Origin of the sequence: Pseudomonas sp. BS3767 (assembly GCF_900099665.1) — a bacterium.
In the GTDB taxonomy this organism is placed as follows: domain Bacteria; phylum Pseudomonadota; class Gammaproteobacteria; order Pseudomonadales; family Pseudomonadaceae; genus Aquipseudomonas; species Aquipseudomonas cerasi.
On record NZ_FNCX01000002.1, the window covers coordinates 230,687 to 288,104 of the forward strand.

Here is a 57,418-nt window from a genome sequence, read left to right on the forward strand (position 1 = left end):
CAGCTTCAAGAACCTGTGTGCGCGTCGTCCGGACCTGGACTTTGATGCGTACTGGGGAAAGGGCGCGACCACCGAGCTCTATCACTTCATCGGCAAGGACATCGTCAATTTCCACGCGCTGTTCTGGCCAGCCATGCTGGAAGGTGCGGCCTTGCGCACGCCGACCGGCATCAATGTACACGGCTACCTGACCGTCAATGGTCAGAAGATGTCGAAATCGCGCGGCACCTTTATCAAGGCACGCACCTACCTCGACCACCTGCCGCCCGAGTACCTGCGCTATTACTACGCGTCGAAGCTGGGCCGTGGCGTCGACGACCTCGACCTGAACCTCGAAGACTTCGTGCAGAAGGTCAACTCCGACCTGATCGGCAAGGTCGTCAACATTGCCAGCCGTTGCGCCGGGTTCATTCACAAGGGCAACGCCGGCGTGATGGTCGAAGCCAATGCGGCGCCCGAACTGACCGACGCGTTTCTGGCGGCTGCACCCAGCATTGCCGACGCTTACGAAGCCCGCGACTTCGCCCGCGCCATGCGCGAGACCATGGCCCTGGCGGACCGCGCCAATGCCTACATCGCGGAAAAAGCGCCATGGGCGCTGGCCAAGCAGGAAGGCAAACAGGATGAAGTCCAGGCCGTATGCGCGCTGGGCATCAACCTGTTCCGCCAGCTGGTGATTTTCCTCAAGCCGGTGCTGCCGAATCTGGCCGCCGATGCGGAAAAATTCCTCAATGTCGAACCACTGACCTGGGCAGACCACAAGACCTTGCTGGCCAATCATAAGCTCAACCCGTTCTCGGCACTGATGACCCGTATCGACCCGGTCAAGGTCGAGGCCATGGCCACTGCCTCCAAGGAAGACCTGACCGCTACCGACTCGTCGGCGGACACCGCACCTGCCGGTAATGGCGAACTCACCAAAGACCCACTGTCGGCGGAAATCGACTTTGACGCTTTTGCCGCCATCGATCTGCGTGTTGCACTGATTCTCAAGGCCGAACACGTGGAGGGTGCCGACAAGTTGCTGCGCCTGACCCTGGACATCGGCGACGAGCAGCGCAATGTCTTTTCCGGCATCAAGAGCGCCTACCCGAACCCGTCCGAACTCGAAGGCCGTCTGACCATGATGATCGCCAACCTCAAGCCGCGAAAAATGCGCTTCGGCATTTCGCAGGGCATGGTGATGGCGGCAGGCCCCGGCGGTGAGGAGATCTATCTGCTCAGCCCCGACAGTGGCGCCAAGCCAGGCCAGCGCATCAAGTAAAAAACGACGCAGGGCCCGGTATCCTGCCATCAGGCGGATACCGGGCCTTTACGCATTCGCAAGCTCCCTGATCTGTCCGATAATGCTGCTCTCTCGATAGACAGAACACCTGTTGGTCACCTGGCAAGACCATGACTGAATTGATTCGCCTGCTTCCCGACGTGGACCTCATCCGCAGTATCGACGCCCTTCTGCCGCAGACTCAGTGCGGCAAGTGCGGCCATCCCGGCTGCAAGCCCTACGCCGAAGGCATCGCTGGCGGTGAAGCCATCAACAAATGCCCACCGGGCGGCGATGAAACGATAGTCCAGCTGGCCGAACTGCTGTCTGTTCCGGTCCTGACACTGGATATGCAACGCGGCACTGCACCTGCGCAGGTTGCCTTCATTCGCGAAGCAGAGTGCATCGGTTGTACCAAATGCATTCAGGCCTGCCCCGTGGATGCCATTCTTGGCGCATCCAAGCTGATGCACACCGTGATTATCGACGAATGCACAGGTTGTGACCTGTGCGTTGCGCCGTGCCCGGTGGATTGCATTGAAATGCATCCGCTGCCACTGGCCACGGTCACGCCCATCGTGGGTGGTCTGGCCCCTACCGCCGAGCTGCAGGAGGCGCGGCAGCGCAAGCGTAGCCATGCCCGGATGCGTTTCGAAGCACGAAATGCGCGCCTGCACCGTGAACAGCAAAAGCGGCTGGCAGAGCGCCTTGCGCGGTCACAGCGCATTGAATCCGCTCGTAGTGTGCTGCCTCAATCCGCCGTCGCTCTCGACCGCAACGACAAGCCTGCCGGACCGGATGAAGCGGTGAAAAAAGCCCGAATTGCGCTGGCCATGAGCCGCGCGCAGCTCAACAAGTCACTCAAGGCGTTTGGTCACCCTCCCATTGCGGAGCAGGCTGCCAGGCTTGTGGAATTGCAGCGCGAATACGAAGCTGCCGAGCAAACACTTGCAGCACTTCTGCCACCCCCCGCACAGGCTGATTCCGAGGAAAAGCTCCGCTCATGAATGCCGCAAAACGCCAGGAAATCTTTCGCAGGCTGCATGAGGACAATCCGGACCCGAAAACCGAATTGGCCTACACCACGCCGTTTGAACTGTTGATAGCCGTCATCCTTTCCGCCCAGGCCACCGACGTAAGCGTCAACAAGGCGACTGCCAGGCTTTACCCGGTCGCCAATACACCACAGGCCATCTACGAACTGGGTGTAGAAGGGCTTTCCGAATACATCAAGACAATCGGCCTCTACAACAGCAAAGCCAAAAACGTGATTGAAACCTGCCGCATGCTGGTGGAGCTGCACAACGGCGAGGTACCGCAAACCCGAGAAGCACTCGAGGCGCTGCCGGGCGTCGGGCGCAAAACCGCTAACGTGGTGCTCAACACCGCTTTCCGCCAGATCGCGATGGCGGTAGACACGCATATCTTTCGCGTCAGCAACCGCACAGGCATCGCGCCAGGGAAAAATGTGGTGGAAGTGGAAAGGCAACTGATGAAATTTGTGCCGAAAAACTACCTGCTCGACGCCCATCACTGGTTGATTCTGCACGGGCGCTACGTTTGCCAGGCCCGTAAACCGCGGTGCGGCAGTTGCCGTATAGAGGATCTATGCGATTACAAGGCAAAAACGTCCGACGATTGAGCCAGACAGCTCATTGCTGCCTTGTCGATTGAAAAAATCTTTTTTACCCACCTTTGGATTGTCGATATAAGAAGCGCCAGAGAGCCCAAGCCCTGGAGTCGACTTTATGAGCACTGATAACGAACAATTGGACGTAGACGACGACCTTGTCTCCGTCGACACGGACGACACAGAACCAGTGACTGTCGAGCCGGCGAAGACCAACCTGAGCAAACGACGCACCATCGACAACCTGCTTGAAGAACGGCGTTTGCAGAAGCAGTTGGCTGATTATGACTTCGATTTCTAGACAGCCCTGAAACCTCGCACTGACTTGCTCGATCAAGGCATTTGAAGCCTCTCGCAGAAGAGGCTTCAATACGTGATCACTACGAAAGATGAAGGCTCGACAGCCGACCTGCACAACCGGGCATCAGCCACAGCTCCTTTTAGACAATTCCTTACTCAGACAAGCCCGTTACGCTGCGCAAGCTCGATCAGATCGACCAGCGAATGCGCGTTGAGCTTGAGTAATAAACGCGTTTTGTAGGTACTGACGGTCTTGTTGCTCAAAAACATGCCATCTGCAATTTCCTTGTTGGTCTTGCCTCGGGCCAACTGCTGCAGAACCATCATCTCCCTGCCGGAAAGCCGGTCGACCATATCCGACTCACTCGCGTTGCCCATACTGGAGCGAACAGTGTGCAACGCCTGGTTGGGAAAGTAGCTGTACCCTGACAGTACCGCCTTGATGGCACTGAGAAGCTCGGTCAGATCCTGCTGCTTGCAGACATAGCCGGCGGCCCCGGCCTGCATGCAGCGCATGGAGAAGTGGCCCGGCGCCTGGGAGGTGAGGATCAGAACCTTGAATGGCAACGTCATGGCTGACAGTCGGGCGATTACCTCCAGCCCGTCGAGCTTGGGGATACCGATATCGAGAATGACGATATCCGGGAGGTGCTCACGCGCCAGTTGCAGCGCATCCACACCGTTGTCAGTCTCCGCGATGACCTCATAGCCATGACGCTCCATCAGCATGCGTACAGCAAGGCGAATGACGGGATGATCATCCACGATCAGCACTTTATTCATGGGCAGTCCATTTTTCGCTATTCGAATTTTCAGAGCCAGCACAATAACTTAGTCGTTTACTGCTTTGCATGGCGCTCACCCTTGTGGACTGACAGCCAAAGACCATTCCTACAATTACAGCAGAAACTTCCTACAATACTTGGCAGGAACGTACATTTTTTATTAATTCTCACAAAGCCTTCCTTTCCGGAACCTGGTGAATTTTGTTGCTGATCACTGCAGCACAAGCATCGCAGCATCAGTAGATAAATGCGTACAGCAGACGATCGCCGAACTCTTACATTCAAAATGCGGCCCTGTTGCACCTGTTAACAGTATCGCCAGAGCATTCCTGCATCAGCGTCACAAATCGACCCGATACATGGCTTATCGCCAGCAATTTAAAACCAATTCCCTTTAGCTGAATCATTTAAAAAACAGGTCGTTCCCTGCGTTCCCGATTGAGCACATCTGCTGTTAAAGCCTATTGCTAACGATCTGCGGCGTGGAAGGCGACATCTGCCCATAACGCCCCTTAGCAGGGTGACTGAAAAGTTTCTGCATGCGGATGCCCTAACCTGCACACCTATGATCGAAGACCATTGGACACACCCCACACACTAAATACGTAAATAAGGTTTAAAAATTACACATTATTTACAAAATTTCGTACAAATATTTATTTAAGGAGAATCCTCACAAAACAGCAAGAAAAATCCTACAAACAAATACATAGCATCAACGTGCCATACCTCTATGAACTGCTCATTGACATGCCTCTACTCAACAAGCTCCATTCTCTTACTGTCGCAAAATCTTACATACACCCTGGCATAACCCTACATCATTCAAGACCATAAGTAGCTCTTTCGACACGTAGCAAATACCATTTTTCATTTCAAAGCCAGACGTATTCTTTCGAATAGGAAACGGACTACACGATTAGCAGACGTGACATTACAACTCGTAAGACATTATAAAAACCGCTCGGTCAATTCTTATAACTTGCCATTTTTCCCTTGCAAAATTTATTACCACTCGTTACTTTTTTAACAGCAACTTTATTACTTACTGCCCTTGAACACGCGCCACTATAAGAAACCCTGTTGCTGCGCACTGTACTTGCGCACGTGCCTATGCGATGTGTTTAAGCAGGCTCCATGTATCGCGCGGTCGGATTAATTCCGGCACTGGGTATATCACCAATCCGGCATCGCTGCCTTCTGAAAACTCTCGGGGCGCCTGTCAACTCTTTTGAATGGGCCCTGTGTATAACCATGTTCAAAAAGGGATGTACCATGAACACTAAATACGCTCGTACGCGGCCACCCACCTCCACCCCCACCGCCTCTGATCTCATCACCGCAGTGGAAGCCTTTGTTGCCAGCGGTGGCGTCATAGCCGTCATACCCGAAGGAGAGGCCGCAGGATTAGCCGCCCCCTCATCCACTCGTACACAACCTGCCGTAGAACACGGACTTGAACACGCGGGCAAAGTGCAGCAACTGAAATACCTGGCGGCCAAGGGTGCCGGTTTTACCGCGTTACAGTATTCATTGCGAATGAGTAAAAGGGATGTGCGCCGCCTGGCGACAGAAAATGGCGTGACCGTTAACCTCAGCCAGCCCTTGCTTACCCCCCGCAGGGAGGCCCTTGATGACGTTACGGACATCGATGACGTCGTTGCAGGTCACGCCATGCATTACTCGGCATTGGGCTACACCGCGTCCGAGATTGCCGGGATACTCGATCTGAGCCTTCGCCAGGTACTCGGCATCGGCAAGGCGTACCGGTTTGAGTTCAGCCAGCGACGGGAGAGCGACTGACGCTGAATAACGAGGCAAAAAAGAGACAGCGTGCGATACCTTTCAGGGAGCCGATGGAAAACTCTGTTATCCCCTGCCCTGAACGTCTACAACTGTTGTAGGAAAACACTAAAACAAATAAGCACTTTTTCGACGCTAACGGTAAGAAGATATTCAACGACTGAATACCCGTGACACATGATATTTCTGCAGTCGGCTACACGCTGCTATCTTGCATAGTACATGTACCCTGTATATCAACCACCGGTTTCACTGGCTCAACGTCTTTTTACATGACGTCCGGAAGGAATGCCAATTTCGATAGTATTTGAAGTGCAGCCCTGTATGGGCTGCACGTGTCGAACAACTTGCGGTATCAGAACAGCTTGCGGCCCTTGTTGGCTGCAATCCGCATGCGCAGTGCGTTGAGCTTGATGAAGCCCGCTGCATCGGCCTGATCGTAGGCGCCTGCGTCATCTTCAAACGTGGCAATGTTGGCGTCGAACAGCGAATCATCCGACTTGCGACCGGTGACGATCACATTGCCCTTGTACAATTTCAGACGCACAACGCCGTTCACGTGAACCTGAGACGCGTCGATCATCTGCTGCAGCATCAGACGCTCAGGGCTCCACCAGTAGCCTGTGTAGATCAGGCTGGCGTATTTGGCCATGAGCTCGTCCTTGAGGTGGGCGACTTCGCGGTCCAGGGTAATGGATTCGATGGCGCGGTGAGCACGCAGCATGATGGTGCCACCAGGTGTCTCGTAGCAGCCGCGGGACTTCATGCCCACATAACGGTTTTCAACGATATCCAGACGGCCGATACCGTTTTCGCCACCGATGCGGTTCAGGGTCGCCAGCACAGTGGCCGGGGTCATTTCGACGCCATCCAGCGCAACGATGTCACCATTGCGATAGGTCAGCTCAAGGTAGGTCGCAACGTTTGGCGCGTCCTCAGGGGACTTGGTCCAGCGCCACATGTCTTCTTCGTGCTCGGTCCAGGTGTCTTCCAGCACGCCGCCTTCATAAGAAATGTGCAGCAGGTTGGCATCCATGGAGTACGGGGATTTCTTCTTGCCGTGACGCTCGATGGGAATGTTGTGCTTCTCGGCGTAGTCCATCAGTTTTTCACGCGACAGCAGATCCCATTCGCGCCATGGAGCAATGACCTTCACGCCTGGCTTGAGCGCGTAGGCACCCAGCTCGAAACGCACCTGATCGTTACCCTTGCCGGTTGCGCCGTGGGAAATGGCGTCAGCGCCGGTTTCGTTGGCGATCTCGATCAGACGCTTGGCGATCAACGGACGGGCGATGGAGGTACCCAGCAGGTACTCGCCTTCATAGACGGTGTTGGCACGGAACATCGGGAAGACGAAATCACGCACGAACTCTTCGCGCAGGTCATCGATGTAGATTTCTTTCACGCCCATGGCCTGCGCCTTGGCGCGTGCCGGCTCGACTTCTTCACCCTGACCCAGGTCAGCGGTAAAGGTCACCACTTCGCAGTTGTACGTATCTTGCAGCCACTTGAGGATTACCGAAGTATCCAGGCCACCGGAATACGCGAGAACTACCTTGTTTACGTCCGCCATGCCATCACTCCACCGGGTTGTACGGAAAACCGCTGATTCTACCGTTCAAACCGGCAAATTTACAGGGGCGCGACAGCTTGTGACGACAAGGCGACGTCTGGCAGGAACCTTTTACAGGTCTTAAGAAGTGTGTGCTGCGCTGGCAGACGCAACCGGCACCGGGCGCTCATCGGGCGCGACGCGCTCAAGGTGCACGTTCACCCGACGGTTGCGCGCACGATTGGCTTCATTGGTGTTGGGCGCCAGCGGGTAGCGCTCGCCATGAAAGCGCAGGGTGATTTGCTGCTCGGGTATGCCTTGAGCCTTGAAATAATCCATGACCGCCAGCGCGCGACGGCGGGACAGGTCACGGTTGGTGAGGCGATTGCCACTGTTATCCGAATGGCCGTCCAGTTCGATACGATTCACGGTCGGGTCGGCCTTCAAATAAGCCACCATGTTGTCCAGACGCGCTTTGGCACGCGCATCCAGCTCGATACCGCCGCCCGGGAAACCCACTTCGGCCTGTTTGATCTGATCGAAGTTCATCGGCAACAGCTTGGCAGTGCATGCCTGGTAATCGCTGAATGCCTTGCTGAACTTGACCGGCAGCAGACGCACTTCCATCTGGCCGCCGTCTCGCGTGTAGTGGCGAATGAGCGGACTGCGACCGTCCATCAGACCGCTGATCAGACGTCCGGCCTGGGCTTGGGAGGTATTGAAGGGAATGTCGCCATTGCTGACGCGCACCGATCCCAGGTTGATATCGCCGCGACCCGGTTGCCACGGTGCCGCAGCGGCCAGCAATGTCGCGGAGCCGTTGCCGAGCATGTTGTACGAAGCCTTGAGGCGAAACGTCGCCTGCTCGCCCGCGCGGCGCACGAACTCACCGGCACCGAAGTCGGTGATCGGTTGAGTCAGACGGCACTCGAACTGATCGCCTTCGACCTTCCACTCGATGCTCTCCAGACGCGTCTGGAAACTGATAGCCATCGCCGGGAGGCTGGCAAACAGGCTGAGCAGGGCTAAATATCGCTGGCGCACGGGAGGCTCCACTGGAAATGAACGCGAAACAGAAAATTACCGACTGACAAGGGAGCTATCGGTAACTTCATGCAAAACTTGATAGCGGATGCCTGAGAGAGTCTTTTCCGGTAGCATTCCCAGCGAGTTTGACCCGCCTGGAATCCCCAATGTCTGACCGCCTGACCCTCCTGCGTCCCGACGACTGGCATATTCACCTCCGTGACGGAGCTGTCTTGCCTCATACCGTTGCTGACGTAGCGCGAACTTTTGGCCGCGCAATCATCATGCCCAACCTCGTGCCTCCGGTGCGCAATGCGCAGCAAGCCGATGCCTATCGCCAGCGCATTCTGGCTGCACGCCCGGCCAGCAGCCGCTTCGAGCCGTTGATGGTGCTGTACCTCACCGACCAGACCACGCCCGACGACATCCGCACCGCCAAGGCCAGTGGTTTCGTGTATGCGGCCAAGCTGTATCCGGCTGGCGCGACCACCAACTCCGATTCCGGTGTCACCAGCATCGACAAGATCTTTCCTGCTCTCGAAGCCATGGCCGAAGTCGGCATGCTGCTGCTGGTGCACGGGGAAGTGACGCGTGGCGAAATCGACGTGTTCGATCGCGAGAAGGTCTTCATCGATGAGCACCTGCGTCGTGTAGTCGAGCGCTTCCCGACCCTCAAAGTGGTGTTCGAACACATCACCACCGGTGAAGCGGTGCAGTTCGTCAATGAGGCTTCAGCCAATGTCGCGGCGACCATCACCGCGCATCACCTGCTGTACAACCGCAACCACATGCTGGTCGGCGGGATTCGTCCGCACTTCTATTGCCTGCCGATCCTCAAGCGCAATACGCATCAGACGGCCCTGCTCGACGCGGCCACCAGCGGCAGCGGCAAGTTCTTCCTGGGCACCGACTCGGCGCCGCATGCCCAGCATGCCAAGGAAAACGCCTGCGGTTGCGCCGGGTGCTACACCGCCTACGCAGCCATCGAGTTGTATGCCGAAGCTTTCGAGCAGCGTAACGCTCTGGACAAGCTGGAAGGCTTCGCCAGCCTCCACGGTCCGGCGTTCTACGGCTTGCCCGCCAATCAGGACACCATCACGCTGGTGCGTGACGAGTGGACCGCCCCTGCCAGCCTGCCGTTTGGCGAGTTGACTGTCATCCCGCTGCGCGCTGGTGAAAAGCTGCGCTGGCGTCTGGAGGAACACGCGTGAGTGAAGATCATTTTGACGACGAACACGAAGGCCACGGCGGTGGCGGCGGTTCCCGTCACCCGATGGCGGCGCGCTTTCGCGGCTACCTGCCCGTGGTCGTCGACGTAGAAACCGGCGGTTTCAATTCAGCCACCGATGCCTTGCTGGAAATCGCTGCGGTGACGATCGGCATGGATGAAAAAGGCTTCGTGTTCCCGGAACACACCTATTTCTTCCGCGTAGAACCGTTCGAGGGTGCCAACATCGAAGCGGCGGCGCTGGAATTCACCGGCATCAAGCTCGATCACCCGCTGCGCATGGCGGTCAGCGAAGAAACCGCGATGAACGACATCTTCCGCGGCGTGCGCAAGGCCCTCAAGGCCAATGGCTGTAAACGTGCGGTGCTGGTAGGCCACAACGCCAGCTTCGACCTCGGCTTCGTCAATGCCGCGGTTGCGCGGATGGACATGAAGCGCAACCCGTTTCACCCGTTCTCCAGCTTCGACACCGCCACCCTCGCCGGCCTGGCCTATGGTCAGACTGTGCTGGCAAAGGCCTGTCAGGCTGCCGGCATCGACTTCGACGGACGCGAGGCGCACTCGGCCCGTTACGACACCGAGAAGACGGCCGAGCTGTTCTGCGGCATCGTCAATCGCTGGAAAGAAATGGGCGGCTGGGAAGATTTCGACGACTGAGGTCGTCACGTCTGTGAATGGACCGGCCTTGTGCCGGTTTTTTCATGTCCGGAACTCGACCATCCCGAGGCCGACCGGTAATGCGATTCCTGCGAAAACAACCGCTCATCGCTCGACCTGAATACAACCCAAAACAGTTTTGACAAGCATTCTCATTAACATTAAGCTCCTCGGCACCAAGCAATAAACCAGCGACGGTCCATAGCTTATGTATGTTTGCCTCTGCCAAGGTGTCACCGACGGTCAAATCCGGGATGCAATTCTGGAAGGCTGCTGCAGTTATCGTGAAGTCCGTGAAACACTGGGCGTTGCGAGTAAATGTGGAAAATGCGCCTGCCTGGCAAAGGAAGTGGTTCGTGATACGCTGACCGAGCTGCAAACCAGCCATGCCTTGCTGGCCTATCCGGCAAAATTTTCAGCTGCCTGAATCCCCTCTTTTAAAGAACCGGACACCGCGTCCGGTTTTTTTATGCCTGTAATTCAAGCGCTTAGCGTCAAGATGCGGAACTCAAACATTCTTATTCCTATTTAATTTCACTTATTATTCAACAACTTAGGTTTGACAGGCGTTTAAGCTCAGCTCACACTCGGCACTTATATACACAAGCCACCGGCAGGACCTCGAACATGAAAGGCGACATTACCGTCATCCAGCATCTCAACAAGATCCTCGGGAACGAGCTGGTCGCTATCAATCAGTATTTCCTGCATGCGCGCATGTACGAAGACTGGGGTCTGAAAAAGCTGGGTGGCCACGAATATAAAGAGTCCATCCATGCGATGAAGTACGCTGACAAGCTGATCAAGCGCACATTATTTCTGGAAGGGCTGCCAAACCTGCAGGACCTGGGCAAGATCCTCATCGGTGAGCACACCAAGGAAATGCTGGAGTGCGACCTGAAGATCGAGCAAAAAGGTCTGGCCGATCTGAAAGCCGCGATCGCTCACTTCGAGACCGTCGGTGACTTCGGCAGCCGTGAGCTGCTGGAAGACATCCTTGAGCCCAAGGAAGAGCAAATCGACTGGCTGGAGACTCAGCTGGGTCTGATCGTAAAAGTCGGTATCGAGAACTACCTGCAGTCGCAGATGGGTGACTGATTCCCCCATAGCGCCGCAATGAAAAAGCCCGCCTCAATCGAGAGCGGGCTTTTTCTTGTGCGTAAAACCAGGCTTGAGCGTACGAAGCGATAATCGCGACTATCGTGCGACGCTCTGCGCGAGGCTTTACTCGGCCTTGGCGGCGGATGCTTCCTTGACCAGCGTCTGCAACGAACCGTCAGCCATCATCTCGGTGATGATGTCGCTACCACCGACCAGCTCACCGGCAACCCACAGTTGCGGGAAAGTCGGCCAGTTGGCGTACTTTGGCAGGTTGGCGCGGATTTCAGGGTTTTGCAGAATGTCGACATAGGCAAACTTTTCGCCACACGCCATCAATGCCTGGGAAGCCTTGGCCGAAAAGCCGCATTGCGGAGCGTTCGGAGCGCCTTTCATGTAAAGCAGAATGGTGTTGTTGGCAATCTGCTCTTTGATCGTTTCGATGATATCCATGGAGCACCTCGGCTGAAATATCCGACTCAGTTGTCGGCACGGTGGCGCATTGTAACGAAATCCCGAGCATGACGCTCTGTCTTGAGGCTTAACACGCCACGACCTGCACCGGTACGCCGTTCAACGCCGCGTTGCCGGACAGCACGTCGAGTTGCCGTTCGTCGGTCAGGTCATTGGCACTGACGCCAGGCAGGCTCTGCGCGATCGCCATCTTTACTCCCGCACGTGAATGCCCCCAACCGTGCGGCAGGCTGACCACCCCGGGCATCATGTCCAGACTGCCCAGCACCTGAACCTCGATCATCCCGACCCGGGAGCTGACGCGAACCTGCTGGCCGTCGCTCAGACCACGGCACGCGAGATCGTCAGGATGCATCAACAGCTGATGCCGGGGTTTGCCCTTCACCAGCCGATGGTAGTTGTGCATCCAGGAATTGTTACTGCGCACATGCCGGCGGCCAATCAGCAGCAACTCGTCGGTCTGGGGAGCAGGCTCGGCAGCAAAGCGCGCCAGGTCGGCCATGATCACCTCAGGCGCGGCCTGAATGCGCCCATTGGCGGTCTTCAAGCGCTCTGCAAGATTGGCCTTCAACGCCCCCAGATCAAGACCGTGCGGATGACTGTCCAGGGTTTCCAGTGACAGCTTATGGGGTGATGCATCGCCATAGAGACCTGCACGCAGCCCGCGATCGATCATCTGCGCAGGCGGCAACGTGGGTTTCAGCGCTCGCTCGGCCTTGGCAGCAAAAGCGCTGGCCAGCCCGACGAAGATCTCCCAGTCGTGCAGCGCACCTTCGGGCTTGTCAAAAATGGCCCGATTGAAGCGCGTGACGTTACGCACGGCCAAGGTGTTGAAGGTGGTGTCGTAGTGATCATTCTCCAGCGTCGAGGTGGACGGCAGAATCAAGTCGGCGTGGCGAGTGGTCTCGTTGATGTAAAGGTCGATGCTGAGCATGAACTCAAGCCCTTCGAGCGCCTGCTCCAGCTGACGGCCGTTGGGCGTCGACAGAACCGGGTTACCCGCAACGGTCACCAACGCGCGAACCTGCCCTTCCCCCTCCACGAGCATTTCCTCGGCCAGCGCCGAAACCGGCAACTCGCCGCCATACTCCGGCAGGCCGGACACCCTGCTTTGCCACAGATTGAAATGACCACCGGATGTCGAGCTGACGAGGTCGACGGCGGGCTCTGTGCACAACGCGCCACCCACGCGGTCCAGGTTGCCAGTCACCAGATTGATCAGTTGTGCCAGCCAATGGCACAGCGTGCCGAAGGTCTGAGTCGACACGCCCATTCGCCCATAACACACCGCCTTGTCAGCGGCCGCGAAGTCCCGCGCCAGTTGCCGGATCTGTTCGGCAGCAATACCGCAGCGCGGGCTCATGGCCTCTGCGGTGAAACCGGCAATGGCGTGGCGAACCTGCTCCAGGCCGTCGACAGGCAAATGGCTCTCGCGGGTCAGCCCCTCCTCGAACAGCGTATTGAGCAGCCCGAACAGCAACGCCGCATCACCGCTCGGACGTACGAACAGATGCTGGTCAGCGATGGCAGCCGTCTCACTGCGGCGAGGGTCAATGACCACCAGTTTGCCGCCGCGCTGCTGGATCGCTTTCAGACGCTTTTCAACGTCCGGTACCGTCATGATGCTGCCATTGGACGCCAACGGATTACCGCCGAGAATCAGCATGAAGTCGGTGTGATCGATATCCGGAATCGGCAACAGCATGCCGTGGCCGTACATCAGGAAACTGGTGAGGTGGTGCGGCAACTGATCAACCGACGTCGCCGAAAAACGATTGCGGGTCTTGAGCAGACCGAGAAAGTAATTGCTGTGGGTCATCAACCCGTAGTTATGCACGCTGGGGTTGCCCTGATAGACCGCTACCGCGTTCTGCCCATGGCGCTGCTGAATGGCGTAAAACCGCTCCGCGACCAGATCGAACGCATGCTGCCAGGCAATCGGCTGCCACTGATCACCGCTGCGCAGCATCGGCTGGCGCAAACGATCAGGGTCGTTCTGGATGTCCTGCAGCGCAACCGCCTTGGGGCAGATATGACCGCGGCTGAACGTGTCCAGCGGGTCGCCCTTGATCGAGGCAATGCGCGGCGCAGAATCCGCCTCCACGACGGTCTCGATCACAAGACCGCAAATGGCCTCGCACAGGTGGCAGGCTCGGTAGTGTTCAGTCCGGGTCATCACAGCCTCAGATCTTGTCATGGCAATCCGGTTGATTGCCGAACACTCACTATGCTGCCTTGCCATGCCCCGCGCCACTGATGTTCGGCCCGTGAATCGAGGGGCATCAGGCGCGCGGATGAGGTGGCCGAATCAACCGCCGATAGGCGTGACGACCTTGCGCTGTTGCTGCATTTCGGCCACGGTTTCGATCTGTTCCTGCGCCAGGTGGACGCCGGTCAGATCGCCGATCAGGCGCCAGTGCTCGTCGAGTCCCGAGCTGATGGTCGCCATGCGATCAATCATGCGCCGCCCCGCCGTACGCGTGACTTCGTCCTCGCTGCGCAGCAGTTCGAAAGACATTGAGGTCATCGAGGCTGTCAGATGGGTAAGCGTGCGGGCGGTGAGCCCGAGCAACTCCGTTAATTGATGCTCTTTTGAGTCCATTCCCCCACCCCTCGATCAGTAATGTATCGGCAACGATTTATAACCCACGTCCGGGATTAAAGAAACGGTCCTTGTTTCAAGCCCGTGAAGCGCATCCCATTAGGCAACGCCCGCGCAAACATGGACTGTTACAGGATTGGTACTAATTGCCAAGCGCTATTTGAGCAGTGTACAAATGCTGCCTTCTGAAAAAGTGCAGATGGCTGCCAACCTTCTCAGCGTAGCCAGTTTTTGCCCCGTCAATACAGAATAACGGCGCCCCTTCTATCCGGGACGCCAGTAGTGTCCATGTTTCAGAAAAACGCATGCTATTGGTAAGACGCGACATTTTTTTATACCATCGCGCCTTTCTTATTCGTCGCCCCGTGCGGCTTCCGCCGCAGGTCTCGCCCGTTTTATCGATAAAAACCGGCTTTGATAACCTGCGGTCTGTTGCAGAAAAGGTAGTTAATCATGAACGCCAGGCACTTTCTCTCGATGATGGATTACACCCCGGATGAACTCTCGGGCTTGATCCGTCGTGGCGTAGAGCTTAAAGACCTGCGAAATCGCGGTGTACTTTTTGAACCGCTGAAGAACCGGGTATTGGGGATGATTTTCGAGAAATCATCGACACGTACCCGTCTTTCTTTTGAAGCAGGGATGATTCAGCTCGGTGGCCAGGCCATCTTTTTGTCCCATCGAGACACCCAATTGGGCCGCGGCGAGCCGATTGCCGACAGCGCGAAAGTGATGTCGCGCATGCTGGATGCGGTCATGATCCGTACTTATGCGCACAGCAATCTGACCGAATTCGCCGCCAATTCCCGTGTGCCGGTCATCAACGGCCTGTCCGATGACCTGCACCCGTGCCAGTTGCTCGCCGACATGCAGACCTTCCTGGAGCATCGCGGCTCGATCCAGGGCAAGACCGTTGCCTGGATCGGCGATGGCAACAACATGTGCAACAGCTATATAGAAGCGGCGATTCAATTCGACTTCCAGTTGCGTGTGGCCTGCCCTGCCGGCTACGAGCCAAACGCCGAATTCCTGGCACTGGCTGGCGAGCGCGTCACCGTGGTCCGCGATCCGAAAGCCGCAGTTGCCGGCGCACATCTGGTCAGCACCGATGTGTGGACCTCCATGGGCCAGGAAGAGGAAACCGCGCGGCGCAAAAAGCTGTTCGCGCCGTTTCAGGTCACGCGTGCCCTGCTCGACCTGGCTGACAAGGATGTGCTGTTCATGCACTGCCTGCCTGCCCATCGTGGCGAAGAAATCAGTGTCGACCTGCTGGATGATTCACGCTCGGTCGCCTGGGATCAGGCAGAAAATCGCTTGCACGCGCAGAAAGCGCTGCTGGAGTTTCTCGTCGCGCCGGCCTGCAAACCCGCATGAACCCGTTGCTGCTGAACCTGCGCAACCTCGCTTGCGGCTATCAGAACCAGCGCGTGGTGCAGGATCTGAACCTGCACCTCAACGCGGGTGACATAGGCTGCCTGCTCGGCTCGTCGGGCTGCGGCAAGACCACGACACTGCGCGCCATTGCCGGCTTCGAACCGATCCATGCGGGTGAGATCACTCTGGCGGGCGAAGTGATCTCCCGTCCGGGCTGGACCCTGCCGCCGGAGAAACGCCGTATCGGCATGGTGTTTCAGGATTACGCGCTGTTCCCGCACTTGAGTGTCGCCGAAAACATCGCATTCGGCATTCGCAACCACCCGCGCCTGGATAAAGTGATCGCCGAGTTGCTTGAACTGGTCAACCTCGGCGCGCTGGGCAAGCGCTATCCACACGAGCTGTCCGGTGGCCAGCAACAGCGAGTGGCGCTGGCCAGAGCACTGGCGCCCGAGCCGCAACTCCTGCTGCTCGATGAACCCTTCTCCAACCTGGACGGCGAGTTGCGCCGGCGCCTGAGCCATGAGGTGCGCGATATCCTCAAGGCGCGGGGCACCAGCGCGATTCTGGTGACTCATGACCAGGAAGAGGCTTTTGCCGTGAGCGATCACGTAGGCGTATTCAAGGAGGGGCGCCTGGAGCAGTGGGACACACCTTACAATCTCTACCACGAACCGCGCACGCCGTTCGTTGCCAGCTTCATCGGCCAGGGCTATTTCATTCGCGGGCAGATGATGAATCCGGAATCGGTGCATACCGAACTCGGTATTCTGCGCGGCAACCGGGCATACCCGGGCGTAAGCGGCGCCGCCGTGGATGTCTTGCTACGCCCTGACGACATCGTCTACGCGCCGCACAGCGACCTGAAAGCACGGGTCATCGGTCGAACCTTTCAAGGCGCCTCGACGCTGTATCGCCTGCAACTGTCGACCGGCAGTCAGCTGGAAGCCATTTTCCCCAGCCACGCCGATCACGGTCAGGGTGAGGAAGTCGGCATTCGTGTGGCAGCAGACCATCTGGTGCTGTTCCCGGCACCCGGCAGCGTGGTTGTGCATACGCTCAACCACTGAGACGCAGATCATTCCCTGCCGATCGGGGCAAATCTGGCCTGGGTATATTCAGCCAGTACCGCTGGCGAAAGCTCGACCTCAAGTCCCCTCCTCCCGGCACTGACGTAAATGCTGTCAAAGCGCTGCGCAGTTTCGTCGATAAAGGTGCGCAGACGCTTCTTCTGGCCCAAGGGGCTGATGCCACCCAATAGGTAACCCGTCGAGCGTTGCGCCGCTGCAGGGTCGGCCATTTCGGTTTTTTTTGCCCCGGCAGCCTGCGCCAAAGCCTTTAGATCAAGTGTTCCGACGACCGGCACGACGGCGACCAGCAATTCGCCTTTTTCGGTACTGGCGAGCAGCGTCTTGAACACCTGTGCAGGCTCCAGACCCAGCTTTTCCGCCGCCTCCAGCCCATATGACGGCGCTTTCGGATCATGTTCATAACTGTGAATGCGATGTTCGGCGCGATGTTTTTTCAGCAAATCCAGTGCGGGTGTCATGCAGCGCTCCAAAAGGTTCCGAATGCCCATCACTTTAAGCGAAGTAAAGTGAACATGCCTTGATTCACGCCACCTGCGACACTGATGGCCTTTTGGCAACAGCCTGAATTCCCCGGTGTAAAGCGGTCCTGCCGGGTCCTGGCGATTTACTGACCGTTCGGTTCCGACCTTTGACAGCGTTGTTTCTTGTCTATATTTTTTCGTTTACGAATATTATCGAAAGCGGTTTTTCGGTATAACTCGCACCGGCGATCAGAAATGGGGTTTTTTCTGAGACGCACGAATAACGAGCACCCACGCCTGTCTCAGGGTGCCGAGACAAAAACAAAAATGAGGTATCCATGTCCATCGCACTAAAACAACCGACGCTCACCGGGCAATGTGTGGCTGAATTTCTTGGCACCGCCCTGATGATTTTTTTCGGCACAGGATGCGTTGCAGCGCTCAAGGTCGCGGGAGCCACTTTCGGTCTTTGGGAAATCTGCATCATCTGGGGCATGGCTGTCAGCATGGGGATCTACCTCAGCGCCGGCATTTCAGGTGCCCACCTCAACCCGGCCGTCAGCATCGCGCTGAGTCTGTTCGCCGGTTTTGAAAAACGTAAATTGCCCTTTTATATCTCGGCGCAAATCGCAGGCGCGTTCTGCGGAGCGGGTCTGGTGTACCTGATGTACATCAGCCTTTTTTTCGACTTCGAACATGCTCACCACATCATTCGCGGCAGCGAGCAGAGTCTTGAACTGGCGTCGGTATTCTCGACATATCCAAACCCGGCCATTTCGGTCGGTCAGGCCTTTCTGGTCGAAGTGGTCATCACCACCATTCTGATGGGTGTGATCATGGCTCTGGGCGATGACAGCAATGGTTTGCCGCGCGGCCCGCTGGCGCCCTTGCTGATCGGCCTGCTGGTAGCCGTGATAGGCAGCTCGATGGGCCCACTGACCGGTTTTGCCATGAACCCGGCGCGCGACTTCGGTCCGAAGCTGATGACGTTCTTCGCTGGCTGGGGTGAAATGGCCTTCACCGGCGGTCGTGACATTCCTTACTTCCTGGTTCCGATTTTTGCGCCCATTCTGGGTGCCTGCCTTGGTGCTGCTGGCTACCGCGCGCTGATTGCGCGTCATCTGCCCAGCGCCGCTCCTGTTGAAAATGAAAAAGAGGCTCCTGTGGTTCGCGGCAAAGTTCAGGCTTCATCTTGAGCACCCCTCAATTTGAATCTCACTCAACTGAATCCCACCCAATAAATGCAAGGCAATCGACATGACTGACACACAGAACAAGAACTACATCATTGCTCTTGACCAGGGCACCACCAGCTCGCGCGCCATCATCTTCGACCGCGACGCCAACGTGGTGAGCACTGCCCAAAGCGAATTCGTCCAGCATTACCCGCAGGCAGGCTGGGTCGAACACGACCCGATGGAAATCTTCGCCACCCAGACGGCCTGCATGACCAAGGCGCTGGCGCAGGCCGATCTGCACCACAACCAGATCGCCGCCATCGGTATCACCAACCAGCGTGAAACCACGGTCATCTGGGAGCGAGACACCGGCCGCCCGATCTACAACGCAATCGTCTGGCAGTGCCGCCGCAGCACCGAGATCTGCCAGCAGCTCAAGCGCGACGGTCTTGAGGAGTACATCAAGGACACCACAGGTCTGGTGATTGACCCGTACTTCTCCGGCTCCAAGGTCAAGTGGATTCTGGACAACGTCGAAGGCAGCCGCGAGCGCGCCCGCAAAGGCGAGCTGATGTTCGGCACCATCGATACCTGGCTGATCTGGAAATTCACCGGCGGCAAGGTTCACGTCACCGACTACACCAACGCCTCGCGGACCATGCTGTTCAATATCCATACGCTGGAATGGGATCAGCGCATGCTCGACGTGCTGGACATCCCGCGCGAGATACTGCCAGAGGTCAAAGCCTCCTCCGAGGTCTACGGTCACAGCAAAAGCGGCATCCCGATTGCCGGTATCGCAGGCGACCAACAGGCGGCGTTGTTCGGCCAGATGTGTGTCGAACCCGGCCAGGCCAAGAACACCTACGGCACCGGCTGCTTCCTGCTGATGAACACCGGCAAGAAAGCCGTGAAGTCGGCGCACGGCATGCTGACCACCATCGGCTGCGGCCCGCGTGGTGAAGTGGCCTATGCACTGGAAGGCGCGGTCTTCAACGGTGGCTCGACCGTGCAGTGGCTGCGCGACGAACTCAAGCTCATCAACGACGCGCTGGACACCGAATACTTCGCTGGCAAGGTCAAGGACAGCAACGGCGTGTACCTGGTGCCGGCGTTCACGGGCCTGGGCGCACCTTACTGGGACCCGTACGCACGAGGCGCATTGTTCGGCCTGACCCGCGGTGTGAAAGTCGATCACATCATCCGTGCAGCGCTGGAATCCATCGCCTATCAAACCCGCGACGTGCTCGATGCCATGCAACAGGACTCCGGCGAACGCCTCAAGTCGCTGCGCGTGGACGGTGGTGCCGTGGCCAACAACTTCCTGATGCAGTTCCAGGCAGACATCCTCGGCACCCACGTCGAGCGTCCGCAAATGCGTGAAACCACGGCACTGGGTGCAGCCTTCCTGGCCGGTCTGGCGATTGGTTTCTGGAGCAGCCTGGACGAGTTGCGTAACAAGGCGGTGATCGAGCGTGTGTTCGAGCCATCGTGTGAAGAGGCGCATCGCGAAAAACTTTACGCTGGCTGGCAAAAAGCAGTCGCGCGTACTCGTGACTGGGAACCGCACGAAAACGAAGAGTGACAGCGCTGTTGTAAGGAGGGGAGCAGGATTCCGGCTGACAGGTTGCACTTTCCTGCGGCATGATGGGCGCCATTTGTAGAGGGCGTCCAAGGAAAAACAATGAACCTGCCTCCCCGCCAACAACAGATCCTCGAACTGGTCCGTGACCGTGGTTATGTCAGCATCGAGGAGATGGCGACGCTGTTCGTCGTGACCCCACAAACCATTCGCCGTGATATCAATCAATTGGCGGAAATGAACCTGTTGCGCCGCTACCACGGCGGCGCGGCCTATGACTCCAGCATCGAAAATACTGCCTACGCCATGCGTGCGGACCAGATGCGCGATGAAAAACAACGGATCGCCGAGGCCATCGCCGCGCAGATCCCGGACAACGCCTCGTTGTTCATCAATATCGGTACCACCACCGAATCCATCGCCCGTGCGTTGCTCAACCACAACAACCTGAAGATCATCACCAATAACCTGCATGTGGCGTCGATCCTCAGCACCAAGGATGATTTCGAGGTGTTGATAGCAGGCGGCAATGTGCGACGTGACGGTGGCGTGGTGGGCCAGGGCAGCATCGACTTCATCACCCAGTTCAAAGTGGACTTTGCCCTGGTGGGCATCAGCGGCATCGACGAAGACGGCAGCCTGCTGGATTTCGATTATCAGGAAGTACGGGTGTCCCAGGCGATCATCGCCAACGCACGCAAAGTGCTGCTGGCGGCTGACTCCAGCAAGTTCGGACGCAACGCCATGGTCCGCCTGGGGCCGATCACCCTCATCGATTGCCTGGTCACCGACCAGCCACCCGTGCCCGCACTGCAGCAGTTGCTGAATCAGCACAAGATTCGTCTGGAAGTGGTGTGATTGTCAGGCGCGAGCGGTGCTCGCGCGGCGGTCCGCATTGCTCATGAAGACGGTGCGTCGAGCGCCCTATTTTCTGGAGTCTGTACCGGCCTCTTCGCGAGCAAGCTCGCTCCCACAAGACTTGTGTACATATGGCGCAGCACGCATCTGTGACGCAGAGCGTCACCCAAGGCAGTCCCATGCCGGAGCGTGAGGAACGATAGGTGTCTTGAAGAACACTATCGTACCCATGCTCTGCGTAGGTATGCCGTTCCGGACGCTCTGCGTCCTCCCCGGTTCAAGCGATGCAGCGCAGATCGTTGATCCAGAGCAATTCAGTGCAGGCAGTGCACCGATCCTCCCGGTAACAATTCCCGCCCTACAATGTTCATATTTGTTCTTTTCCTGACACCATCATCAGTATTTTCAATCGATACGTGCTGGCAAGGGTCATTTTATTGAGCTATGATTTTCGAAAATGAACATTAATGTTCAGATTCGCCTTTCGAGCACTGCTCACGAATTGTCCAGGAGGCCACCAATGCCCCACACCAACGTGCCAACCCCGCCCCTCTCAGAGGTCTACGACATTGCCGTTATTGGCGGTGGCATCAACGGTGTCGGTATCGCAGCGGATGCCTCCGGTCGCGGCCTCTCGGTTTTTCTCTGCGAAAAGGACGACCTGGCCAGCCATACGTCTTCGGCCAGCAGCAAGCTGATTCATGGTGGCCTGCGCTATCTGGAGCACTACGAATTCCGCTTGGTGCGTGAAGCACTGGCAGAACGTGAAGTGCTCCTTGCCAAAGCGCCGCACATCGTAAAGCCAATGCGCTTCGTGCTGCCTCACCGCCCACACCTGCGTCCGGCCTGGATGATTCGTGCCGGGATGTTCCTTTATGACAACCTTGGCAAGCGCGAAAAACTCCCCGCATCGCGGACCATTCATTTCGGTGCGGACAGCCCGCTCAACTCGAGCATCACCCGCGGTTTCGAATATTCCGACTGCTGGGTCGACGACGCGCGCCTGGTAGTGCTCAACGCCATGTCCGCTCGTGAAAACGGTGCGCACATTCATACTCAGACCCGCTGTGTCAGCGCCCGCCGTATCAAGGGCATGTGGCATCTGCATCTTGAGCGCAGCGACGGCAGCCTGTTCTCGATCCACGCCAAGGCGTTGGTCAATGCGGCAGGCCCGTGGGTAGCCAAGTTCATCCGTGAAGACCTCAAGCTCGATTCGGCTTACGGCATCCGCCTGATTCAAGGCAGCCACCTGATCGTGCCGAAACTCTACGAGGGTGAGCACGCGTTTATTCTGCAGAACGAAGACAAGCGCATCGTGTTCACGATTCCGTACCTGGAGCACTTCACCATCGTCGGCACCACTGACCGTGAGTATCAGGGCGATCCGAACAAGGTGGACATCACCGAAGGCGAGATGGATTACGTGCTGAAAGTGGCCAACGACCACTTCAAGAAACAGTTGAGTCGCGCAGACGTGCTCCACACATTCTCTGGCGTGCGCCCGCTGTGCAACGACGAGTCCGATAATCCGTCTGCCATTACCCGTGATTACACGCTTTCGTTGTCAGGCGGCGCGGACGAGGCGCCAATTCTGTCGGTATTCGGCGGCAAGCTGACCACCTACCGCAAACTGGCAGAATCGGCAATGGCGCAGTTGGCACCGTTCTTCAAACAGATGAAACCAAGCTGGACGGCCAACGCTGCCCTGCCTGGCGGCGAAGACATGACCACCGCCGAAGCGCTGGCGACAGAAATGACCCGCCGCTTCAGCTGGCTGCCCGCGCCTATCGCAAAGCGCTGGTCGATCACTTACGGCAGCCGCAGCTGGCGCTTGCTGGAGGGCGCGCAAAGTCTGGAAGACCTTGGTCAGCATTTGGGTGCAGGCCTGTATACCCGCGAGGTCGATTACCTGTGCGATCAGGAATGGGCCACCAGCATCGAAGACATCCTGTGGCGCCGCACCAAGCTGGGCCTGTTCACGACGCCTGAGGAACAGGCCGCCGTGAGCAGCTACCTGGAAACCGTCGTGCGCAACAAAGCCTCTTTCGAAGCCGCCTGATAATCTGCTTGCAACCTGTTCACCCATCGTGCGGTGAACAGGTTTCCCTCCTTACTGCCCTCCTCCCGCCCCCCTTTCCATTCGGTTTTCCGAACAATCGCCCCCGCTTTATTCGGCTTCCCGGACGCATTTGTCCGTAGCATCAGAGCCGATCTAAAAAAACCCTTTTAAATTCAGCGTGTTGAATTCTAAAAACGGTCTGGCACGACTCATGCTCTACATTCTGAACCGAGCGTTTCGACAAGAGCGTGTGTCTGGATGTGGACGCCGTTGAAGCATTCGCCAACAAGCGGGCCGACTCTGATTGCGGCCCCATCAATAAAAAATGACATCAAGGACTCACCCATGCGCATCGTTCCCCACCTGTTGGGCGCAGCCATCGCTGCCGCTCTGATCAGCACGCCGGTTTTCGCCGCCGAACTCACTGGCACTCTGAAGAAGATCAAGGAATCCGGCACCATTACGCTGGGCCATCGTGACGCCTCCATCCCGTTTTCCTACATCGCTGATGCCTCTGGCGTGCCGATGGGCTACTCCCACGACATCCAGCTGAAAATCGTCGAAGCCATCAAAAAAGACCTGGACATGCCTGACCTCAAGGTCAAGTACAACCTGGTGACTTCGCAGACCCGTATCCCGCTGGTTCAGAACGGCACCGTCGATGTGGAATGTGGCTCGACAACCAACAATGTCGAGCGCCAGCAGCAAGTCGATTTCTCCATCGGCATCTTCGAAGTCGGCACGCGCCTGCTGTCGAAAAAGGATTCCAGCTATAAGGATTTCGACGACCTGAAAGGCAAGAACGTCGTCACCACGGCGGGCACCACGTCCGAGCGCATCCTCAAGGCGATGAACGCTGACAAGCAGATGGGCATGAACGTGATCTCCGCCAAAGACCACGGTGAATCCTTCCAGATGCTCGAGTCCGGCCGTGCAGTCGCCTTCATGATGGACGACGCGCTGCTGGCAGGCGAAATGGCCAAGGCCAAGAAGCCGGACGACTGGGCAGTGACCGGTACAGCGCAATCCTACGAGATCTACGGCTGCATGGTCCGCAAGGGCGATGCCCCGTTCAAGAAGGCCGTGGATGACGCCATTGTCGCTACCTACAAGTCGGGCGACATCAACGCCATCTACAGCAAGTGGTTCATGTCCCCTGTCCCTCCGAAAGGTCTGAACCTGAATTTCCCGATGAGCGACAAGCTCAAGGAACTGATTCAGAACCCGACCGATAAGCCAGCTGACGACAAGAAAGCCTGAGAGACCGGTTCAGCCAGTCTGAACTGACGGCATCCCGGGCGGGCAGCGCTCGTCCGGGATCGCCTCGTCATTCTCGACAGACGACAGTGCGTGCATTTCGATAGCAATAAAAAGAGGGGGAGACCCTGATGAATTACAACTGGGACTGGGGCGTATTCTTCAAGTCCACCGGCGTCGGCAGCGAGACCTATCTGGACTGGTTCATCTCCGGCCTGGGCTGGACCATCGCCATCGCTGTCATTGCCTGGATCATTGCCCTGATACTGGGTTCGGTGCTGGGCGTCATGCGCACCGTGCCAAACCGTCTGGTGTCAGGTATCGCCACGGTATACGTGGAAATCTTCCGTAATGTGCCACTGCTGGTGCAGCTGTTCATCTGGTACTTCCTGGTGCCCGACCTGCTGCCGGAAAACCTGCAGGAGTGGTACAAGCAGGACCTGAACCCGACCACCTCCGCGTTCCTCAGCGTAGTGGTCTGCCTTGGCCTGTTCACCGCTGCCCGGGTCTGCGAACAGGTGCGTACCGGCATTGAAGCACTGCCGAAGGGCCAGGAATCGGCCGCACGCGCCATGGGCTTCAAGCTGCCACAGATCTACTGGAACGTGCTGTTGCCGCAGGCTTACCGGATCATCATTCCGCCGCTCACCTCCGAATTCCTGAACGTGTTCAAGAACTCTTCGGTCGCGTCGCTGATCGGCCTGATGGAGCTGCTTGCGCAGACCAAGCAGACCGCCGAATTCTCCGCCAACCTGTTCGAGGCCTTCACCCTCGCGACCCTCATCTACTTCACGCTGAACATGAGCCTGATGCTGCTGATGCGTGTGATCGAGAAGAAAGTCGCCGTACCGGGACTCATCTCACTGGGGGGCAAATAATGGACTTCACTGGAATCGTTCCGGCCATTCCCGGCCTGTGGAACGGCATGGTCATGACCCTCAAGCTGATGGCGATGGGTGTCATCGGCGGCCTGGTACTCGGTACGCTGCTGGCCTTGATGCGCCTGTCATCGAACAAGCTGCTGGCCAATGTGGCCGGTGCCTACGTGAACTACTTCCGTTCGATCCCGCTGCTGCTGGTGATCACTTGGTTCTACCTGGCCGTGCCGTTCGTGCTGCGCTGGATTACCGGTGAAGACACGCCCATCGGTGCGTTCGCCTCCTGCGTCGTGGCCTTCATGATGTTCGAAGCCGCGTACTTCTGCGAAATCGTCCGTGCTGGCGTGCAGTCGATCTCCAAGGGGCAAATGGGCGCTGCTCAGGCGCTGGGCATGAATTACTCGCAGATGATGCGACTGATCATCCTGCCCCAGGCCTTTCGCAAAATGACCCCGCTGCTGCTGCAACAGAGCATCATTCTGTTTCAGGACACCTCTCTGGTGTACACCGTCGGCCTCGTCGATTTTCTCAACGCATCGCGCTCCAGTGGCGACATCATCGGGCGCGCCAACGAGTTCCTGATCATTGCCGGTCTGGTGTATTTCACGATCAGCTTTGCCGCCTCGCTGCTGGTGAAGCGCCTGCAAAAAAGGTTTGCCGTATGATTTCCATCAAAAACGTCAACAAGTGGTATGGGGACTTCCAGGTACTGACCGATTGCAGCACCGAGGTCAGCAAGGGCGAAGTGGTTGTGGTATGCGGCCCGTCCGGCTCCGGCAAATCGACCCTGATCAAATGTGTCAACGCGCTGGAACCGTTCCAGAAAGGCGATATCGTTGTCGACGGCACATCGATCTCCGATTCGAAGACAAACCTGCCGAAACTGCGCTCGCGGGTCGGTATGGTGTTTCAGCACTTCGAACTGTTTCCGCACCTGAGCATTGTCGAAAACCTGACCATCGCGCAGATCAAGGTGCTGGGCCGCAGCAAGGCCGAAGCCACCGAGAAGGGACTGAAGCTGCTGGAGCGCGTCGGCCTTTCCGAGCATGCGCACAAGCACCCCGGCCAGCTTTCCGGCGGGCAACAACAGCGTGTCGCCATCGCGCGCGCGCTGGCGATGGACCCGGTGGTCATGCTGTTCGACGAACCCACGTCCGCGCTCGACCCGGAAATGGTCAATGAAGTGCTCGATGTGATGGTGCAACTGGCTCAGGAAGGCATGACCATGATGTGCGTGACCCACGAAATGGGCTTCGCGCGCAAAGTCGCCAACCGGGTGATTTTCATGGACAAGGGACAGATTGTCGAAGACTGTGCAAAGGAAGAATTTTTCGGTGACGTCAGCGCACGCTCGGAGCGTGCCCAACAATTCCTCGCCAAGATTCTGCAGCACTAGGCAGTACTTTAACGGCTGCCCGCTCATCCGCGGGCAGCTGTTCGGTCCAGGACGACTGTGATGAAATGCGACCCCACTCTTTATCGCGCCGCCCCGCCATCACTCGCCGTGAAACCCCGTCTGATCCGCCAACTGTTCCTACCGCCGCTGATCCTCATGCTAATGATCGGGCTGGGCTATATCGCCTATCTGGTCAGTGAACACAGCGCCATCAAGGGACTACGCGAAACCGGCGAACGCCAACTGGAGCTGCACGCCCGCACGGTCGAGAGCGAAATCAGCAAATACACCTACCTGCCCAGCGTGCTGGAACTGGAATCCAGCGTGTCGCAGTTGCTGAACGAACCGGGACCCGAGCTTCAGCAGCAGGTCAACCGCTACCTCGAAGGGCTGAATCGACGCAGCCGCAGCCGTGCCATTTACGTAATGGACACCACCGGACGTGTGCTGGCCACCAGCAACTGGCGTGACGCCGACAGTTATCAGGGCGAAGACCTGTCTTTCCGTGCCTACTTTCAGGATGCCGTGCGCGGCCTGCCCGGGCGCTTTTACGGGATCGGCACCACCACCGGTGAGTCGGGCTATTACTTGGCGCATGGGCTGGAAGACAAAGGCCGCATCATCGGCGTTGCGGTGATCAAGGTACGCCTCGAAGCACTTGAAGAACGCTGGCAGCGGGCGCGCCTGGAGGCATTTGTCAGCGACGAGAATGGCATCATCATCCTCTCCAGCGACCCGGCTCGGCGTCTGAAATCAGTACGTCCGCTCACTGCCGAGATCAAGGAGCGCCTGGCTCGCAGCCTGCAATATTACTGGTGGCCGCTCAACGAACTGGTGCCACTGGAACGGGAAACCTTGTCTGAAGGCGTCGAAACACTGGTTTTCCCCGCCAACATCAGTGTCGACCGCGAACACAAAAAGGTCAGTTATCTGGCCCAGAGCCGCCCGCTGAATGACACCGCCTGGCACCTGACACTGCTTACTCCGCTGGAAGATCTGCGCCGCGAAGCGGCCAATCAGGGCATGCTGGTCGCCGTGGCCTGCGCGCTGGTGACCTTTCTGCTGATTGCCTGGAACGAGCGGCGCAAAGTGATCTCGACCCGGCTTGCTGCCAGGGAAGCGCTGCAGGCGGCCAACAACGAACTGGAACGCAAGATCACCGAGCGCACCGAACACCTGCGGGCCAGCAACGAACGCCTCAAGGCGCAGATTCGTGAACGAAGGCAGGCCGAAGACACTTTGCGCAAGGCGCAGGACGAGCTGGTACAGGCCGGCAAGCTGGCAGCCATCGGCCAGATGTCGACCAGCATCGCGCATGAGCTGAACCAGCCTCTGGCCGCACTGCGCACCTTGTCCGGCAACACCGTGCGCTTTCTGGAACGAGGTGCGCTGGATACCGCCAGTACCAACCTGCGTACCATCAATGACCTGGTCGACCGCATGGGCCGCATCACCGCCAGCCTGCGCGCATTCGCCAGACGCGGCGACGATCAGGGCCAGGCGCAACTGAGCAAGGCTGTCGATGCGGCGGCGCAGTTGCTGAGCGTGCGTCTGGAGCAGTCCGGCCTGATAGTGCATCGAGACTTCGTCGACGCCACCCTGACCATCGACCAGACCCGCCTGGAACAGATTCTGGTCAACCTGATCGGCAACGCACTGGATGCCATGTTCGACCTGCCGCAACCGGAGTTATGGCTCAGCGGATCGGTTGTCGACGGCCGATACCGTCTGCGGGTACGTGATAACGGGCGCGGCGTCGACGCCGAGGCGCGCAAGCATCTGTTTGAACCTTTCTTCACCACCAAACCGGGCGAACAAGGCCTGGGGCTGGGCCTGACGCTGTCGGCGAGCCTTGCCGCCGCAGCCGGAGGCAGCCTGAGCGCAGAGCATCCGCAGGACGGCGGTACGACGTTTGTCCTGAGCCTGCCGTTTATCCCCGATGCCCGCCACCCGGACAGCCCGACATGAGACGACACCCATGAGCATAAACAGCGACCTGACTGTCCTGATCGTTGAAGACGATCCGCATGTATTGCTCGGCTGCCAGCAGGCCCTGGCGCTGGAGGACATCGCCAGCGAAGGCGTTGCCAGCGCTGAAGAGGCGCTAAAGCGCATCGGTGACAACTTCGCCGGTATCGTCATCAGCGACATTCGCTTGCCGGGCATCGACGGCCTGGCGTTGCTGAGCCGTCTCAAGGCACGTGACAGCAGTCTGCCGGTGGTGCTGATCACCGGCCATGGCGATATCACCATGGCCGTCAACGCTATGCGCGATGGCGCTTACGATTTCATGGAGAAACCCTTTTCTCCAGAACGTCTGGTGGACGTCACCCGACGCGCACTGGAACAACGCGGCCTGGCCCGTGAAGTGTGGGCGTTGCGCAAGCAACTCGCCGAGCGCGATTCGCTGGAAGGCCGGATCATCGGCCGCTCCCCGGCCATGCAAAACCTGCGTGCGTTGATTGCCAACGTCGCCGACACCTCGGCCAACGTACTGATCGAAGGCGAAACCGGCACGGGCAAGGAACTGGTCGCGCGCTGCCTGCACGATTTCAGTCGGCGCAAGGACAGCCAGTTCGTGGCGCTCAACTGTGGCGGGCTGGCGGAAAGCCTGTTCGAGTCGGAAATCTTCGGCCATGAAGCCAACGCGTTCACCGGCGCGGGCAAACGGCGCATCGGCAAGATCGAACACGCGCACAACGGCACGCTGTTTCTCGATGAAGTGGAAAGCATGCCGGTCAATCTGCAGATCAAGCTGTTGCGCGTCCTGCAGGAGCGAACCCTCGAGCGGCTGGGTTCCAACCAGAGCGTTGCCGTGGATTGCCGGGTCATAGCGGCAACCAAATCCGACTTGAATGCCTTGGGCAAGACCAATCAGTTCCGCAGCGACCTGTATTACCGCCTGAACGTCGTCACGCTTGAACTGCCGCCCTTGCGTGAGCGCCGCGAAGACATTCTGCAACTGTTCGAACACTTCCTGCAGTTGTCGTCGTTACGCTTCGACCGCGAACCGCCCGTGCTGGATCAACAGACCAGTTCGAACCTGATGAGCCACGACTGGCCGGGCAATGTACGCGAACTGCGCAACGTGGCTGAACGCTTTGCCCTTGGCCTGCCAGCGTTCAAGCAGTCAGGCACGGTCAGTGAAAACCAGAGCCTGGGATTTGCCGAAGCGGTCGAAGCCTTCGAGCGCTCGTTGCTCGGCGACGCCTTGCAACGCAGCGGCGGCAACCTCAGCCAGGCCAGTCAGGAACTGGGCATGGCCAAGACCACACTGTTTGACAAGGTCAAGAAATACGGGCTTTGAGCACTGCGCCCGATCCTGAACGTGCGGCGTAGCGCAGATCTGTGACGCAGAGCGTGACCCACTGCATTCCAACGCTGGAGCGTGCGGAACGATAGGCGTCCTCAAGACACCTGTCGTGCCCATTCTCCGCGTGGGCATGCCTTCCGGACGCGCTGCGTCCGATCCCGCACGGGCAGTACGTTACTGCGATTCACCGATAATCTGGCGGATTGCGCTGACGAATACCTCGACCGGCTGACCGCCAGAGACGGCGTACTGGTCGTTGAAGACCATGGTCGGCACGGAGGTGATACCGCGAGACGTCCAGAGCTGCTCGGCCTCGCGAACCTCGGAGGTGTACTCGTCACTGTCCAGGATGGCCTGAGCACGCAGACGGTCCAGGCCGACCTTCTGCGCCACATCCGCGAGAGTCTGGTGATCGGACGGGTCTTTCAGGTCACTGAAATAGGCCTCGAACAACGCCTGCTTCAACGCGTGCTGCTTGCCTTGCTGTTCGGCCCAGTGCAACAGTCGATGGGCATCGAACGTGTTGTAGATACGCCGCTCGCCGCTGGCAAAAGTGAAGCCGAGTTCAGCACCGCGTTCACGGATGGTCTGGTGAATACCGTCGATCTGTTCCGGCGTGGAGCCGTACTTTTCGGCGATGTGCTCTTTGATGTCCTGCCCTTCGGCAGGCATGTTCGGGTTCAGCTCGAAAGGCTGGAAGTGAATGTGCGCTTGCACCTCATCCCCCAGTGCCTCCAGTGCCTGATCCAGCGCGCGCAGACCAATGACGCACCAGGGGCAGGAAACATCGGAGATGAAGTCGATCTTCAGTGCAGTTGTCATGTCGGCCCTTTTCGGTAAGCAAAGTCCACACGATACACCTCTGCCCATGCCTGACAACCAGGCAGACTTACAACTGAGCCAGGTTGCGACCGTCTTCATGCTGGGCTTTCAGGTACGGCAGCACTGCACCAAGCAACGGCGCCTTGAAGGCCTCCTGAAAACGGTGTGCCAGACCCGGAATCAGGCGCAGTTGGCTGCCCTGAATGTGCGCGGCCACATGCACGCCATGCATGACCGGCAACAGCGGGTCAGCCGTACCATGAACCACCAGTACCGGCAGACGCAGACGGTTCAGCAGTTCCACGCGGCTGGGCTCGGCCAGAATCGCCATGATCTGGCGTTTCACGCCCTCGGGATTGAACGCCCGGTCATAGGAAACGGCCGCCTGATGCAGCAGTTGCTGGCGATCATCCTTGACCTGCGGGCTGCCCAGCGCTGCAAGCAAATCGGCCTGCTGCTCGATCGCCACTTCCCGATTGGGCGCGCCGCGCCGCGCCAGCAGTTGCATCAACGCGGCACTGGGCATGGGCAGACCCTGCGCACCGGAACTGGTCATGATCAGTGTCAGGCTTTCGACCCGCGACGGCGCCAGATCAGCCAGATGCTGAGCGATCATGCCGCCCATGCTCGCGCCCAACACGTGAAACTGACGAATCTGCAATGCATCCATCAACCCCAGCGCATCGTCGGCCATATCAGTCAACGAATAGGGTGCCGAGACAGGCAGGCCAAGTTTATAACGCAGCACTTCGAACGTCAGATTGGCATCCGCTGGCTGTTGTACCCAAGAAGACAGACCCACATCGCGATTGTCGTAGCGAATGACCCGATAGCCCTGCTGACACAACGCGACCACGACCTCGTCCGGCCAATGAATCAACTGCCCGCCCAGCCCCATCACCAACAGCAAGGCAGGATCGGACTCGCTACCAATACTCTGGTACGCAATCCGCACTTCCTTGAGGTCAGCCATCTGTACAGGAACATCGGTATCACAACGATCGGCCGCAAAAGACGGCAAGCCGCACAGAAGCGCGGCCAGAAAAATTAAAACCCGCATGAAAAACACCAAAAAACAGATCCCCAGTAGGCCGCGAGTCTGATGATGTTTTCCCAAGCGCGCTGCCACACTTGCGTGACAGTTTGATGAATGGCGCTGAGCGGTCGTTAATCGAGTGTTGCGTTACGCAGCGACCTGGTCCGCCACCATCAGGTTTTCCCCAAAACGGGCGCGCGCTTCGAGGAGCGATTCCTGATGCCAGTTCGAATGCGTATCGCACTCGCCCAGGGACAGAACCTTGTAAACCGGCAGACGATCAAACACCGGGGCCAGCAGCTCCGGTTCGGTCACGCTGTCCAGATGCAACCCTGCAACCGGCAGCAAGGCCGCGACACCCAGGTTGGGCCGCAGGTCACCGTGATAGAGGCCAATAAGCTTCTTCAACGGCGAATACTGAAGAATGTGATAGGCACGTTCGAAGGCGTTGCTCCATGCCAGCGGCAGGTCGAGCGCCAGGATCGGTTCGTCGATCTGAATCCACTCGACACCGCGCGCCGCCAGACGCCCGAAGATCTCGCCATACACCGGCAGCAGATGCTCCAGCAGGTCGAGGCGATCCACTTCGTCACCCTGAACGTCACTTAGCCAGAGCAGTGTCAGAGGACCGATCAACGCAGGTTTGCGGCCTTGCTCGCACGCTTCGGCGACGCTCGCCAGCAGCGGTGCCCAAGCGGGCTGAAAACGCTGGTCGCGTTTCAGGTGTGGCACCTGCTGCGGGTAACGCGCCATCAGCCAGTTGCGCAGTTCGGCATCAGTTGTCGCAACACCCTGATCCTGTTTCCAGAAAGCCTGCAGAGCGTGCTGCAATTCACGGTCTGCGCCAATGTGAAAATAGTCAGGGTGTTGAGTCAGGGCCACGATGCGTCCTCCATAAAAGATGGGCCTATTGTCGACAGCTGACACAACATGAGACAAACTCATTTTTTTCGTGTTGATCACAAATACTGCTCATGGAGCACTGAACGTGCTTGAAATACGCCACCTCAAAACCCTGCATGCCCTGCGCGAGGCCGACAGCCTTGTGGAAGCAGCCGAGCGCCTGCATTTGACGCAGTCGGCGCTGTCCCATCAGTTCAAGGAGCTGGAAGAGCGCATGGGCATGCCGCTGTTCGTGCGCAAGACCAAACCGGTGCGCTTTACCAGCGCCGGTTTGCGCCTGCTGCAACTGGCCGACTCCATGCTGCCGCAACTGCGCAGTGCCGAGCGCGACATCGCTCGACTGGCGGGTGGTACGGCGGGACGGCTGCACATGGCAATCGAGTGCCACAGTTGTTTTCAGTGGCTGATGCCGACCATCGACCAGTTCCGCGATGCCTGGCCCGAGGTGGAACTGGACCTGTCTTCCGGCTTCTCGTTCGCACCCTTGCCTGCCCTGGCGCGTGGCGATCTGGACCTGGTGGTGACCTCCGACCCGCTGGAATTGCCCGGCATCACCTATGTGCCGCTATTCACCTATGAAGCGATGCTGGCGGTGGCCAATCAACACGCGCTGGCAAGCAGGCCTTACATCGTCCCGGAAGACTTGCTGACTGAAACGCTGATCACTTACCCGGTGGAACGCGACCGGCTGGATATCTTCACGCGCTTTCTGGAACCCGCCGACATCGAACCGGCACAGGTACGAACATCAGAACTGACGGTGATGATGATGCAACTGGTCGCCAGCGGGCGCGGGGTCTGCGGCATGCCGCACTGGGCGCTGCATGAATACAGCTCACGCGGCTATGTGAAGGCCAAGCGGCTGGGCGAGAAAGGACTGTTCGCGACGCTCTACGCCGGTATCCGCGCCGACATGCTCGACGCACCGTACATGCGTGACTTCCTGCTGACAGCCAAGGACACCTCGTTTTCGACGCTCGACGGGGTGAGTGTGGTTCGCTGACACCTGATTCGCTGAAATAGGGTTCGCTGACAGTGCCGTCCTGCACCGCGATGCAGGACGACTGCGCCGTTCAGCTGCGTGCAGCCTGCCGCTGAAGATACAGCGGCAGGATCAGATCGCGGGTCAACGGAGCCAGTTGCAAACCCGCATGACTGTCCGCGTCAACCCACAGCACTTCTTCGATCTCGGCGGCAGGCACTGCCTGGGCGTCGGTCCTGACCTCATACAACTGACAGTTGACCTCGAAACCAGGCTCGTTGGCGGCGGGTGCCGTGAACTCACCGAGAAACACTGCCTGCGCCGGATCGACGATCAGCCCGAGCTCTTCTTCGAGTTCTCTGGCCAGCGCCTGCGGTGCCGGTTCACCGGGCTCGATCTTGCCGCCCGGCTGCATGAAGGCCCGGGTACCGCGCTTGCGCACCAGCAGGGTCCGGCCGTCTGCGCCGATCAGCAGCGCCGCCGCGATGCGGATGATCTTCATGCGAAGATCTCCGTTTTCAGCAGCCGCGCCTGATCAGCCCGTTCCAGCGCCAGAACGATCAGGCGATGGATCAGCTCGGCATACGACAGACCGCTGGCCTGCCAGAGCTTGGGGTACATGCTGATCGAGGTGAAGCCCGGCAGCGTGTTGACCTCGTTGATGATGATGTCGCGCCCTTCGGTGACGAAAAAATCGACCCGCGAGAGCCCTGCGCAGCCCAGCACCTTGTAAGCCTGCAACGCGACGTCACGCACCTGATCACTCAGATCGGCGGGCAGCTCGGCGGGGATAGCGATGCGCGCCTGATCGCCGTTCAGGTACTTGGTGTCGTAGGCATAGAATTCATCGTTGGCAATCACTTCTCCACAGACGCTGACCTGCGCATCGAAGTTACCCAATACGGCGCACTCCACTTCCCGGCCGACGATGCCCTGCTCGATCAGCAGCTTATGATCGAACTCGAAACCCAGCGCCAGTGCCGCCGCAAAACCAGCCTCGTCGGACACCTTGCTGACGCCCACCGATGAACCCTGGTTGGCCGGCTTGACGAACATTGGCAGCCCCAATTGGTCGGCAGCTTCGGTGAAAGAAAGGCTCTCTCCACGCGACAGGACCCTGAACGGCGCGACGGCTATGCCCGCATCGCGCAGCAGACGCTTGGTCACATCCTTGTCCATGCAGGCCGCAGAGGACAGCACATCGGCGCCGACAAAGGGCACGGCCAGCATGCGCAGCAAACCCTGCAACGCACCGTCTTCGCCAAACGCGCCGTGGATCAGCGGGAATACCACATCAATGGCAGCCAGTGGCTGACCTGACTCGACGTCGACAAACTGCCCGCCGATGCTGCCCGGCAGCAAGGACAACGGCTTGCCTGATGCGCTCAGTTTGATCCGTGCAGGATCAGTGGCGTTGAGCAGGTAATCGGCTTCGTCGAAATGCAGCCAGCGGCCCAGCTTGTCGACGCCGATCAGGGTCAGCGCATAGCGTTCACGATCAATCGCATTGATCACGTTGCGTGCCGACTGCAACGAAACCTCATGCTCGCTGGATTGCCCACCGAAAACGATGGCGACTGACTTTTTCAAAGCGGTTACTCCTGTTTTTCAGGCCGCGAAGATAAAAGCAATGTCGGCTGTTAGTCCAGTAGATGATTGGTCGCAGGCCTGAAATTCAGACAAAAAAATCCCGGTCGTGGGCAATCCATACGAAATGCCCACGACCGGGAGGTCAGACCGCTCATTGAGCGGCTGCGGTTTCTTTCTTGCCAGTCGAGCCAAAGGTGGCGAAACGCTTGTTGAAACCCGCGATCCTGCCTTCGGTGGTGGTCTTGCGCTGCTGCCCGGTGTACATCGGGTGCGAGGCGCTGGAAACGTCGAGTGCAACTTAAGGATAGGTAGTGCCGTCGGTGTGCTGTTGCGTGCGGTCTGTGTCTACGGTGGAGCCGATCAGAAAGTAAACGTCGGCAGCGGTGTCGTGGAACAGCACGGTGCGGTATTGAGGATGGATATCGGGTTTCATCGTGATCTCTCCAGTGAGTTGAATGCAATAGTTATACAGTAACATAACGGAAGATGAGAATGATTGCTGTTGATTAGCATCATTGGTGAGGTTGATCGAACACGCACACGGTGCAGCGGTCGGCGTGAAGCCACCGGAACGCCTGAGCCAGAGACATTCTGTAATAGCGCGCCTTTGCAATTGCCCTCGATTAGCGGCACCCTGCCGCGCCGCCGAACGTCACTGGTCGCCGGCCTGGAACCTGAGCCTCTGTGGCCTATCTTTACTCATCAGCACTTTCAAGAGTCCACCGTTATGACTAACGGACGCGATCATCGAATCGACTTCTTTCGCGGCCTGGCGCTGATCTTCATCTTCTGGGATCACGTGCCGGATAATCCCCTGGCGCAACTGACCGTACGCAACTTCGGCTTCAGCGACGCAGCGGAAATCTTCGTTTTCCTCGCCGGCTACGCCTCGATCCTGGCCTACGGGCGGATCGCTCGACGTGACGGCATGCTGGTGGCTGGTGTGCGAATGCTGCGCCGGACCTGGGTGCTTTATGTGGTGCATATCTTTCTGCTGACCCTGCTGATGGGCATCGTCTTCTTCGCCAACAATCATGTCGAGACGCGCGACATGGTCCAGCAGATGGGCCTTGAATACTTCGTCGGCAACCCGCAACAGGCATTGGCTGATGAACTGCTGCTGCGCTTCAAGCCGAACCTGACCGACCCGTTGCCGCTGTATATCGTGCTGTTGTTGACCTTGCCGCTGACCTTGCCATTGATGCTGCGCAAACTCGAAGTGGCCGTCGGCCTGTCGATTGCGCTGTACCTGATGGTGCCATTATTCGGCTGGAACCTGCGCGCCTACGAAGGCGGCGGTGTCTGGTACTTCAACCCGGTCGCCTGGCAGCTGCTGTTCGTGCTCGGCGGTGCGTGCGCGTTGCGCAGCGAAACAGCCATAACAGTTAAGCACCCTCCGTTACGCCAACAACCCTTGTTCATGGTGGCCGCCGTTTACGTGCTGGTCGCAGGCACACTGACGTTCAGCGAAAAATGGCCCGGCCTGCACGCCGCGCTGGTCTCCAGCCTGCACCTTGAAAGCCTTTACCCGATCAGCAAGACCGACCTTGCGCCCGTCCGGTTAATGCACTTTCTGGCCCTGGTCTACGTCGTCGCCCGACTGCTGCCAACCTCAAGCACCTGGCTCGAAAACTGGCCCGCCCGCCAGACTTGCCGCATGGGCCGCTATTCGCTGGAAGTCTTCTGTCTGGGCGTATTGCTCGCGCCACTGGCAGACATGGCCAATGCACTGGCAGGCGATACATGGCCCATGCAAGTGACGACCGCGATTGTCGGCCTGGGGTTGATGATGCTGATGGCCAATGGGCTGGAGTTGAATAAGCGGCTGGGGAAATCGCCCCGCCTGTTAACTACTTGAGAACAGCGTCACGTTTGCACGCCCTCTCGGAAACGTCCTACTGGTTTATCAGGCCAAGTTTTTCAGGAACTGGCCGCTATTCGGTATGAGATCAACAAGATACCCACACCGAATTCATAAAATATTTGTCGGCTAATATAAATCTGGACATCAGTAATTCTCATGACATGATCGGCTACAGCAAATTCATGAATAGTATCGTACAAAAGGCATGACGAATGGATACAGCGAGTCTGAAGCAATGCTGAAAAACCAGATTCCTCGTCTATTTCCCTGGCAGTATGAGACATCAGCCTGGCGAGACAAATGATTCGCCAGGCTGAGTTAGGCGTTAACCGCGAGGAGCAACAGTTCGCACAACGGTTTGTGTGCAGATGTGTCCCATGTAAAAAATATGAGGGGTCGCCGTGATGGGCCCTAAAGAGAAATTACTTACGAAGTAGCGAGCCACTCTATAGTTACTTCTCCAAGTGTTGAACCCCCTTTGCGTGTGGACAAAATCTTGGGCCTCCGTACCTCCATAGCAACGTCCGAACTCAATGCGCTCAGAGGCGAACCCATCAGCACCGCTAACCAGAATATGCCTGATCGAGGCGTCTTTTTCACCAAAGCTCAGATCCAAAATAGCCATACCGCCTTCCAATGGCGTACCTTTAGTATCGCTAAACCTCACCTCAAGCAGAGCTTCTTTATAAATCTGCGTTGCCAACCAACCAGGGTTAGTATATCCACTTGGAATTCTTATCACTCCCGGTTCGTCGAGCAGCTCATAGCTTTTTAGAACAGGATAGGACCCAAATCTGACAGTGTATGGAAGCCTGCCACCTACCAGTGAGTTTCTTGGCGTGACCCTGATGATCACTTCAGCCCCAGGAGCCAGATCTTTAAAAACCTTGGTCTCAAGTGTCTGAGCAACCCATTCACCATTTTCGTAATACTCGGTCTTCCACTCGTTAGTGACCGGATCACCGACAGGTGTATAGAGCAATACATCTTGCCCACGGTGCGAGACAAAGCCGTAGTAGTGGACGGGGTGTTTATCTGTCAACACATCTGCCACCGAGTGTAGTTTATCCAGCATGACGGTAAATCTTGGCTCGGAAATTTCTTGCACAGCTTCAGCCGCAACGGCCTCGTTGGTTTCATGACTTGATGCACCGACCGGGTCCTCGGCACCTTTATTGGCATGAGCGTCGGAGGCCGATGCCATTATCACGAAAATGGACAACAAGCAAAAACCAACACATTTTCTTCCATAAGTATTCATAGGTATTCTCGCAGATTATGCAGAGGCAGGTTGCCACTGACAAAATTAACGCAATAGAAAGTTAGGCACCTGGTCAACCCTCACATTAAAATCAAGGAAACTTCCTACAAAAAATAATCACCACTGCAGTCTAGGAAAAATCCTACACACTTATCAGGCAAAGTTTTGCGAAGGTCTGCCGCTAGCTAGTTATCATTGACACCAAAGAGCGCTTAGCATGCATATCAACCCTTTAGCTTCTGCATCACAAAATCAACAGCGCACTCTCTCGGGCTCAAGTTCCCTCACCTCACCTGCTGCTCCGCCAATCAACATTCCTCAGGCGCGTGATAACGTGCGTGATCCGAACGCTGAGTTCTATACCACCGAGGAAACACCCTGGTTATCCGACTACAAAACGTCGGCGGCAGGACGGGTTATGCTGGAAAGTATGTCTGAAGAGATATCGAACCTACTCCGAAGTACATACCTGGGTGACTTAACTAAAGATTTTGACAAGACCCTATGCCGTATGTACGACAATTTTCACGATTTCAAGCAGCAGCTTTTTTACCTTAATACGGAGCTGTCAAATAAGCACTTCGGCTTCACGCTGGGTTTTAATCAGGAAATCCAAGTGACCGACCCAGACGATGTGCTCACCCCGGCAGAGTTCGCGTACCTGACCGAGAAGCTGAACGAACGTCAACAACTGAAGGAGGATCTGCGTGCGCACGCAAAAATTGTGATGACGTTACTCGATCACTACACGGAGAAATTCGGCAACCAGCACACACTCAACCTTGAGAATTACAGCAAGGTTATCGACTACGGGCAGGTCTTCAGCCGCAACCACATTGGCAACTTCATGGACACGATCATTTACCAGATCGAGCGCAATGCGCCGAAGCGTGAAGAAGAGCGCAAACCGTTGGTTGATCTTCACGTCTGATCAAGCCAGCGCCACTGCAGTTCATGTGTGGCTGCAGTGGGATTAGTTCATGACGCTCATCCCCGCTGCGCGCCATCCTCCCTCGAAAACCACCAGACAATTCCCTCCCACAATCCCATCCAGCGTCTAAGCTTGGGTCAGGTGCTTTGACAGGATGACCGGACAATCGACTATGGGCGCATTTCGGCATTCCGATAGCAAGCAAGAGACGCTATCCGCTGATCGTGAGGATGATCCTCGTACGCCCAAATATCCGCGTCGCAAGCGATACGGATGGCGGGTGTTCTGGGTCGTGGTGGTGTTGGCCGGGGTTGCATTGGGCGTTGCGGTGGCCGTGGAGAGCAGAACCTCCAGGCTTCAGGCGCGCGAATTCAGCCGCTTTGCCGCGAGCCTGGGTTACTCGATGCAGCCCGGACCTAGTCATGACGTGGTGTATCCCGGTGACGGGCCGTTCGACCGGCGCCTGGGCTATTCATCCATGGATGAATTCCTGTCGCGCCTGCTCAAACGCGACTACGTGATCACGCGCCAGACCCGCTTTTCCCCGGAACTGTTGCGTTACGTCCGGCATGGATTTTTCGTGCCTTACGAGGAAAAGACCCAGGCCGGGCTGTCGATCACCGATTGCCGAAACGAGCCGCTGTACGAATTCAGATACCCACAGCAGTTTTACCCGACCTTTGCCGCCATTCCGTCATTGCTGGTGAACAGCCTGCTGTTCATCGAAAACCGCGACCTGCTCGATCCGCAGCAGCCCATGGCCAACCCTGCGGTGGACTGGCCACGTTTTGTCAAAGCCGCCTGGTCGCAACTGGCGAAGATGTTTGCCCTCCCCGGCCAGTCGGCTGGGGGCAGCACGCTGGCCACTCAGCTGGAAAAATACCGTCACTCCCCAGACGGGCTGACGCTGTCGGGTTCTGAAAAGCTGCGGCAGATGATTTCCGCCAGCGTTCGCGCCTATCAGCCGGGGACCGAGACACTCGCCGTGCGCCAGCGGGTGGTGCGTGACTACCTGAACAGCGTGCCGCTGTCTGCGGTGCCAGGGCATGGCGAAGTGCATGGTCTGGCTGAAGGACTGCGGGTGTGGTTCGGCGCAGACTTCGGCAAAACCAACGAGATACTGGCTTCTAATCCCGGCGATAAACAGGCACTGGCCGACAAGGCGCTGGCGCTGCGTGAAGTGCTCTCACTGGTGATCGCCCAGCGTCGTCCGTCGCACTATCTGGCCAAGGGCCGCCAGGAATTGGCAGAACTGACCGACAGCCACATTCGGTTGCTGGCCCAGGCCAACATCATCGACCGACCGCTGGCCGATGCCGCGCTGGCAGCCCAGGTCACCTACCGCGACTGGGCGCAGCAACCGACCCTGCAGCCCATCGAAACCAACAAGGGCATCAGTGTCGCGCGCACTCGCCTGTCGAATCTGCTCAATCGCCCGCTCTACGATCTGGACCGTCTTGACCTGTCCGCCACCAGCACCCTGCATGGCGAATTGCAGCGCAGCGTCAGCCAGTACCTGCGCGACCTGGCCAACCCTGAATTTGCCGCAAGGATCGGGTTGATGGGCGAGCGCCTGTTGACTCCGGCCAGCACAACACAGGTGCGCTACAGCTTCACGCTGTTTGAACGCGGCGTGGACGGCTCGCGGGTCAGGGTCCAGACCGACAGCACTGATCAGCCGTTCGATATCAACGAAGGCAGCAAGCTGGAGCTGGGCTCGACGGCGAAGATGCGCGTGCTGACGACGTATCTGGAGATCATCGCCGAACTGCATGGGCGCTATGCGGGCCTGAACCCTGCGCAATTGCGCAAAGTCCCTGTCGAGGAACCGGATCGGCTGACCCGCTGGGCGGTGGATTATCTGCTGCTGAACAAGGACCATGACCTGGCGAAGATGCTCTCGGCCGCACTCGACCGCACCTATTCGGCCAGCCCAGCAGAAGCGTTCTTCACCGGTGGCGGCATGCACCGTTTCAATAATTTCCGGCGCGAAGACAACGAGCGGATTCCAACCCTGCGCGAATCGCTGCGTGAGTCGATCAACCTGCCGTTCATCCGCCTGATGCGCGATGTCGTTCGCTACAGCACCTATCAGGCGCCCAACAACAGCGCCGAGCTGCTCAAGGATGATGACAACCCGCGCCGCCAGGAATACCTGGCGCAGTTTGCCGACCGCGAAGGCACGGTATTCCTGCTGCGCTTCTGGAAACGCTACAAGGAAAAGACCACGCAGGAGCGACTCGACACCTTCCTCGACGGCATTCACCCGACGGCGATCCGTCTGGCTGCGGTGCACCGTTATCTGCTGCCGGGCGCTGATCAGGGCACATTCAACGCGTTCATCCGCGCCCACCTGGACGAGCCCAGGGCGAGCTCGAAACTCACCGACAAACGTCTTGCCGAGCTGTACAAGAGTTACGGACCGGGCACTTATGATCTGCCCGATCAAGGCTACATCGCCCGCGTCCATCCGCTGGAACTGTGGCTGGTAGGCTACCTGCTCAAACACCCGGACGCGCAGTTCAAGGACGCAGTGGCCGCCAGTCGTTTCGAGCGTCAGGAAGTCTATGGCTGGCTGTTCAAGAGTCGCCACAAAGGCGCTCGCGACAGCCGTGTGCGGACCATGATGGAGGTCGAAGCGTTTCTGGACATCGAGCAACGCTGGCAGCGCGTGGGTTATCCGTTCGACCATCTGGTGCCTTCGCTGGCGACGGCTATCGGCAGTTCGGGAGACCGTCCGGCGGCGCTTGCCGAGCTGATCGGCATCATCCAGAACGATGGTATCCGCCTGCCTGCGGTGCGCATCGACAGTCTGCACTTTGCTGCCGATACGCCTTACGACACCCAACTGAGCATCAACCCGGAACTGGGCAAGCGTGTGTTGCCATCGGAGGTCGCAGCGGCAATGCGCGAGGCCTTGTCGCAAGTGGTGGATGGCGGCACGGCCAAACGCGTGCAAGGCACGTTCAAGATGCAGGACGGCAGTGTGCTGGCGATGGGTGGCAAGACCGGCACCGGCGACAACAGGATCGAAAGCGTCGGTGCGGGCGGACGTATTCTCAGCTCAAGGGCAATCAACCGCACGGCGACTTTTGTGTTTTATATCGGCGACAACCACTTTGGCGCGCTGACGGCGTTTGTGCCGGGACGTGCTGCCGAGGGCTTTCGCTTCACCTCGGCGTTGCCGGTGCAGGTGCTCAAAGGCATGGCACCGATCCTGACGCCGTACCTGGAGAACCACGGACAGGCGATGTGCAACGCCCCGCTTGCCGATCCGCCCAAGGGTGTCTGACCGGCAATGACCGCTCGTCTGCCAGCTCTGTGATTACAATAAGATATATCTTAAGGTATATCTAACTTGTAACCAGAGAGCAAAAACATGCGTGAAGATAAACACCCTCCCCACCACCGTCCGCCGCATCTTCGTGAACCAGGTGAAGATCGCGACGGCTTTGAAAAACGCCCGGGCCGTGAACGCGGTGGACGTGGCCCTCGGGTTTTCGCCCCTGGCGATCTGAAATTACTGCTGTTGGCGTTGATCGCCGAACAGCCCGCCCACGGCTATGACCTGATCCGCAAGATCGAAGGTCTGTTCGAAGGTGCGTACTGCCCCAGCCCCGGCGTTATCTACCCCACCCTGACGTTTCTTGAAGAAAGCGAAATGGTGGTCGGCGATGCCCAGGCCGGCAAGAAGCTCTACACCATCACCGATGCGGGTCGCCAATCCCTGGACGATCAGGCCGTGGCGCTGGAAGGTGTGCGCATGCGCATCGATGTCAGCAAGCGCTCACTGCGCGGCCACGATCGTCCGCCGGAAATCCACGAAGCGGTGCACAACCTGCGCCACGCGCTGCAGATGCACCATGGCCGCTGGAGCCCGGAAGAGATTTTGCGCGTCAGCGAACTGCTCAACAGCACGGCCAAGGCTGTCGTCGATGGGCCTCAACCTGCCTCGGAGGAGTCGGCATGAATTCGCCCCAGTCAATCCATCGCGTCATGCATGAAATCAAGCGTCGCAAGCTGCAGGTGGTGCGGGTCACGGAACTGACACCCCTGATGCGCCGCATTACCTTGCAGGGGCCGGAGTTGGCGGGTTTCATCAGCCTGGGCACCGACGACCACGTCAAACTGTTCTTCCCGCAAACGGCAGAAGAACAGGCCGCGCTGGAAAACCTGAACCCTGCCGGCGACAAGGACACGCCGCGTCCGCCGATGCGCGATTACACACCGCGTCGCTACGACGAAGAAACCGGGGAACTGGATATCGATTTCGTTCTGCATGGCGAAGGCCCGGCGGCCACCTGGGCCGCGCAGGCAGCGCCCGGGCAATTCCTGCACATCGCCGGTCCAAAGGGGTCGATGGTGGTGCCGGACATGTTCGACAGCTACCTGCTGATCGGCGACGAAACAGCCATTCCGGCCATCGCCCGACGCCTTGAATCGCTGCCCGCCAACCGCGCTGCGCTGGTGGTGGTCGAAGTCGCCAACCCGCAGGAACAGCAGGTGTTCGACAGTGCCGCACAGGTCGACGTGATCTGGATCGTACGCGGCGAACAGAGTCTGCTGGACGTCACGCGTCGTCTGGAGATGCCCGAGGGCAAGCTGTACGCCTGGGTCGCGACCGAATCCGCGCTGTCACGCAAGTTACGTCGTGTGCTGCTCGACGAGTTCGGCCTGGAAGAGGACTTCGTCAAGGCCGCCGGTTACTGGAAGCTGGACAGCACTGAAGAATGAGCAGGACCGGGCGACTCACCGGGTACGACGAGACGCCCGTTTATCAACTGCCAGCAGCACCAATGCGATCAGCACGAAACCGAGCAGCACGCCCAGCGCGTTGATGAATGCCGCCGGGAAACCGAGCGTGCCGACATCGATGAACGGGTACAGGTAATCACCGAACATGTGGCCACGCAGCAGGACATAGGCGAAGTAGACGATCGGATAGATCGCCCAGAGCACTACATGGCTCAGACGCAGCGTGCCCTTGGGCACGTACAGCCACCAATAGAGCACGAACGCCAGCGGCATTATGTCGTGCAGCAGTTCGTCGGCCACCCACTGCCAGCCTTCCGGGTGCCACAAGTGGCGCAGCAGAATGTTGTAGGCGATGCCCACCAGCGCAATACTCACCGCAATGCCACCACACACCACCGGATGCCGGAAAAACCGGTGGCCTGCCGACTGCCGTGTCGTCAGCGCGCAACTCAGGGCGACCGCTACCAGCGTATTGGTCAGTACGGTGAAAAAACTTGAAAAGCGCACCAGCCCACCCAGCAGACTGGCGTGATCGGCATAACGGCCAATCAGGATCAGGTAAAGCTGAATCACCAATCCCGACCAGCCGAGACAAGCGGCCACAAGGGCGTAATAGCGCTGTCCCTGCGCAAGTTGTGGATGTTCACTGAGCATCAATCGGTATCCTTGCGTGCCGGCGTCCCTGCCGGACTGTCTGGCGGGCCTGTTACCAGCCCTTGCTGCGATGCAATTTCACATACAGCGCTTCGACCTTTTCCCGCGCCCAGGGTGTCTTGCGCAGGAAGGTCAGGCTGGACTTGATGCTCGGATCGCTCTTGAAGCAGCGAATATCGATGCGTTCGGCGAGGCCGGACCATTCGTAATGTTCGACCAGCGCCCTGAGGATCTGCTCCAGCGTGACGCCGTGCAACGGGTCGGAATTGGGTGTTGTCATGATGAGCCTTGCAACGAAATAAGAAGAGACGAACCTGAACGGATCTCTGGAGTACGCAGGTGCTTCCCGAAAGTCTGCCATTGTAAGCGCCGCGCTTTCATAAAACACCGTCGACCTGCAGCACTGTTGCCGGCGTTGCAATGATCCATGTCAGGTTTTTCGCTTTTAGAAAAATCGTTAGCGCCCTATCATTGCCGGGTTAAGGATTGAAGATTCCCCCTTCTGCAGATGTTCCTTCGGACAAAAAGCCTATGCACGAATTCGGGCGGTAATGGTCTACGACTCAACGACCGCGCCAGCCGAACGTGCAGCCGCGCTCTGCCTGACGGTTTAATTCCACCGTCGGCGATTCGTCTCAACAAGCAGCTTCAAGGAATGGCGCCAGGGCAGGCGATGCTTAAAAACAAGATTTCAATTACTTACTTCTCGCGGAGATTCGCATTATGAGCACTGACGGTGCTTCAAATAGAAATCGCCTGTTGCCGACCCTGCTCGGGCTGGTGATCCTGTTGATGGGGCTGGCCTTGCTGGTCGGTGGTGCCCGACTGCTGCAACTGGATGGCTCGTTGTATTACCTGTTGGCCGGTATCGGCTTCGCCGTGACCGGCGTGTTGCTGATCACGGGTCGCGCGGCTGCGCTGGGCCTTTATGCACTGCTGCTGTTCGCGAGCACTGTATGGTCGTTGTGGGAAGTCGGCCTCGATTGGTGGCAACTGGTGCCACGCCTGGCGCTGTGGTTCGCACTGGGTATCGTATTGCTGCTGCCATGGTTCCGCAGACCGTTGCTGCGCAACGGTCCGGCACGCATGGGCACCGGTGCATTGAGCATCGCTGTGGTGCTGGCCGGCCTGACCGCGCTGGCGAGCCAGTTCACCAACCCGGGCCGTATCGAAGGCCAGCTGGACCGCGAGACGGCTGGCACGACCAACACCGCCCCAGCCATGCCTGACGGCGACTGGCAGTCCTACGGCCGCACCGCCTTCGGTGACCGTTACTCGCCGCTGGCGCAGATCACGCCGGAAAACGTCAACAAGCTGGAGCCGGCCTGGACCTATCGCACGGGTGACATTCCGGGGCCGAACGATCCGGGGGAAACGACTGCCGAGAACACCCCACTCAAGGTCAACGGCATGCTTTATGTGTGCACGCCGCACAGCCAGGTGATCGCGCTTGACCCGGATTCGGGCAAGGAAATCTGGCGCTTCGATCCGAAGCTCAGCACTCAGAACGCTGCCAACTTCAAGGGCTGGGCGCACATGACCTGCCGTGGCGTCACCTATCATGACGACGCTGCCTACGCCGCCAGCGCCCCGGCGCAAAGCCCGACGGTCCCGGCTGCTGACGGCACGGCCACTGCCAGTGCTGCCTGCCCGCGCAGAATCTTCCTGCCGACTGCCGACACCCGTCTGATCGCGCTGAACGCCGATACTGGCAAGATGTGTGAAGACTTCGGCAACAAGGGTTCGGTTGACCTGACCGCCAACATGGGCACCTTCGCTCCGGGCGGCTACTACTCCACGTCGCCACCCGCGGTCACCAAGGACCTGGTGATTATCGGTGGCCACGTCACTGACAACGTCTCCATGGACGAGCCGTCCGGCGTGATCCGCGCCTATGACGTGCACACCGGCCGTCTGGTGTGGAACTGGGACAGCGGCAATCCGGAAGAAACTGCACCGATTGCCGAAGGCAAGATCTACACCCGCAACTCGCCGAACATGTGGTCCATGTTCAGCGTCGATGAAAAGCTCGGCATGATCTACCTGCCGATGGGTAACCAGACCCCTGACCAGTGGGGCGGCGACCGTACGCCAGAGTCCGAGAAGTACAGCGCGGGCCTGGTTGCACTGGACATCGCGACCGGCCGCGTGCGCTGGGACTACCAGTTCACTCACCATGACCTGTGGGACATGGACGTGGGCGGTCAGCCGACGCTGCTGGACATGAAAACCGCTGACGGCGTCAAACCCGCAGTGCTGGCGTCGACCAAGCAGGGCAGCATCTACGTGCTGGATCGCAGCACCGGCAAACCGATCGTGCCGATCAATGAAGTGCCGGTCCCGCAAGGCGCTGTCGCGGGCGATCACACCTCGCCGACCCAGCCCAAGTCCGACCTGAACTTCATGCCGCCGCCGCTCAAGGAGCGCGACATGTGGGGCGTGACGCCGTTTGACCAGATGATGTGCCGGATCGACTTCAAGTCGCTGCGCTACGATGGTCCGTTCACGCCACCGTCTTTGCAGGGTTCGATCGTTTATCCGGGTAACTTCGGCGTGTTCGACTGGGGCGGTATTTCCGTCGACCCGGTGCGTCAGATCGCCTTCGTCAATCCTAACTACATGGCTTTCCGTTCGAAGCTGGTACCGTCTGCCGAAGTTGAAGGCGGCCCGGGCCGCAAGAGCGAAACCGAAGGCGTACAGCCGAACAAGGGCGCGCCTTATGGTGTGATCCTGGAAGCACTGCTGTCGCCGATGGGCCTCCCTTGCCAGGCACCCGCGTGGGGTTACGTGGCGGCGGTCGACCTGACCAACCACAAGACCATCTGGATGCACAAGAACGGTACCGTGCGCGACAGCTCGCCGATCCCGCTCCCGCTGACCATGGGCGTTCCAAGCCTGGGTGGTACGTTCACCACCGCCAGCGGCCTGGCGTTCATGAGCGCTACGCTTGACCAGTACCTGCGTGCTTATGACGTGCGTAACGGCAAGCAGTTGTGGGAAGCCCGCCTGCCCGCAGGTGCGCAAACCACCCCGATGACCTACACCGGCAAGGACGGTCAGCAATACGTGCTGGTCGTTGCGGGCGGTCACGGCTCACTGGGCACCAAACAGGGTGACTACGTGATGGCGTTCAAACTGCCGAAGTGATGCGTTGCTGAGGTCAATGAACGGCGGCTACCGAGAGGTAGCCGCTTTTTTTTGTCGCCACTGAAGCCGGATCCCGGTTGATCCAGCTACCGGGCAGGGTTGCGGCAGACGACTATCGCTCCTCACGCTCCAGCGTGGGAATGCCGTTCTGGACGCTCTGCGTCCTCTCTCCAGTGCGACTGACTAGCGTGCCTTGGCGCTGCTTTTGTCACTGGCGCGCAGGATGTCGCTCCAGCGGCGGACCAGGTAGTTGTGCTCGTTCATGACCGAATTCCACACGGCAATATGGCCCATGCGTTCTTCGTAGGAGCCGCCGTCGCGGACTTCTCCGGCGTCGATGAGCGGCAAGCCGTCGCTGCCGAGCAGTTGTTCGCGCGCAGGCAGGCCGGCGTACCAGTAATCCCATTCGGCAGCGCTGAGGTGATCGCGGCTGCGTGCCGGATTGCCGATGTAGTAGCCCTGCCGCGCCATCACTGCGCCGGGCCAGCCCGACAACCACCAGTTGAGATACGCGTAGGCCGCATCCAGCACCGGCCCCTTGGCGTGGCGTGACAGGGAAAGCCCGCCAAACCAGCCGCGATAACCTTCTTTGGGCACCGCCACACGGTACTTGACCCCCGCACGGTGCAGCCTGACCAGGGTCGGTGACCAGAGGCTCTGAATATCGATGTTCGGGCTGAGCATCAGTTCGGCGGCTTCTTCGTCGCCTGACCAGAACGCACCAAAATGCCCTTGCTGCTGTTTGCGCACCAGCACATCAGCGAGCCGATCGATTTCTTCGATGCTCATGTTGCCGATGTCCTTGAAGCTCGCCAGCCCCGCCCCCTGCACCGCCAGCGCGGCATCCAATGCGCCGATGGCCGCGTCACTCTGCAAGGCGATGCGCCCGCCCCACACCGGGTCGAGCAGCCAGCCCCAGCTTTCGTCCGCAGAGCTCAAGCCCTCCGGCAAGCGCTCGGGGCGATAGGCGAAGCTGTCGGCGTTGTGGGTCAGCGGCAACATGCTGATGCGCTCGGTCACCGCGCTGCCAAGACTGCCGTCGTGCTGCACGAACAAACGCTCGCTGGGCACACTGCCGCTGCCTGGCTGGTCGGTAGGCCGCAGACGGCCCTGCTTGGGCAAGTCGTTGATTTCGTGCCACAGCGCGATGCGCCGCGTGTCGATGGGTTGAATCGCCCGGGCTGGCCAGACGAAATCAACGTTATGAAACCACTGATCGTAGAGGTCGTAGCTGTCTGGCTGCATGACCGCGATACGTTGCGCGGTTTGCACGTCATGAATCTGGTAGATCAGTTTGATCCCCAGTTCCTGCTCGGCCCGCTCACGCAAAGACTCCAGCAGGGTCACGGAGGTGCCCAGCACGCGCAAGGTGATGGTCATGCTGCCGACTCGTTGAGCGGTGGCGCGAAACTGCCAGAGAAGACGTCGAACGAACGACGCAGCAGATCGGGATCGAGACCGCGCAGGATGAACACCAGCCGCGAGGTGCGATCCTCGCCCGGCCAGGCGGCAAGATGCACCGGCGCATGCAGGCAATGCTGCACACCATGAATCACGATGGGAGCCTGATTGTCGTTCACGTTGAGCAGCCCTTTGACGCGGAGGATTCGTTCACCGTGGCATCTTAACAGCATCGACAGCCACACCCCGAAGCCGACCCAGTCCAGAGGGCGCTCGAACGTCAGGCAACAGACCTGCGCATCACCATGCCGCGCGGAAGTCGACAGCACCCGATGCAGTTGCCAGCGGGTCACTTCAGCGGCCGGTTCGTCGCTGCGCATGCCCTCGCCCAGCAGCAACTGATCGCCGCTGTGGACCTCCGCCGTATCAAGCAATGGCGCAGAAAAATTCAGCGCTTGCAGATGCTCGCGCAGGCCATCCAGTACCGACTCATCGACCAGATCGGTTTTGCTCAACAGCAGACGATCCGCCGCCGCGACCTGCGCCAGCCATTCCGGATGCAGACGCTCTTGCAGCGTCGCGTGACAAGCGTCCACCAGCGTGACAATCAGACCGATGTGAAAACGCCCGCGCAATTGCGGGTCGTTGCTCAGCGTGGTGAGAATCGGGGCCGGATCGGCCAGGCCGGTGGTCTCCAGAATCACCCGGCGAAATGCAGGAATTTCACCTCGATTACGCCGCTCCAGCAGACCGAGCAGCGCGTCTTTCAATTCACCGCGGACGGTGCAGCAGACACAGCCGCTGGGCAACAGCACGGTATCCGGTGCGACCTCTTCAACCAGCAGATGATCGATACCCACATCGCCGAATTCGTTGATCAGCAGCGCGGTGTCACCCATGTTTTCATCGGCCAGCAGGCGTTTGAGCAACGTGGTCTTGCCGCTGCCGAGGAAGCCGGTAATCACGTTCAGGGCAATACTCATGATGACCTCTGCAGATGATCGAGCAGACGTGAATCAAGCGGGTCCAGCGGCCGGCCGATCAGCAACTCGGCTTTCTGCCAGAGCTGTTCCAGCCCGGTCGCCAGTTCCTGCTTGCCTGTGGCCCCGAGCAGGAGATAGGAAACGCCTTGAAAATCTTCGACCTTCAGGCGAAACGGCGCGACCACCTTGTTGATTGCAGCAATACGCCGCAAGCGCTCACGCCGCCGGGGCAGTTCTGCAGCCAGCGGATCGCTCCAGTGCACGTCTTCACCCAATAGCCCGCACAATCCACACATCAGGTGTTCTCCAGCTGTTTGCTCATGGCATGACGTCGCCGGAATTGGGGCCCAGGGTCTGACCGACGAACAGATTGCCACCTGGCTCGCTGGCCAGCAGCACCGCCACCGGGGCGACCTCCTCGGCCAGACCGAAGCGGCCCAATGGCAACTCGGCGGCCTTGGCGGTTTTCCAGGCGCTGCTGATCCCGGCGACCAGTGGGGTTTCGATAGGGCCGGGTGCAATGGCGTTGACCAGCACGTTGTCCTTGGCGACTTCCAGCGCCAGGGATTTGCTGAAACCGATCACCCCGGCCTTGGCGGCGGCGTAATGGGTCAGTTCGGCACCGCCCTTGATGCCCAGTTGCGAAGCAACATTGATGATGCGCCCCCAGCGCTGGGCAATCATGTGCGGCAATGCACGCTGACTGGCCACAAAGACGCTGGTCAGGTCGATGCGCAGCATGTCGTTCCACATATCGAGGGTCAGGTCGACGCAACGCGCCTGGGTCAGCATGCCCGCGTTGTTGACCAGAATGTCGATACCTCCGAACTGCTCGACACAGGCATCGACGCTGGCTTGCGCGCCGTCGGTGCTGCCGACATCGGCCACGCACTCCTGAACCTGAGCGCCCAACTGACGGCACTCTGCAGCGATCTTCGCCAGGCTGTGGGCGTCTCGATCGCCCAGCACCAGACGCGCGCCTTCAGCCGCATAGGCGCGAGCGATGGCTGCGCCGATGCCACTGCCTGCTCCGGTGATCACTGCCCGCTTTTGTTTGAGTTGCTGCATGGGTCGGGTTCCTCGGTTGGTTTGGGGATCACTGCGTATTGCTCGCGAACGCTCAGTCACTGACACGCCATTCCCAGCGTCTGTACTGAACGCTTCGCGAGCAGGCTCGCTGCCGATCCGAATCGCTCTACTCGGGCCAGCGCACGGTCAGGCCACCGTCGATCACGATGCTTTGCCCGGTCAGGTAACTGGCTTCATCGCTGCACAGAAAACGCACCAGCGCAGCGACTTCATCCGCTCTACCGACGCGGCCCAGCGGGATGGCTTTGGCCGCCTGCGCCAGACCTTCCGGCCCCAGCGAGTTCTTGCTGTCCAGCGATTGCGGCGTCTCGATCAAGCCGGGAATCACCGCGTTGCAACGGATGCCCTTCGGGGCGAGCTCCACCGCCAGTGACCGGCACAGCCCTGGCACGCCAGCCTTGGCCGCTGCGTAATGGGAATGGTCCTGCCAGCCATACACACCACCGGCAATCGAGGAAATCGCCACCAGCGCCCCGCCCTCACCCATGTGCCGGACGGCGGCGCGGAAGGTACGCATCACGCCGGTCAGGTCCACGTCGAGCATCTCGTTCCAGCGCTCGTCGGTCATTTCCAGCAACGGCGCGCGGCGCAACAGCCCGGCATTGGCGACCGCGTAGTCGATGCGGCCAAACGCCTTGACTGCCTGCGCGGCCAGATCATCGACCGATTCGGTGAAGGTCACATCCAGCGGCAGCATCAGGCATTCGCCGCCCGCCTCCGCCACCAGCCTGCGGGTTTCGTCCGGATCATGCGGGTCAGCCGGATAGAACCCGCCTGCCACCGCCACACCCTGGCGGGCAAACGCCACTGCCAGCGCCTGACCGATGCCGCTGGCGGCACCGGTTATCACAGCAACTTTACGCGTCATGTGCTGCTCCTCATTTCACCGTTTCAGGTCGCACGTGTTTAGCGGCGAACATCAGTGCACCCGACAGGAAGCAAGGCACTGCGCCGAAGTACAACGCCGAGGTCTGCCAGTCGCCGCCTGCGCTCAGTACCGATGTGGCGCCGAAGCCTGCGACCACAGCACCGAGCGGGCCCATGGCATGGATGATTGCGCCACCCGTGGCACGAATGCTGGTCGGGAAGCTTTCGCTGATGAAGAACAAGGCCGCCGAGTACGGGCCGATCAGGAAGAACAGCCCCAGGCTGTACAAGCCGACCACCGTCACCATGTTGCTTGGCCCGTAAAGCATGCCGGCAAACGCCAGGCCGCCGAGCATCCAGCCAAGGCCGATGACATTGCGGCGACCGATCCGGTCACCCATCCAGCCGTGACACAGGTAGCCGCAATAGCCCACCAGGTTGGACAGCACCAGAATGATCAGCGAGTTCTCGAACGAGATGTGGTGGACGCTGACGATCACCGTCGTACCCAGCACACTGAATACCTGAATGGCCGCCCAGTTGAGCAGGATCGCAGCACCGATCACCAGGGTCGCGCGGCGCGAAGAACCGCGAAAGGCCGCGCCGATACCGGCCTTGCTGTGCTCTTCGTAATCCACCCCGTAGGTCTGCGCCACGGCCTGCGCCTGACTGAGGTCGCCCTTCTTGCGCAATTGGGTGATGCGTTGATGGATCTGAAACTGCGGGCTTTCCTTGAGCTTGCGCGCCAGGATAGCGATGACGATGGCCGGAATAGCCGCAAACACGAAGCAACCCTGCCAGCCGATGACCGGCAACAGCACCGCCGTCAGACCAGCAGCGATCAGCGCACCGACCGGCCAGCCGCCCTGCACCAGGCTGTAGATGAAGCCACGGCGCTTGGTGAGTCGCGGGTCGTCGGATGCGGCGTAGATCTCGCTCAGATAGGTCGCGTTGACCGTTTCCTCTGCATAACCCAGACCGCCCAGCGAACGAATGAGGATCAGGGGCGACTTGCCCCATGCTCCGCCGATGGCCGTGAGCGCCGAGCAGATCGCCGAGCCACTCACGGTGAAAATGATACCCACGCGCCGTCCCAGGCGATCTACCAGCGGGCCGATGGCCAGAGCCACCACCGCGGTGCCGACCGCGACCCAGGTCGCGATTTCGGCCTGTTCGACCTCACTCCAGCTGAAATGCCGACCGATTTCCGGTAACAGCGTGCCAAACAGAATGAAGTCATATACCGCAAACACCCACGCGAAAAACGCAATCCATGTGGCGAACCGTACTTGCTCCGGAGTCAGTTGCTCAGGTTTCCAGCCGGTCAGGTCGAGCTTATTGTAAATGGACATGAGTGACGCCTCGGACAGGGCAATGAATCAGCGGGTACGGGGATTGCGACGCACGAAGTCGTCGGCAATCTCGTCGAAAGTGACGAACTTGACGCCAGCATGGCTCTGAATGTGCTCGATCAAGCGCTCCAGCATCAGCAGCACTTGCGGGCGACCAGACACGTCCGGGTGAATGGTCATGGTGAATACAGCATGTTCGTGTTCGCGATAGACCCAGTCGAACTGGTCGCGCCACATTTCTTCCAGGTGCCGAGGGTTGACGAAACCGTGGCTGTTCGGTGCCTTCTTGATGAACATCATTGGCGGCAGATCGTCCAGGTACCAGTTGGCCGGAATTTCCACCAGATCGGTTTCTTCGCCACGTACCAGCGGCTTCATCCAGGTATCCGGATGCTGGCTGTAATCGATTTTGGTCCACTTGTCGCCCACCCGAACGTAGTAAGGGTGGAAGTCGTTGTGCATCAGGCTGTGGTCGTACTTGATGCCTTTCTTGAGCAGCAGCTCGTTGGTGACGTTGCTGAACTCCCACCATGGCGCGACATAGCCGGTCGGGCGTTTGCCGGTCATTTGCGTGATCAGTTCGATGGACTTGTCGAGGACGATCTCCTCTTGCTCCGGGGTCATCGCAATCGGGTTTTCATGGCTGTAACCATGCACACCGATTTCATGCCCGGCATCCGCCACGGCTTTCATCTGCTCGGGGAAGGTCTCCATGGAGTGCCCCGGAATGAACCAGGTGGTGCGCAGACCGTAACGCTCGAACAGCTTGAGCAGACGTGGAGCGCCGACTTCACCGGCGAACAGGCCGCGGGAAATGTCGTCCGGCGAATCCTCGCCGCCATAGGAGCCCAGCCAGCCAGCAACGGCATCCACATCCACACCAAACGCACACAGAATTTCTTTGGCCATCGTTGTTCTCCCACGGGTTAATCAGATCGGCTTCGCGCTGTACGGCACGCGGGCCGGTTTGCACTGCAAAACGTATTCAAGGGGCTGCGATCAATGACTCCACGGTCAGCGCCGCACGCAGCAGCCGTGCGTCTTCGCCTGCCGGTGCGCTGAGCAACAGCCCGGTGGGCAAGCCCGAGGCATCGCGGCCGCTGGGCAGTGACACGCCGGGCATGTTCAGCAGGCTGCCGGGCATGGTCAGGCGCAGCGTGGCGAGGTTGGTTTGAACGAACAGGTCGTCGTCCTTCAGCAGCGGTGCGAGCGGCGGCGCCACATGGGCCACGGTCGGAGTAATCAGCAGCGCGCCGTCCAGTTCGAGGGTCAACTGCTCCTGCAACCGCTCGCGCGCAGCGTACAGATTGACCAGCAGGCTGGCCGGCATGGAACGGGCTGCCTCCAGGCGCTTGCGAACCCTGGGATCAAGCTGGCTGGCGGCGTCGCTGTCGAGCAACGCCTGATGCAGCGCGAACGCCTCGGCGGCACCAAGCCAGCCCTGTTGCTGGGTTAACAGCAACGTGGCCTGAAATGCCTGGCAAGGCTTGACCTCGATCAGCGCACCGCTTGCACGCAAGGCTTCAACAGCACGCAACAGGTTGTCGCGAACGGCCGGCGTGACGCGTTCGTCTTCCAGCACCGCCTGATCGAGCAGGAAACGTTGACCGGCCAGGCTGCGTGGTATCAACGATGAAGGTTTGCTGCGTGCACAGAGCAGATCGTCGATCACCAGAGCGTCGCGCACACTGCGGGTCAGTGGCCCGACGCTGTCCAGCGTCAGCGCCAGCGGGAAAACGCCGTCGCGGCTATAGCGGCGGCTGGTGCTGCGAAACCCCACCAGACCGTTGAGCGCTGCCGGCACACGAATAGAACCGGCGGTATCGGTGCCCATGGCGATCGGTACGGTTCCGTTGGCGACGGCGACTGCCGAACCCGAAGACGAACCGCCAGGAATGCGTGGTGAGCCGTCGCTGTTGGGGTTGATCGGCGTACCGAAATGCGGGTTCAGGCCCAGCCCTGAATAAGCGAATTCACTGAGATTGGTCTTGCCCAGGCTGACCATCCCGGACCGTGCCAGCAGCCCGACACTCGGCGCATCCAGCAGCGCGGGGGACAGGTTGTTGCGCACCGCGGCGCCGGCGGTTGTGACGCTGCCTGCCACGTCGAAAAGATCCTTCCAGGCGATGGGCACGCCGTCGAAGGGGCTCAATGGCTGCCCTTGCTGCCAGCGGGCCGCAGAGGCTTCGGCTTCCCTGCGTGCCCGTTCGATACTCATGGAAATGAACACATGATCGGCGCGTGCCGCCTGTTGCAGGGCCTTGTCCAGAGCCTGCACAGGGTCACTGCGCCCCTGGGCAAAATCCTCGGCCAGTGCGCAGGCATCACCGGTAACGCTGTGACTCCCGGTATCGGTCATGGACATCACACCTTTAAAAATGTACTTATTAATAAAATGTACATTTAACAAAGGCAGGTTCCATGCCAATCTGCATGTCGCGACGCCCTGACCCGATCGAGCTGACGACCCTTTCGCGCTGGAAACGCCGTACTAGAAACCTTTTTGCAAAGGCATCAATCAGTTGCGATAAGGCGTCGTGGGCGAACAGGATCGTCATAAAGAAATAATGTATCTTTTACAAAAGATACATTTCAGTGCAAAAAAGTAACGGTGGCCCCATGAGCGAGCATAAGGACGTGTGCCAAGGTGACAACAGCGCTTCTGTGCGAGAATCGTCCGTCAACCGCCAGAAGTGTATGAAACCGATGTCAGAAGAGGACCCGCGCACCGCGTCGCGCTACGCCATGATCCGCGAGGTGTTGCGTAACGCCATCGTCTCGGGCGCGGCCGCCAATGGACTGGTGCTGCTTGAAGCACCGCTGGCAGAACTGTTCGGCACCAGCCGGGTGCCGGTGCGCAAGGCGCTCAACCTGCTGCATGAAGAAGGCTTGATCAGCCGCTTCGACGGCCGGGGTTATCTGGTCAATCCTGACGCGCAGGAAGTCGAGCCGCTGCGTCTGAGCCTGAGCCACAAGCAGTTCGGGCTGGACAGCAGCGAAGAACTGGTCGATACCCGCCCGCTCGGCGAACGTATTCACGATGAGATCGGTGCGGCACTGTCGGCCTGTATCGCCTTTGGTCACTACCGGCTGGATGAACAAAGCGCCGCGCAGCATTACGGAGTGAGCCGCGCAGTGGTTCGTGAGGCGCTGATGCGTCTGCGGGATCGCGGCCTGGTGGAAAAAGAGCCTTACTCGCAATGGCTGGCGGGGCCGCTGACGGCCCGGGAAATCACCGAAGACTACGAATTGCGCGCCTGCCTCGAGCCCGAAGCCTTGCGCCAGACGGCGCCGCAGCTGAGCCGCGAAACCCTGGAGGCAATGCTGGCCAGGGTCATCGAGGCGCAAAACGCCGAACAGTGCAGCCTTGAGGAGATCGAGCGCCTTGAGGACGACCTGCATCAGCAATGCCTGGGCGGTCTGCAAAACCGCAAGATCGCCATGCTGATCAGCCAGGCGCAGAGCCCGATGATTATCAACCGGATTTTCTACCGCCTGCTGAGCATTGGCGCCGATGAAGCGATGCTCGCCGAACACCGGCTGATCATTGAATTGCTGCTGCACGGCGCCTTCGACGCCGCCGCACTGAACCTCAAGGAACACCTGTTACGCGCCCGCCAGCGCATGCTGCAACGCCTGAAAGTGTTGTCGGTATTGCCGGAGCAGGAAGTGCCGGGGTATCTGACGCGGTTGAGTTGAGATGGGGCAAAGTTGGAGTTAACGCGACAGAGACTATCGTTACCACGCTCCAGCGTGGCAACGCAGTTCTGGACGCTCTGTGTCCGATCCTGAACACGCAGCGCGGCGTCGATTTGTGACGCGGAGCGTCACGAACGGCATGCCAACGCGGAGCATTGGCACGATAGTGTTCTCGCGCAAGTGCCCTCCCTGAAGATTATCGTTCCGTACGCTCCA

General features: G+C 58.9%; 52 protein-coding genes and 1 pseudogene (1 of these 53 only partly in view). 29 read left to right on the forward strand and 24 right to left on the reverse strand.

What is annotated here, in order from left to right; genetic code table 11:
* The 4 genes from metG to BLR16_RS05525 form a co-directional block, all read left to right on the forward strand.
* A protein-coding gene (gene metG / locus BLR16_RS05510; protein WP_074804896.1) for a methionine--tRNA ligase crosses the window boundary here: on the forward strand, nt 1-1,264 show its 3' portion. It extends 785 nt beyond the left edge of the window; 1,264 of the gene's 2,049 nt are visible here — the last part of the coding sequence; the start codon falls outside the window, past its left edge; its stop codon occupies nt 1,262-1,264.
* A gap of 131 nt (nt 1,265-1,395) precedes the next feature.
* Complete coding sequence (gene rsxB, locus BLR16_RS05515) at nt 1,396-2,271, forward strand: electron transport complex subunit RsxB (RefSeq protein ID WP_074804900.1); 876 nt, start codon at nt 1,396-1,398, stop codon at nt 2,269-2,271.
* On the forward strand, nt 2,268-2,906 hold the full coding sequence (gene nth, locus BLR16_RS05520; protein ID WP_003363585.1) for an endonuclease III: 639 nt from the start codon (nt 2,268-2,270) through the stop codon (nt 2,904-2,906). The genes rsxB and nth overlap by 4 nt, the downstream gene beginning before the upstream one ends.
* A gap of 106 nt (nt 2,907-3,012) precedes the next feature.
* A complete protein-coding gene (locus tag BLR16_RS05525; protein WP_003363588.1) occupies nt 3,013-3,195 on the forward strand; it encodes a PA3496 family putative envelope integrity protein in 183 nt (60 codons plus the stop codon).
* A 155-nt stretch (nt 3,196-3,350) separates the two neighbouring features.
* Here the strand turns inward: BLR16_RS05525 and BLR16_RS05530 are convergent, their stop codons facing one another.
* Nucleotides 3,351-3,977 carry a response regulator transcription factor gene (locus tag BLR16_RS05530; protein WP_002554843.1) on the reverse strand — a complete coding sequence of 209 codons (627 nt, stop codon included), beginning with the start codon at nt 3,975-3,977 and terminating at the stop codon, nt 3,351-3,353.
* Nucleotides 3,978-5,254: 1,277 nt separating this feature from the next.
* On the opposite strand from BLR16_RS05530, the gene BLR16_RS05535 reads away from it, so the two are divergent.
* Nucleotides 5,255-5,782, forward strand: a complete 528-nt coding sequence (locus BLR16_RS05535; RefSeq protein ID WP_058397258.1) for a hypothetical protein — start codon at nt 5,255-5,257, stop codon at nt 5,780-5,782.
* A gap of 355 nt (nt 5,783-6,137) precedes the next feature.
* On the opposite strand, the gene BLR16_RS05540 is transcribed toward BLR16_RS05535, so the two are convergent.
* Together BLR16_RS05540 and BLR16_RS05545 are read right to left on the reverse strand one after the other, a co-directional pair.
* The gene (locus tag BLR16_RS05540) at nt 6,138-7,355 is read right to left on the reverse strand and encodes an argininosuccinate synthase (RefSeq protein ID WP_003363593.1); all 1,218 of its coding nucleotides are present in this window, start codon (nt 7,353-7,355) and stop codon (nt 6,138-6,140) included.
* A gap of 120 nt (nt 7,356-7,475) precedes the next feature.
* Complete coding sequence (locus tag BLR16_RS05545; RefSeq protein WP_003363596.1) at nt 7,476-8,378, reverse strand: flagellar protein MotY; 903 nt, start codon at nt 8,376-8,378, stop codon at nt 7,476-7,478.
* A 149-nt stretch (nt 8,379-8,527) separates the two neighbouring features.
* On the opposite strand from BLR16_RS05545, the gene pyrC reads away from it, so the two are divergent.
* The 4 genes from pyrC (at nt 8,528) to bfr (ending at nt 11,343) form a co-directional block, all read left to right on the forward strand.
* On the forward strand, nt 8,528-9,571 hold the full coding sequence (pyrC, locus tag BLR16_RS05550; protein WP_003363598.1) for a dihydroorotase: 1,044 nt from the start codon (nt 8,528-8,530) through the stop codon (nt 9,569-9,571).
* A complete protein-coding gene (gene rnt, locus BLR16_RS05555; RefSeq protein ID WP_003363600.1) occupies nt 9,568-10,245 on the forward strand; it encodes a ribonuclease T in 678 nt (225 codons plus the stop codon). The genes pyrC and rnt overlap by 4 nt, the downstream gene beginning before the upstream one ends.
* Nucleotides 10,246-10,453: 208 nt before the next feature.
* Nucleotides 10,454-10,672: a bacterioferritin-associated ferredoxin gene (locus BLR16_RS05560; RefSeq protein WP_003350768.1), complete on the forward strand. Its 219-nt coding sequence runs from the start codon at nt 10,454-10,456 to the stop codon at nt 10,670-10,672.
* A 200-nt stretch (nt 10,673-10,872) separates the two neighbouring features.
* Complete coding sequence (gene bfr, locus BLR16_RS05565; RefSeq protein WP_002554851.1) at nt 10,873-11,343, forward strand: bacterioferritin; 471 nt, start codon at nt 10,873-10,875, stop codon at nt 11,341-11,343.
* Nucleotides 11,344-11,469: 126 nt separating this feature from the next.
* Here bfr and grxD read toward each other — a convergent pair whose 3' ends face one another.
* The 3 genes from grxD to BLR16_RS05580 all read right to left on the reverse strand — a co-directional run bounded on the left by grxD (nt 11,470) and on the right by BLR16_RS05580 (nt 14,419).
* A complete protein-coding gene (gene grxD, locus BLR16_RS05570; protein ID WP_002554852.1) occupies nt 11,470-11,796 on the reverse strand; it encodes a Grx4 family monothiol glutaredoxin in 327 nt (108 codons plus the stop codon).
* An 88-nt stretch (nt 11,797-11,884) separates the two neighbouring features.
* The gene (locus BLR16_RS05575) at nt 11,885-13,993 is read right to left on the reverse strand and encodes a molybdopterin oxidoreductase family protein (protein ID WP_092194159.1); all 2,109 of its coding nucleotides are present in this window, start codon (nt 13,991-13,993) and stop codon (nt 11,885-11,887) included.
* Between the two features lie 132 nt (nt 13,994-14,125).
* Complete coding sequence (locus BLR16_RS05580) at nt 14,126-14,419, reverse strand: hypothetical protein (protein ID WP_032609138.1); 294 nt, start codon at nt 14,417-14,419, stop codon at nt 14,126-14,128.
* 453 nt (nt 14,420-14,872) lie between these two features.
* Between BLR16_RS05580 and argF the strand changes: the two genes are divergently transcribed.
* Nucleotides 14,873-15,793, forward strand: a complete 921-nt coding sequence (argF, locus tag BLR16_RS05585) for an ornithine carbamoyltransferase (RefSeq protein ID WP_003363607.1) — start codon at nt 14,873-14,875, stop codon at nt 15,791-15,793.
* Complete coding sequence (locus BLR16_RS05590) at nt 15,790-16,863, forward strand: ABC transporter ATP-binding protein (protein WP_003363608.1); 1,074 nt, start codon at nt 15,790-15,792, stop codon at nt 16,861-16,863. The genes argF and BLR16_RS05590 overlap by 4 nt, the downstream gene beginning before the upstream one ends.
* 8 nt (nt 16,864-16,871) lie before the next feature.
* On the opposite strand, the gene ybaK is transcribed toward BLR16_RS05590, so the two are convergent.
* On the reverse strand, nt 16,872-17,342 hold the full coding sequence (gene ybaK, locus BLR16_RS05595) for a Cys-tRNA(Pro) deacylase (protein ID WP_003363610.1): 471 nt from the start codon (nt 17,340-17,342) through the stop codon (nt 16,872-16,874).
* A 341-nt stretch (nt 17,343-17,683) separates the two neighbouring features.
* Between ybaK and BLR16_RS05600 the strand changes: the two genes are divergently transcribed.
* The 10 genes from BLR16_RS05600 to BLR16_RS05650 all read left to right on the forward strand — a co-directional run bounded on the left by BLR16_RS05600 (nt 17,684) and on the right by BLR16_RS05650 (nt 29,860).
* Nucleotides 17,684-18,541, forward strand: a complete 858-nt coding sequence (locus tag BLR16_RS05600; RefSeq protein WP_003363613.1) for an MIP/aquaporin family protein — start codon at nt 17,684-17,686, stop codon at nt 18,539-18,541.
* Between the two features lie 61 nt (nt 18,542-18,602).
* Entirely contained in the window at nt 18,603-20,108 is a 1,506-nt protein-coding gene (gene glpK, locus BLR16_RS05605; protein WP_003363615.1) for a glycerol kinase GlpK, read from the forward strand.
* Nucleotides 20,109-20,207: 99 nt separating this feature from the next.
* Nucleotides 20,208-20,963 carry a DeoR/GlpR family transcriptional regulator gene (locus tag BLR16_RS05610; protein WP_003363617.1) on the forward strand — a complete coding sequence of 252 codons (756 nt, stop codon included), beginning with the start codon at nt 20,208-20,210 and terminating at the stop codon, nt 20,961-20,963.
* 520 nt (nt 20,964-21,483) lie between these two features.
* A complete protein-coding gene (gene glpD / locus BLR16_RS05620) occupies nt 21,484-23,022 on the forward strand; it encodes a glycerol-3-phosphate dehydrogenase (RefSeq protein WP_003431248.1) in 1,539 nt (512 codons plus the stop codon).
* Between the two features lie 345 nt (nt 23,023-23,367).
* The gene (locus BLR16_RS05625; protein WP_003363622.1) at nt 23,368-24,282 is read left to right on the forward strand and encodes a glutamate/aspartate ABC transporter substrate-binding protein; all 915 of its coding nucleotides are present in this window, start codon (nt 23,368-23,370) and stop codon (nt 24,280-24,282) included.
* Between the two features lie 128 nt (nt 24,283-24,410).
* Nucleotides 24,411-25,157: an amino acid ABC transporter permease gene (locus tag BLR16_RS05630; protein ID WP_003363624.1), complete on the forward strand. Its 747-nt coding sequence runs from the start codon at nt 24,411-24,413 to the stop codon at nt 25,155-25,157.
* Entirely contained in the window at nt 25,154-25,822 is a 669-nt protein-coding gene (locus tag BLR16_RS05635; RefSeq protein WP_170846026.1) for an amino acid ABC transporter permease, read from the forward strand. Before BLR16_RS05630 ends, BLR16_RS05635 begins: the two co-directional genes overlap by 4 nt.
* A complete protein-coding gene (locus BLR16_RS05640) occupies nt 25,819-26,553 on the forward strand; it encodes an amino acid ABC transporter ATP-binding protein (RefSeq protein WP_003363626.1) in 735 nt (244 codons plus the stop codon). Before BLR16_RS05635 ends, BLR16_RS05640 begins: the two co-directional genes overlap by 4 nt.
* Before the next feature lie 60 nt (nt 26,554-26,613).
* Complete coding sequence (locus tag BLR16_RS05645) at nt 26,614-28,521, forward strand: two-component sensor histidine kinase AauS (protein WP_044308848.1); 1,908 nt, start codon at nt 26,614-26,616, stop codon at nt 28,519-28,521.
* Nucleotides 28,522-28,531: 10 nt separating this feature from the next.
* Complete coding sequence (locus BLR16_RS05650; RefSeq protein WP_003363630.1) at nt 28,532-29,860, forward strand: two-component response regulator AauR; 1,329 nt, start codon at nt 28,532-28,534, stop codon at nt 29,858-29,860.
* Nucleotides 29,861-30,040: 180 nt separating this feature from the next.
* Here the strand turns inward: BLR16_RS05650 and BLR16_RS05660 are convergent, their stop codons facing one another.
* The 3 genes from BLR16_RS05660 to BLR16_RS05670 all read right to left on the reverse strand — a co-directional run bounded on the left by BLR16_RS05660 (nt 30,041) and on the right by BLR16_RS05670 (nt 32,606).
* Nucleotides 30,041-30,688, reverse strand: coding sequence for a DsbA family oxidoreductase (locus tag BLR16_RS05660; protein ID WP_024662558.1), 648 nt, complete (start codon nt 30,686-30,688; stop codon nt 30,041-30,043).
* 67 nt (nt 30,689-30,755) lie between these two features.
* Entirely contained in the window at nt 30,756-31,748 is a 993-nt protein-coding gene (locus tag BLR16_RS05665; protein WP_054082112.1) for an alpha/beta fold hydrolase, read from the reverse strand.
* Nucleotides 31,749-31,871: 123 nt separating this feature from the next.
* Nucleotides 31,872-32,606, reverse strand: a complete 735-nt coding sequence (locus BLR16_RS05670; protein WP_003363637.1) for a uroporphyrinogen decarboxylase/cobalamine-independent methonine synthase family protein — start codon at nt 32,604-32,606, stop codon at nt 31,872-31,874.
* 106 nt (nt 32,607-32,712) lie between these two features.
* Here BLR16_RS05670 and metR point away from each other — a divergent pair, with 106 nt between their 5' ends.
* Nucleotides 32,713-33,630 carry a transcriptional regulator MetR gene (gene metR, locus BLR16_RS05675; RefSeq protein WP_003431263.1) on the forward strand — a complete coding sequence of 306 codons (918 nt, stop codon included), beginning with the start codon at nt 32,713-32,715 and terminating at the stop codon, nt 33,628-33,630.
* Nucleotides 33,631-33,700: 70 nt separating this feature from the next.
* On the opposite strand, the gene BLR16_RS05680 is transcribed toward metR, so the two are convergent.
* The 3 genes and pseudogenes from BLR16_RS05680 to BLR16_RS05690 all read right to left on the reverse strand — a co-directional run bounded on the left by BLR16_RS05680 (nt 33,701) and on the right by BLR16_RS05690 (nt 35,632).
* The gene (locus BLR16_RS05680; protein ID WP_058416675.1) at nt 33,701-34,111 is read right to left on the reverse strand and encodes an NUDIX hydrolase; all 411 of its coding nucleotides are present in this window, start codon (nt 34,109-34,111) and stop codon (nt 33,701-33,703) included.
* Complete coding sequence (ddlA, locus tag BLR16_RS05685; protein ID WP_074804906.1) at nt 34,108-35,199, reverse strand: D-alanine--D-alanine ligase; 1,092 nt, start codon at nt 35,197-35,199, stop codon at nt 34,108-34,110. The genes BLR16_RS05680 and ddlA overlap by 4 nt, the downstream gene beginning before the upstream one ends.
* 151 nt (nt 35,200-35,350) lie before the next feature.
* Nucleotides 35,351-35,632 (reverse strand): annotated as a pseudogene (locus BLR16_RS05690) (type B 50S ribosomal protein L31).
* Nucleotides 35,633-35,926: 294 nt separating this feature from the next.
* Here BLR16_RS05690 and BLR16_RS05700 point away from each other — a divergent pair.
* Entirely contained in the window at nt 35,927-37,057 is a 1,131-nt protein-coding gene (locus tag BLR16_RS05700) for an OpgC domain-containing protein (RefSeq protein WP_074804909.1), read from the forward strand.
* Nucleotides 37,058-37,388: 331 nt separating this feature from the next.
* Here BLR16_RS05700 and BLR16_RS05705 read toward each other — a convergent pair whose 3' ends face one another.
* Nucleotides 37,389-38,138, reverse strand: coding sequence for a hypothetical protein (locus BLR16_RS05705; RefSeq protein ID WP_054082184.1), 750 nt, complete (start codon nt 38,136-38,138; stop codon nt 37,389-37,391).
* Between the two features lie 403 nt (nt 38,139-38,541).
* Here BLR16_RS05705 and BLR16_RS05710 point away from each other — a divergent pair, with 403 nt between their 5' ends.
* From BLR16_RS05710 to BLR16_RS05725, 4 genes are all read left to right on the forward strand, one after another.
* Nucleotides 38,542-39,255, forward strand: a complete 714-nt coding sequence (locus tag BLR16_RS05710; protein ID WP_072366757.1) for a hypothetical protein — start codon at nt 38,542-38,544, stop codon at nt 39,253-39,255.
* 172 nt (nt 39,256-39,427) lie between these two features.
* Nucleotides 39,428-42,547 carry a biosynthetic peptidoglycan transglycosylase gene (locus tag BLR16_RS05715; RefSeq protein WP_046719060.1) on the forward strand — a complete coding sequence of 1,040 codons (3,120 nt, stop codon included), beginning with the start codon at nt 39,428-39,430 and terminating at the stop codon, nt 42,545-42,547.
* 87 nt (nt 42,548-42,634) lie between these two features.
* A complete protein-coding gene (locus BLR16_RS05720) occupies nt 42,635-43,225 on the forward strand; it encodes a PadR family transcriptional regulator (RefSeq protein ID WP_003363655.1) in 591 nt (196 codons plus the stop codon).
* On the forward strand, nt 43,222-43,989 hold the full coding sequence (locus BLR16_RS05725; RefSeq protein ID WP_046719059.1) for a siderophore-interacting protein: 768 nt from the start codon (nt 43,222-43,224) through the stop codon (nt 43,987-43,989). The genes BLR16_RS05720 and BLR16_RS05725 overlap by 4 nt, the downstream gene beginning before the upstream one ends.
* 15 nt (nt 43,990-44,004) lie before the next feature.
* On the opposite strand, the gene BLR16_RS05730 is transcribed toward BLR16_RS05725, so the two are convergent.
* Both BLR16_RS05730 and BLR16_RS05735 read right to left on the reverse strand, forming a co-directional pair.
* Entirely contained in the window at nt 44,005-44,664 is a 660-nt protein-coding gene (locus tag BLR16_RS05730) for a Pr6Pr family membrane protein (RefSeq protein ID WP_074804913.1), read from the reverse strand.
* Between the two features lie 52 nt (nt 44,665-44,716).
* Entirely contained in the window at nt 44,717-44,944 is a 228-nt protein-coding gene (locus tag BLR16_RS05735; protein ID WP_003363662.1) for a VF530 family protein, read from the reverse strand.
* A 443-nt stretch (nt 44,945-45,387) separates the two neighbouring features.
* On the opposite strand from BLR16_RS05735, the gene BLR16_RS05740 reads away from it, so the two are divergent.
* A complete protein-coding gene (locus BLR16_RS05740; protein ID WP_024662567.1) occupies nt 45,388-47,811 on the forward strand; it encodes a glucose/quinate/shikimate family membrane-bound PQQ-dependent dehydrogenase in 2,424 nt (807 codons plus the stop codon).
* Between the two features lie 183 nt (nt 47,812-47,994).
* Here the strand turns inward: BLR16_RS05740 and BLR16_RS05745 are convergent, their stop codons facing one another.
* The 8 genes from BLR16_RS05745 to BLR16_RS05780 all read right to left on the reverse strand — a co-directional run bounded on the left by BLR16_RS05745 (nt 47,995) and on the right by BLR16_RS05780 (nt 55,862).
* Entirely contained in the window at nt 47,995-49,191 is a 1,197-nt protein-coding gene (locus tag BLR16_RS05745; RefSeq protein WP_046719058.1) for an ABC transporter substrate-binding protein, read from the reverse strand.
* Nucleotides 49,188-50,195 carry a CobW family GTP-binding protein gene (locus tag BLR16_RS05750; RefSeq protein ID WP_024662650.1) on the reverse strand — a complete coding sequence of 336 codons (1,008 nt, stop codon included), beginning with the start codon at nt 50,193-50,195 and terminating at the stop codon, nt 49,188-49,190. The genes BLR16_RS05745 and BLR16_RS05750 overlap by 4 nt, the downstream gene beginning before the upstream one ends.
* Nucleotides 50,192-50,491 carry a hypothetical protein gene (locus tag BLR16_RS05755; protein ID WP_003431302.1) on the reverse strand — a complete coding sequence of 100 codons (300 nt, stop codon included), beginning with the start codon at nt 50,489-50,491 and terminating at the stop codon, nt 50,192-50,194. The genes BLR16_RS05750 and BLR16_RS05755 overlap by 4 nt, the downstream gene beginning before the upstream one ends.
* Nucleotides 50,492-50,513: 22 nt before the next feature.
* Nucleotides 50,514-51,263 carry an SDR family NAD(P)-dependent oxidoreductase gene (locus tag BLR16_RS05760; RefSeq protein WP_003363672.1) on the reverse strand — a complete coding sequence of 250 codons (750 nt, stop codon included), beginning with the start codon at nt 51,261-51,263 and terminating at the stop codon, nt 50,514-50,516.
* Nucleotides 51,264-51,390: 127 nt separating this feature from the next.
* The gene (locus tag BLR16_RS05765; RefSeq protein ID WP_003412973.1) at nt 51,391-52,152 is read right to left on the reverse strand and encodes an SDR family NAD(P)-dependent oxidoreductase; all 762 of its coding nucleotides are present in this window, start codon (nt 52,150-52,152) and stop codon (nt 51,391-51,393) included.
* Nucleotides 52,153-52,162: 10 nt separating this feature from the next.
* The gene (locus BLR16_RS05770) at nt 52,163-53,503 is read right to left on the reverse strand and encodes an MFS transporter (protein ID WP_003363677.1); all 1,341 of its coding nucleotides are present in this window, start codon (nt 53,501-53,503) and stop codon (nt 52,163-52,165) included.
* Nucleotides 53,504-53,530: 27 nt separating this feature from the next.
* On the reverse strand, nt 53,531-54,412 hold the full coding sequence (locus BLR16_RS05775; RefSeq protein WP_004658231.1) for a polysaccharide deacetylase family protein: 882 nt from the start codon (nt 54,410-54,412) through the stop codon (nt 53,531-53,533).
* A 76-nt stretch (nt 54,413-54,488) separates the two neighbouring features.
* Nucleotides 54,489-55,862 carry an amidase gene (locus tag BLR16_RS05780; RefSeq protein WP_054082106.1) on the reverse strand — a complete coding sequence of 458 codons (1,374 nt, stop codon included), beginning with the start codon at nt 55,860-55,862 and terminating at the stop codon, nt 54,489-54,491.
* A 347-nt stretch (nt 55,863-56,209) separates the two neighbouring features.
* On the opposite strand from BLR16_RS05780, the gene BLR16_RS05785 reads away from it, so the two are divergent.
* A complete protein-coding gene (locus BLR16_RS05785; RefSeq protein ID WP_371123815.1) occupies nt 56,210-57,202 on the forward strand; it encodes a GntR family transcriptional regulator in 993 nt (330 codons plus the stop codon).
* Nucleotides 57,203-57,418: the final 216 nt, after the last annotated feature.

What these genes read in the sequence shown, in the direction of transcription:
- rsxB (WP_074804900.1), top strand. Translation starts at nt 1,396, where the DNA reads ATGACTGAATTGATTCGCCTGCTTCCCGACGTGGACCTCATCCGCAGT.
- nth (WP_003363585.1), top strand. Translation starts at nt 2,268, where the DNA reads ATGAATGCCGCAAAACGCCAGGAAATCTTTCGCAGGCTGCATGAGGAC.
- BLR16_RS05525 (WP_003363588.1), top strand. Translation starts at nt 3,013, where the DNA reads ATGAGCACTGATAACGAACAATTGGACGTAGACGACGACCTTGTCTCC.
- BLR16_RS05530 (WP_002554843.1), bottom strand. Translation starts at nt 3,977, where the DNA reads ATGAATAAAGTGCTGATCGTGGATGATCATCCCGTCATTCGCCTTGCT.
- BLR16_RS05535 (WP_058397258.1), top strand. Translation starts at nt 5,255, where the DNA reads ATGAACACTAAATACGCTCGTACGCGGCCACCCACCTCCACCCCCACC.
- BLR16_RS05540 (WP_003363593.1), bottom strand. Translation starts at nt 7,355, where the DNA reads ATGGCGGACGTAAACAAGGTAGTTCTCGCGTATTCCGGTGGCCTGGAT.
- pyrC (WP_003363598.1), top strand. Translation starts at nt 8,528, where the DNA reads ATGTCTGACCGCCTGACCCTCCTGCGTCCCGACGACTGGCATATTCAC.
- BLR16_RS05560 (WP_003350768.1), top strand. Translation starts at nt 10,454, where the DNA reads ATGTATGTTTGCCTCTGCCAAGGTGTCACCGACGGTCAAATCCGGGAT.
- bfr (WP_002554851.1), top strand. Translation starts at nt 10,873, where the DNA reads ATGAAAGGCGACATTACCGTCATCCAGCATCTCAACAAGATCCTCGGG.
- grxD (WP_002554852.1), bottom strand. Translation starts at nt 11,796, where the DNA reads ATGGATATCATCGAAACGATCAAAGAGCAGATTGCCAACAACACCATT.
- BLR16_RS05575 (WP_092194159.1), bottom strand. Translation starts at nt 13,993, where the DNA reads ATGACCCGGACTGAACACTACCGAGCCTGCCACCTGTGCGAGGCCATT.
- BLR16_RS05580 (WP_032609138.1), bottom strand. Translation starts at nt 14,419, where the DNA reads ATGGACTCAAAAGAGCATCAATTAACGGAGTTGCTCGGGCTCACCGCC.
- argF (WP_003363607.1), top strand. Translation starts at nt 14,873, where the DNA reads ATGAACGCCAGGCACTTTCTCTCGATGATGGATTACACCCCGGATGAA.
- BLR16_RS05590 (WP_003363608.1), top strand. Translation starts at nt 15,790, where the DNA reads ATGAACCCGTTGCTGCTGAACCTGCGCAACCTCGCTTGCGGCTATCAG.
- ybaK (WP_003363610.1), bottom strand. Translation starts at nt 17,342, where the DNA reads ATGACACCCGCACTGGATTTGCTGAAAAAACATCGCGCCGAACATCGC.
- BLR16_RS05600 (WP_003363613.1), top strand. Translation starts at nt 17,684, where the DNA reads ATGTCCATCGCACTAAAACAACCGACGCTCACCGGGCAATGTGTGGCT.
- glpK (WP_003363615.1), top strand. Translation starts at nt 18,603, where the DNA reads ATGACTGACACACAGAACAAGAACTACATCATTGCTCTTGACCAGGGC.
- BLR16_RS05610 (WP_003363617.1), top strand. Translation starts at nt 20,208, where the DNA reads ATGAACCTGCCTCCCCGCCAACAACAGATCCTCGAACTGGTCCGTGAC.
- glpD (WP_003431248.1), top strand. Translation starts at nt 21,484, where the DNA reads ATGCCCCACACCAACGTGCCAACCCCGCCCCTCTCAGAGGTCTACGAC.
- BLR16_RS05625 (WP_003363622.1), top strand. Translation starts at nt 23,368, where the DNA reads ATGCGCATCGTTCCCCACCTGTTGGGCGCAGCCATCGCTGCCGCTCTG.
- BLR16_RS05630 (WP_003363624.1), top strand. Translation starts at nt 24,411, where the DNA reads ATGAATTACAACTGGGACTGGGGCGTATTCTTCAAGTCCACCGGCGTC.
- BLR16_RS05640 (WP_003363626.1), top strand. Translation starts at nt 25,819, where the DNA reads ATGATTTCCATCAAAAACGTCAACAAGTGGTATGGGGACTTCCAGGTA.
- BLR16_RS05645 (WP_044308848.1), top strand. Translation starts at nt 26,614, where the DNA reads ATGAAATGCGACCCCACTCTTTATCGCGCCGCCCCGCCATCACTCGCC.
- BLR16_RS05650 (WP_003363630.1), top strand. Translation starts at nt 28,532, where the DNA reads ATGAGCATAAACAGCGACCTGACTGTCCTGATCGTTGAAGACGATCCG.
- BLR16_RS05660 (WP_024662558.1), bottom strand. Translation starts at nt 30,688, where the DNA reads ATGACAACTGCACTGAAGATCGACTTCATCTCCGATGTTTCCTGCCCC.
- BLR16_RS05665 (WP_054082112.1), bottom strand. Translation starts at nt 31,748, where the DNA reads ATGCGGGTTTTAATTTTTCTGGCCGCGCTTCTGTGCGGCTTGCCGTCT.
- BLR16_RS05680 (WP_058416675.1), bottom strand. Translation starts at nt 34,111, where the DNA reads ATGAAGATCATCCGCATCGCGGCGGCGCTGCTGATCGGCGCAGACGGC.
- BLR16_RS05700 (WP_074804909.1), top strand. Translation starts at nt 35,927, where the DNA reads ATGACTAACGGACGCGATCATCGAATCGACTTCTTTCGCGGCCTGGCG.
- BLR16_RS05705 (WP_054082184.1), bottom strand. Translation starts at nt 38,138, where the DNA reads ATGCTGGATAAACTACACTCGGTGGCAGATGTGTTGACAGATAAACAC.
- BLR16_RS05710 (WP_072366757.1), top strand. Translation starts at nt 38,542, where the DNA reads ATGCATATCAACCCTTTAGCTTCTGCATCACAAAATCAACAGCGCACT.
- BLR16_RS05715 (WP_046719060.1), top strand. Translation starts at nt 39,428, where the DNA reads ATGGGCGCATTTCGGCATTCCGATAGCAAGCAAGAGACGCTATCCGCT.
- BLR16_RS05720 (WP_003363655.1), top strand. Translation starts at nt 42,635, where the DNA reads ATGCGTGAAGATAAACACCCTCCCCACCACCGTCCGCCGCATCTTCGT.
- BLR16_RS05725 (WP_046719059.1), top strand. Translation starts at nt 43,222, where the DNA reads ATGAATTCGCCCCAGTCAATCCATCGCGTCATGCATGAAATCAAGCGT.
- BLR16_RS05730 (WP_074804913.1), bottom strand. Translation starts at nt 44,664, where the DNA reads ATGCTCAGTGAACATCCACAACTTGCGCAGGGACAGCGCTATTACGCC.
- BLR16_RS05735 (WP_003363662.1), bottom strand. Translation starts at nt 44,944, where the DNA reads ATGACAACACCCAATTCCGACCCGTTGCACGGCGTCACGCTGGAGCAG.
- BLR16_RS05740 (WP_024662567.1), top strand. Translation starts at nt 45,388, where the DNA reads ATGAGCACTGACGGTGCTTCAAATAGAAATCGCCTGTTGCCGACCCTG.
- BLR16_RS05745 (WP_046719058.1), bottom strand. Translation starts at nt 49,191, where the DNA reads ATGACCATCACCTTGCGCGTGCTGGGCACCTCCGTGACCCTGCTGGAG.
- BLR16_RS05750 (WP_024662650.1), bottom strand. Translation starts at nt 50,195, where the DNA reads ATGAGTATTGCCCTGAACGTGATTACCGGCTTCCTCGGCAGCGGCAAG.
- BLR16_RS05755 (WP_003431302.1), bottom strand. Translation starts at nt 50,491, where the DNA reads ATGTGTGGATTGTGCGGGCTATTGGGTGAAGACGTGCACTGGAGCGAT.
- BLR16_RS05760 (WP_003363672.1), bottom strand. Translation starts at nt 51,263, where the DNA reads ATGCAGCAACTCAAACAAAAGCGGGCAGTGATCACCGGAGCAGGCAGT.
- BLR16_RS05765 (WP_003412973.1), bottom strand. Translation starts at nt 52,152, where the DNA reads ATGACGCGTAAAGTTGCTGTGATAACCGGTGCCGCCAGCGGCATCGGT.
- BLR16_RS05770 (WP_003363677.1), bottom strand. Translation starts at nt 53,503, where the DNA reads ATGTCCATTTACAATAAGCTCGACCTGACCGGCTGGAAACCTGAGCAA.
- BLR16_RS05775 (WP_004658231.1), bottom strand. Translation starts at nt 54,412, where the DNA reads ATGGCCAAAGAAATTCTGTGTGCGTTTGGTGTGGATGTGGATGCCGTT.
- BLR16_RS05780 (WP_054082106.1), bottom strand. Translation starts at nt 55,862, where the DNA reads ATGACCGATACCGGGAGTCACAGCGTTACCGGTGATGCCTGCGCACTG.
- BLR16_RS05785 (WP_371123815.1), top strand. Translation starts at nt 56,210, where the DNA reads ATGTCAGAAGAGGACCCGCGCACCGCGTCGCGCTACGCCATGATCCGC.